The sequence below is a fragment of the Methylocaldum sp. genome, assembly GCF_035627495.1.
In the GTDB taxonomy this organism is placed as follows: Bacteria; Pseudomonadota; Gammaproteobacteria; order Methylococcales; family Methylococcaceae; genus Methylocaldum.
In genome coordinates this window covers 1-57671 of the sequence record NZ_DASPLO010000140.1, presented here as the reverse complement: position 1 = coordinate 57671, position 57671 = coordinate 1, and the positions used below count along the sequence as shown (strand labels likewise).

General features: G+C 56.8%; 49 protein-coding genes. 28 read left to right on the top strand and 21 right to left on the bottom strand.

Annotation, left to right across the window (positions count from 1 at the left end; genetic code table 11):
• Window positions 1-509 precede the first annotated feature (509 nt).
• The 7 genes from dndC (at window position 510) to VEB01_RS11400 (ending at window position 8182) form a co-directional block, all read left to right on the top strand.
• On the top strand, window positions 510-1820 hold the full coding sequence (dndC, locus tag VEB01_RS11430) for a DNA phosphorothioation system sulfurtransferase DndC (protein WP_324875536.1): 1311 nt from the start codon (window positions 510-512) through the stop codon (window positions 1818-1820).
• Window positions 1817-3862 (top strand): DNA sulfur modification protein DndD, encoded by a 2046-nt coding sequence (gene dndD, locus VEB01_RS11425; protein ID WP_324875534.1) that lies wholly within the window; start codon window positions 1817-1819, stop codon window positions 3860-3862. Before dndC ends, dndD begins: the two co-directional genes overlap by 4 nt.
• Window positions 3862-5355 (top strand): FtsK/SpoIIIE domain-containing protein, encoded by a 1494-nt coding sequence (locus tag VEB01_RS11420; RefSeq protein ID WP_324875532.1) that lies wholly within the window; start codon window positions 3862-3864, stop codon window positions 5353-5355. Before dndD ends, VEB01_RS11420 begins: the two co-directional genes overlap by 1 nt.
• Window positions 5352-6593, top strand: coding sequence for an AAA family ATPase (locus VEB01_RS11415; protein ID WP_324875530.1), 1242 nt, complete (start codon window positions 5352-5354; stop codon window positions 6591-6593). The genes VEB01_RS11420 and VEB01_RS11415 overlap by 4 nt, the downstream gene beginning before the upstream one ends.
• Entirely contained in the window at window positions 6556-7434 is an 879-nt protein-coding gene (locus VEB01_RS11410; RefSeq protein ID WP_324875529.1) for a hypothetical protein, read from the top strand. The genes VEB01_RS11415 and VEB01_RS11410 overlap by 38 nt, the downstream gene beginning before the upstream one ends.
• Window positions 7435-7623: 189 nt before the next feature.
• The gene (locus VEB01_RS11405; protein ID WP_324875528.1) at window positions 7624-7863 is read left to right on the top strand and encodes a type II toxin-antitoxin system CcdA family antitoxin; all 240 of its coding nucleotides are present in this window, start codon (window positions 7624-7626) and stop codon (window positions 7861-7863) included.
• A 1-nt stretch (window position 7864) separates the two neighbouring features.
• Window positions 7865-8182: a CcdB family protein gene (locus tag VEB01_RS11400; RefSeq protein ID WP_324875527.1), complete on the top strand. Its 318-nt coding sequence runs from the start codon at window positions 7865-7867 to the stop codon at window positions 8180-8182.
• Window positions 8183-8211: 29 nt separating this feature from the next.
• Here the strand turns inward: VEB01_RS11400 and VEB01_RS11395 are convergent, their stop codons facing one another.
• The gene (locus VEB01_RS11395; protein WP_324875525.1) at window positions 8212-10737 is read right to left on the bottom strand and encodes a DNA phosphorothioation-associated putative methyltransferase; all 2526 of its coding nucleotides are present in this window, start codon (window positions 10735-10737) and stop codon (window positions 8212-8214) included.
• Between the two features lie 141 nt (window positions 10738-10878).
• Between VEB01_RS11395 and VEB01_RS11390 the strand changes: the two genes are divergently transcribed.
• The 4 genes from VEB01_RS11390 to VEB01_RS11375 are packed head-to-tail and all read left to right on the top strand — an operon-like array spanning window position 10879 to window position 14115.
• Complete coding sequence (locus VEB01_RS11390) at window positions 10879-11304, top strand: DUF3306 domain-containing protein (RefSeq protein WP_324875524.1); 426 nt, start codon at window positions 10879-10881, stop codon at window positions 11302-11304.
• Window positions 11305-11316: 12 nt separating this feature from the next.
• A complete protein-coding gene (locus tag VEB01_RS11385; protein WP_324875523.1) occupies window positions 11317-12966 on the top strand; it encodes a 4Fe-4S binding protein in 1650 nt (549 codons plus the stop codon).
• Entirely contained in the window at window positions 12963-13589 is a 627-nt protein-coding gene (locus tag VEB01_RS11380; protein WP_324875522.1) for a TorD/DmsD family molecular chaperone, read from the top strand. Before VEB01_RS11385 ends, VEB01_RS11380 begins: the two co-directional genes overlap by 4 nt.
• Window positions 13570-14115, top strand: coding sequence for a CAP domain-containing protein (locus VEB01_RS11375; RefSeq protein ID WP_324875520.1), 546 nt, complete (start codon window positions 13570-13572; stop codon window positions 14113-14115). The genes VEB01_RS11380 and VEB01_RS11375 overlap by 20 nt, the downstream gene beginning before the upstream one ends.
• 229 nt (window positions 14116-14344) lie before the next feature.
• Here VEB01_RS11375 and VEB01_RS11370 read toward each other — a convergent pair whose 3' ends face one another.
• The 6 genes from VEB01_RS11370 to VEB01_RS11345 form a co-directional block, all read right to left on the bottom strand.
• Window positions 14345-14785, bottom strand: coding sequence for a molybdenum cofactor biosynthesis protein MoaE (locus VEB01_RS11370; protein WP_324875519.1), 441 nt, complete (start codon window positions 14783-14785; stop codon window positions 14345-14347).
• A 1-nt stretch (window position 14786) separates the two neighbouring features.
• Complete coding sequence (gene moaD / locus VEB01_RS11365; RefSeq protein ID WP_324875516.1) at window positions 14787-15020, bottom strand: molybdopterin converting factor subunit 1; 234 nt, start codon at window positions 15018-15020, stop codon at window positions 14787-14789.
• A gap of 181 nt (window positions 15021-15201) precedes the next feature.
• Window positions 15202-15822, bottom strand: a complete 621-nt coding sequence (locus VEB01_RS11360; protein ID WP_324875514.1) for an amino acid kinase family protein — start codon at window positions 15820-15822, stop codon at window positions 15202-15204.
• The gene (gene pabB, locus VEB01_RS11355; protein WP_324875512.1) at window positions 15800-17206 is read right to left on the bottom strand and encodes an aminodeoxychorismate synthase component I; all 1407 of its coding nucleotides are present in this window, start codon (window positions 17204-17206) and stop codon (window positions 15800-15802) included. The genes VEB01_RS11360 and pabB overlap by 23 nt, the downstream gene beginning before the upstream one ends.
• Complete coding sequence (locus VEB01_RS11350; RefSeq protein ID WP_324875510.1) at window positions 17203-18261, bottom strand: hydantoinase/oxoprolinase family protein; 1059 nt, start codon at window positions 18259-18261, stop codon at window positions 17203-17205. Before VEB01_RS11350 ends, pabB begins: the two co-directional genes overlap by 4 nt.
• A complete protein-coding gene (locus VEB01_RS11345; protein ID WP_324875508.1) occupies window positions 18251-19261 on the bottom strand; it encodes an ATP-grasp domain-containing protein in 1011 nt (336 codons plus the stop codon). The genes VEB01_RS11350 and VEB01_RS11345 overlap by 11 nt, the downstream gene beginning before the upstream one ends.
• Before the next feature lie 11 nt (window positions 19262-19272).
• Between VEB01_RS11345 and VEB01_RS11340 the strand changes: the two genes are divergently transcribed.
• Window positions 19273-19989 (top strand): HisA/HisF-related TIM barrel protein, encoded by a 717-nt coding sequence (locus tag VEB01_RS11340; protein ID WP_324875506.1) that lies wholly within the window; start codon window positions 19273-19275, stop codon window positions 19987-19989.
• 71 nt (window positions 19990-20060) lie between these two features.
• On the opposite strand, the gene fae is transcribed toward VEB01_RS11340, so the two are convergent.
• The 6 genes from fae to VEB01_RS11310 all read right to left on the bottom strand — a co-directional run bounded on the left by fae (window position 20061) and on the right by VEB01_RS11310 (window position 25777).
• Window positions 20061-20573 (bottom strand): formaldehyde-activating enzyme, encoded by a 513-nt coding sequence (gene fae / locus VEB01_RS11335; protein ID WP_324875572.1) that lies wholly within the window; start codon window positions 20571-20573, stop codon window positions 20061-20063.
• A 112-nt stretch (window positions 20574-20685) separates the two neighbouring features.
• Window positions 20686-21588 carry a triphosphoribosyl-dephospho-CoA synthase gene (locus VEB01_RS11330; protein ID WP_324875504.1) on the bottom strand — a complete coding sequence of 301 codons (903 nt, stop codon included), beginning with the start codon at window positions 21586-21588 and terminating at the stop codon, window positions 20686-20688.
• Window positions 21585-22499, bottom strand: coding sequence for an ATP-grasp domain-containing protein (locus tag VEB01_RS11325; RefSeq protein WP_324875502.1), 915 nt, complete (start codon window positions 22497-22499; stop codon window positions 21585-21587). Before VEB01_RS11325 ends, VEB01_RS11330 begins: the two co-directional genes overlap by 4 nt.
• A gap of 1 nt (window position 22500) precedes the next feature.
• On the bottom strand, window positions 22501-23496 hold the full coding sequence (mch, locus tag VEB01_RS11320) for a methenyltetrahydromethanopterin cyclohydrolase (protein ID WP_324875500.1): 996 nt from the start codon (window positions 23494-23496) through the stop codon (window positions 22501-22503).
• A gap of 40 nt (window positions 23497-23536) precedes the next feature.
• A complete protein-coding gene (locus VEB01_RS11315; protein ID WP_324875498.1) occupies window positions 23537-24661 on the bottom strand; it encodes an ATP-grasp domain-containing protein in 1125 nt (374 codons plus the stop codon).
• 81 nt (window positions 24662-24742) lie between these two features.
• Window positions 24743-25777, bottom strand: coding sequence for a beta-ribofuranosylaminobenzene 5'-phosphate synthase family protein (locus tag VEB01_RS11310; protein ID WP_324875495.1), 1035 nt, complete (start codon window positions 25775-25777; stop codon window positions 24743-24745).
• Between the two features lie 255 nt (window positions 25778-26032).
• Here VEB01_RS11310 and VEB01_RS11305 point away from each other — a divergent pair, with 255 nt between their 5' ends.
• The 8 genes from VEB01_RS11305 to proB all read left to right on the top strand — a co-directional run bounded on the left by VEB01_RS11305 (window position 26033) and on the right by proB (window position 34429).
• A complete protein-coding gene (locus VEB01_RS11305) occupies window positions 26033-27316 on the top strand; it encodes a formylmethanofuran dehydrogenase subunit B (protein ID WP_324875493.1) in 1284 nt (427 codons plus the stop codon).
• A gap of 577 nt (window positions 27317-27893) precedes the next feature.
• Window positions 27894-29564, top strand: coding sequence for a formylmethanofuran dehydrogenase subunit A (locus tag VEB01_RS11300; RefSeq protein ID WP_324875491.1), 1671 nt, complete (start codon window positions 27894-27896; stop codon window positions 29562-29564).
• Window positions 29565-29754: 190 nt separating this feature from the next.
• On the top strand, window positions 29755-30651 hold the full coding sequence (fhcD, locus tag VEB01_RS11295; RefSeq protein WP_324875489.1) for a formylmethanofuran--tetrahydromethanopterin N-formyltransferase: 897 nt from the start codon (window positions 29755-29757) through the stop codon (window positions 30649-30651).
• Window positions 30648-31463: a formylmethanofuran dehydrogenase subunit C gene (locus VEB01_RS11290; protein ID WP_324875487.1), complete on the top strand. Its 816-nt coding sequence runs from the start codon at window positions 30648-30650 to the stop codon at window positions 31461-31463. The genes fhcD and VEB01_RS11290 overlap by 4 nt, the downstream gene beginning before the upstream one ends.
• Window positions 31464-31613: 150 nt before the next feature.
• The gene (rplU, locus tag VEB01_RS11285) at window positions 31614-31925 is read left to right on the top strand and encodes a 50S ribosomal protein L21 (RefSeq protein WP_324875485.1); all 312 of its coding nucleotides are present in this window, start codon (window positions 31614-31616) and stop codon (window positions 31923-31925) included.
• A 20-nt stretch (window positions 31926-31945) separates the two neighbouring features.
• Window positions 31946-32209, top strand: a complete 264-nt coding sequence (rpmA, locus tag VEB01_RS11280; protein ID WP_324875483.1) for a 50S ribosomal protein L27 — start codon at window positions 31946-31948, stop codon at window positions 32207-32209.
• A 77-nt stretch (window positions 32210-32286) separates the two neighbouring features.
• Window positions 32287-33321, top strand: a complete 1035-nt coding sequence (cgtA, locus tag VEB01_RS11275) for an Obg family GTPase CgtA (RefSeq protein WP_324875481.1) — start codon at window positions 32287-32289, stop codon at window positions 33319-33321.
• Window positions 33305-34429: a glutamate 5-kinase gene (gene proB, locus VEB01_RS11270; protein WP_324875479.1), complete on the top strand. Its 1125-nt coding sequence runs from the start codon at window positions 33305-33307 to the stop codon at window positions 34427-34429. The genes cgtA and proB overlap by 17 nt, the downstream gene beginning before the upstream one ends.
• Before the next feature lie 42 nt (window positions 34430-34471).
• On the opposite strand, the gene rpsT is transcribed toward proB, so the two are convergent.
• The gene (gene rpsT / locus VEB01_RS11265) at window positions 34472-34750 is read right to left on the bottom strand and encodes a 30S ribosomal protein S20 (RefSeq protein WP_324875478.1); all 279 of its coding nucleotides are present in this window, start codon (window positions 34748-34750) and stop codon (window positions 34472-34474) included.
• A gap of 225 nt (window positions 34751-34975) precedes the next feature.
• Between rpsT and murJ the strand changes: the two genes are divergently transcribed.
• From murJ to lspA, 4 genes are read left to right on the top strand one after another with little or no spacing between them, the layout of a single operon-like run.
• On the top strand, window positions 34976-36532 hold the full coding sequence (gene murJ, locus VEB01_RS11260) for a murein biosynthesis integral membrane protein MurJ (protein WP_324875571.1): 1557 nt from the start codon (window positions 34976-34978) through the stop codon (window positions 36530-36532).
• Window positions 36533-36549: 17 nt separating this feature from the next.
• Window positions 36550-37506: a bifunctional riboflavin kinase/FAD synthetase gene (ribF, locus tag VEB01_RS11255; RefSeq protein ID WP_324875475.1), complete on the top strand. Its 957-nt coding sequence runs from the start codon at window positions 36550-36552 to the stop codon at window positions 37504-37506.
• Complete coding sequence (gene ileS / locus VEB01_RS11250) at window positions 37503-40322, top strand: isoleucine--tRNA ligase (RefSeq protein WP_324875474.1); 2820 nt, start codon at window positions 37503-37505, stop codon at window positions 40320-40322. Before ribF ends, ileS begins: the two co-directional genes overlap by 4 nt.
• Before the next feature lie 5 nt (window positions 40323-40327).
• Window positions 40328-40807: a signal peptidase II gene (lspA, locus tag VEB01_RS11245; protein ID WP_324875473.1), complete on the top strand. Its 480-nt coding sequence runs from the start codon at window positions 40328-40330 to the stop codon at window positions 40805-40807.
• Window position 40808: 1 nt separating this feature from the next.
• On the opposite strand, the gene ampD is transcribed toward lspA, so the two are convergent.
• Window positions 40809-41390, bottom strand: coding sequence for a 1,6-anhydro-N-acetylmuramyl-L-alanine amidase AmpD (gene ampD / locus VEB01_RS11240; RefSeq protein ID WP_324875472.1), 582 nt, complete (start codon window positions 41388-41390; stop codon window positions 40809-40811).
• 183 nt (window positions 41391-41573) lie between these two features.
• Here ampD and VEB01_RS11235 point away from each other — a divergent pair, with 183 nt between their 5' ends.
• Window positions 41574-43955: a DUF1631 domain-containing protein gene (locus tag VEB01_RS11235; protein WP_324875470.1), complete on the top strand. Its 2382-nt coding sequence runs from the start codon at window positions 41574-41576 to the stop codon at window positions 43953-43955.
• A gap of 112 nt (window positions 43956-44067) precedes the next feature.
• Here VEB01_RS11235 and VEB01_RS11230 read toward each other — a convergent pair whose 3' ends face one another.
• The 3 genes from VEB01_RS11230 to VEB01_RS11220 form a co-directional block, all read right to left on the bottom strand.
• Window positions 44068-47256 (bottom strand): sensor domain-containing protein, encoded by a 3189-nt coding sequence (locus tag VEB01_RS11230; protein WP_324875468.1) that lies wholly within the window; start codon window positions 47254-47256, stop codon window positions 44068-44070.
• 493 nt (window positions 47257-47749) lie between these two features.
• Complete coding sequence (locus VEB01_RS11225; protein WP_324875467.1) at window positions 47750-48385, bottom strand: NADPH-dependent FMN reductase; 636 nt, start codon at window positions 48383-48385, stop codon at window positions 47750-47752.
• A 43-nt stretch (window positions 48386-48428) separates the two neighbouring features.
• Entirely contained in the window at window positions 48429-49754 is a 1326-nt protein-coding gene (locus VEB01_RS11220; protein WP_324875465.1) for an amidohydrolase family protein, read from the bottom strand.
• A gap of 660 nt (window positions 49755-50414) precedes the next feature.
• Here VEB01_RS11220 and VEB01_RS11215 point away from each other — a divergent pair.
• Window positions 50415-52160, top strand: a complete 1746-nt coding sequence (locus VEB01_RS11215; RefSeq protein WP_324875463.1) for a S8 family peptidase — start codon at window positions 50415-50417, stop codon at window positions 52158-52160.
• A 198-nt stretch (window positions 52161-52358) separates the two neighbouring features.
• Complete coding sequence (locus VEB01_RS11210; protein WP_324875461.1) at window positions 52359-52799, top strand: hypothetical protein; 441 nt, start codon at window positions 52359-52361, stop codon at window positions 52797-52799.
• Window positions 52800-52887: 88 nt separating this feature from the next.
• Here the strand turns inward: VEB01_RS11210 and VEB01_RS11205 are convergent, their stop codons facing one another.
• The gene (locus VEB01_RS11205) at window positions 52888-53259 is read right to left on the bottom strand and encodes a thiol-disulfide oxidoreductase DCC family protein (protein WP_324875459.1); all 372 of its coding nucleotides are present in this window, start codon (window positions 53257-53259) and stop codon (window positions 52888-52890) included.
• Window positions 53260-53538: 279 nt separating this feature from the next.
• On the opposite strand from VEB01_RS11205, the gene VEB01_RS11200 reads away from it, so the two are divergent.
• Window positions 53539-54453, top strand: a complete 915-nt coding sequence (locus tag VEB01_RS11200) for a dihydrodipicolinate synthase family protein (protein ID WP_324875457.1) — start codon at window positions 53539-53541, stop codon at window positions 54451-54453.
• A gap of 284 nt (window positions 54454-54737) precedes the next feature.
• Here the strand turns inward: VEB01_RS11200 and VEB01_RS11195 are convergent, their stop codons facing one another.
• Together VEB01_RS11195 and VEB01_RS11190 are read right to left on the bottom strand one after the other, a co-directional pair.
• Window positions 54738-55055 carry a hypothetical protein gene (locus tag VEB01_RS11195; RefSeq protein ID WP_324875456.1) on the bottom strand — a complete coding sequence of 106 codons (318 nt, stop codon included), beginning with the start codon at window positions 55053-55055 and terminating at the stop codon, window positions 54738-54740.
• A gap of 470 nt (window positions 55056-55525) precedes the next feature.
• Window positions 55526-57067 (bottom strand): cytochrome B6, encoded by a 1542-nt coding sequence (locus VEB01_RS11190; RefSeq protein ID WP_324875454.1) that lies wholly within the window; start codon window positions 57065-57067, stop codon window positions 55526-55528.
• Window positions 57068-57671 lie beyond the last annotated feature (604 nt).

Here is a 57671-nt window from a genome sequence, read left to right as displayed (position 1 = left end):
GGCTCAACTGGGCAAAACCAAGTATCGTTTCCGCCCGGCAGAAACTCGAAACATCTCAGCTTTCCCCTCCTGCTGCCGGTCAGGGCCGGCATTGAAAATTTGTGTCCCTCATATCCGTGAGCAGCGACGTACGCCAGCCGAAAGCTTTCGACGAGAGCCGAAAAAAGAGAGCCAAGTTTGCTTGGCATTTTCTCTTGCTATGGCATGTTCCCTCCTGATTGTCGGTATCTAGCCGAAGAGTGCAGGTCAACATCATGGATCAGAAGGTCCCTCTTAGGGATAATCACCGGTCCGTTAAGCCACGAGCCAGTTTTTAATTTTCCCTGTTCCACGAATCGGCCATGCTTATCATGCCCTCGACCATACCTTCGGCCCACCCTGTACACAGGCCAATAAACAACATGAATGCAATATGCTCATCAGTTCCTTAATCGTGCTTTTTTCTGAATGTAAGAAAGGTGTCATATAGCTATTCGTTAGCTGCATCGACAACCTGATGAATATTTCTTATGACTAAAACCTTGAACGAGACTCGAACCTTTTTAAAAGAACTCTACCAAGCGGATCAACGGCCCTGGGTGGTGGCCTATTCTGGAGGGAAAGATTCGACGCTGTTGCTTCAGCTAATCTGCGAGTTCTTGCTGAGTTTACCTTTGCGCGAAAAACAGATATTTGTGCTTTCAACGGATACACGGGTAGAGGCCCCAAAAGTAGCGCGTTATGTGGCGGATAATTTGGTCCGTATTGAATCCTGGGCGCAGGCTCAATCATTGCCAATCTCCGTTCGCCTGGAACAGCCAAGTGCTCGGGAAAGCTACTGGGCCAAATTGATCGGTAAAGGATATCCGCCTCCCAGCCGCTGGTTCCGTTGGTGCACCAGCAATCTGAAAATCAAGCCCGCCCGCCGGGTAATCGAAACGATTGGCCGAAATTACGGCAGCGTCATTCTATTATTGGGTACTCGGTTGGACGAAAGCACGCAGAGACGTAACGCCATGACATCTCGGGAGCTCAATGCTCGTGGTCTCAATCCACATCATGAAATTCCCAATGCCTTGGTTGCTACGCCTATTTCCGCCTGGAGTACAGACGATGTATGGGAGTATCTGGCCACTACTCCACCACCTTGGAATGGCGATCATGGTGAATTGATCCGCCTGTATCGCCAAGCCGCAGGGGGTGAATGTCCGGTAGTGCTTGATTTGAATACACCCTCCTGTGGCGGAAGCCGTTTCGGCTGCTGGACGTGTACCGTGGTTAAGGAGGACAAGTCCATGCAGGGGTTTATTCAGACAGGCGACGAACAGCTTGTGCCCCTGTTTGAATTCCGCAACAATCTGGCCGCCTATCGTGATACACCCGGTATGCGCAGTAAGGTAAAGCGGGACGGCACTCCCCGCCCCGGCCCATTTACTCCGGAAGCGCGCCAGCAGTTATTGCGGGAGGTGTTGGATCTGGAAAAAAAGATCGGCCAAACCATTATCTCTGACGATGAATTAGCGGTAATTCAATCGCAATGGTCCGAGGATTTCGATTTCTCGGAAACCACCTACAAAATTGCCCATGAATACGGGAGGGATGTGCCTATGGAGATTGCCCGCCGTTCGACCGGTTTGGCTGATGAAGACCGGTTACTGGAGCAGTTGGCGGAAGAGTTCGAAGTTCACCCGGACCTGCCGTTTGAATTACTCCATTTGGTGCGAAAAAAATATCCTTCATTGGACGTTTACGGCGCCAAGCCCAGTTTGGAGCGGGATATTGTTGACCTCATTGAAAAAGCTGTGGCTCAAATCGAAGCTGCCGATCCCTTCTTATCATGATCTTTGAACAAATAACTATCGAGAATTTGTTTTCCTATCATGGGAAACAGGTTTTCAACCTTACTCCCGCTGATCCCAACCGTAACGTAGTATTAATTGCCGGACGTAATGGCTATGGCAAGACCAGTTTCATCAATAGCGTAAAGCTGTTATTCCTGGGTGCCGGTTTTGGTGCCGGGGATGAGTTGCGACGCGAAGTGCAGGGAGGGCGCAAAATCAATCCACGAGCCTACCTGCTCGGTTGGGAAGACGAATGGTTGGGGGTGTTGAACCGGAAGGCGCGCACCGACCCGAAAAGTCGCTATGGCATCTCCGCTGTTTGGCGGGAGGAGCAGGGCCGGGTATCACTGAGCCGCAGTTGGACCTTAAGTGGTGAGGAAGTATTTGAAATCATGCCGGAATTTCCGATGGAGGAGGACCTTCCATTGCGCGGCGAAGACGCGGACCGATTTATGGAAACGCGATTGCCGGCGCGTATCGTACCGTTCTTTTTCTACGATGGCGAAAAGGTCCAGGAAATTGCAGAAGCCAACCGAGAAGGCCAACTCGAACAGATCGAACGGCTGTTGGACCTGACGCTGATCGACCGGCTGGATGACTACCTGGGCAAAGCGATAGCCCAAGTAAGACGGCAAGCCGATCCTGCTGTTGAATTCAAGGTGCGCGAAAAAGTGGCGGAATTGGCGAAACTGCAAGCGGAATACGAGCGCATCGAACATGAAATGGGCGAGAAAGATGAGGAAATCACTGAAACTAAACGAGCAATTGTCCGCTTGGAACGGTTGCTGAAAGGAGTACGGGAGCTGGCATTGCAAAACGAGGAAAGCCGGCTTCGAGAGAAACGAGACTCTCTTAGGGAGCGGATCGAAGCGGAAGGGCAATCCTTGTTCGACGAGATCAGTCCTATGTCGCCATTGTTGGTCAATCCGGAATTAGTAGCTCGCGCAGTCAATGAATTGGAAAAGCTTGTCGAGCATCCGAACCAGAAACTGAATGCGCAGATTGATCGTATTCTGACAGTCTTGCCGATAAGGCTGTTCGACGAACCTCCTCATCCGGTACCGGACATTTCTCCGGCACAACGTGATTTCTTGCGTGACCGCCTTGTAACCTTGCTGGCTCAGTACAAGACCGAAGCTAAGCATATTCGAGACGGCTTGTTTCGTATGCGCTCAGACGAAGCCGCAAGCCGGATGGAGCGGATGGTTCCTTACCAACACAAAGCCGACACCCGTGCCGAGTTTGCCCGCCGGTTGCGGGAGTTGAGCAAGCTTAAACGAGATTTGGTTGAGGTAGAGGCCAAGCTTAACGATGTAAGCAATTTAGCTCCTGAAGAGAGAGCGCGCTTCATGGCTCGACAGGAAGAATTGAGTCAGAGCAAAGATCAACTCGAAGTACTGAATCAGGACAAGGGCCGCTTGGATGACCAATTGAAAAAGGCCGGAAAGGATGTCGAAAGAGCGCAAAAGGATCTCAACGAAATGGAGAGAGTTCGGGTACAGAGCCGTCGCGCTCAACTTCGTATGGATTTAGGCGATAAATTGCGCCGCCTCTTCGTCGCATATCGCACTGAGCAGCGGGATAGACGGCGACAGGATATCGAAGAGGCTCTAAACCGCCACTTCAAAGTCTTAATGACGTCCCATGGCATGATTGACCGAATCTCACTAGGTGAGCGTTTCGAAATGCGTTATCACACTGCTGACGGCAGCATTATCGGCATGGGGAGCTTATCGGCAGGTATGAAACAACTAGTCGCGCAAGCTTTGCTTTGGGCACTCAAAGAAGTGGCGCACCGTGCCGCGCCTGTAATTATCGACACGCCTCTGGCCCGTATTGATCGGGAACACCAAGAGCGGCTATTGCGACATTACTATCCGGCGGTAGCGAAGCAGGTGATTATTTTGCCTACTGATTCAGAACTGGATGCGACCAAATACGCGCTGCTGAAACCTTACGTCTGCCGAGAGTACCACTTGGAAAATCTCGACGGTGAGTCTACACGAGCAATCGAGGCGTCGATGTACCCGGAGGTTGCCTGATGGCCAAGGTTTACACCAGTCAGGCGGACGAAGACACCATTAAGGATCTACAAAAGAACGGATTACGTGCCACGGGACACAAATGGATGGTATTACGACTCGCTTTGGCGCATTCACTACGCTTGCCCACGCCACCGGATGATGGATTGGACCGGCGAGACGACATTGGAAGCGAATACGCCATGGATGTAGTGACTGGCGAAGGAAAACCGGATGGGCAGGATCTTACCGATCAGTTTCGGGTATTGCTGTCGGTATATCACAGCGAAAATTTGTTCTCCGACCCTGAAATATTCGTTCGCTATCTGCAACGGCATATTCGCCGCGGTTTACGGGAGTTTCGCAGTTCCTGGCGGGAGGGCCATGATTTCCATGAGTTTCTTTATCAAGAGTGGTTTGCCCGAGATGTCGCTATGGCCAAGCCGCTCGAGGATGTTTCTGGGCGAGTATTGGCCGCCTTGCGGGAAATCGGTGTTACCGCCGAGATATTGGAGTGTCGCGAAGGTCCGCGCGTAACCCGCTACACGATACAGCTTCCCGATGCCAACGATTTGCCTGTTCTGCAACGAGGCGTCGAAAAGCTGGCGTTTGTGTTGGGATTGGGGGAAGCCGGCGTTTTCACCGCTCCCGGACGGGAGGCTCGCACTATGTTTCTGACTATTCCGAGGCGTCCGGAAACCTGGCGCATGCCGGTTGGGCGGGATCTGTGGCAATGGCTGGAAAAGGCACCTTCGGACTGGCGTCTGCCGGTGTTTCCCGGTGTCGACGAAGCAGGCGAACCGGTGGGCTTCGATTTGGCGGCGGCACCGCACCTGTTGATCGGCGGCACCACCGGCAGTGGCAAGAGTGTGGCGTTACATGCCTTGATTCTGTCCCTGTTGAAAACTTGCTCTCCCAGCCAGGTGCGGTTGGTTCTGATCGATCCGAAACAAGTGGAATTTGCACCATACCGGGAATTGTCCTACTTGTGGAACGGAGAAGTCATCACCGGAACCAGGCAGGGTAAAACTGTTTTGGAAGAACTGGTCGTCGAGATGGAGTCTCGTCAGGCACTGCTGGCAGCTGGTCAAGCCCGTGATTGGGCCGAGGGTTTGGCTAACGGGCGGATCGATGCACCTTTCATCGTGGTTTGTATCGAAGAGTTAGCCGACCTCCTGATGCAGGATCGAACGATGGAAGACTCCATCATCCGTTTGGCGCAGAAGGCGCGCGCTTCCGGCATACACCTGGTGTTGGCTACGCAACGTCCAGACGCAGCCACATTCAGTGGCTTGCTCCGTAGCAATGTGCCCAGCCGTATGGCTTTAACCGTAGCTAAAGGTGCCGAATCCCGCGTTATCTTGGATGAGAATGGGGCAGAAAAACTCTTGGGACGCGGTGACATGCTGCTCAAATTGATTGGCCAGGACACTAGGCGAGTACATGGGGTTTGGATCAGCCGCGACGACATTGCTCAAACGGTGCGTGAAGCGCGCCAAGGGAGGTCCGCATGATTTCTTCGGAAACTCTGATCCACGAATTCGCTCCTTTGTGTCTGACGGTGGACCGCGTGGGGCCGTTTCAGGACCGTGTGGAGGAGTTCGATCTTACCGACGCCGGAAACGAGCCCTGCAATTTCTACCTGTTCGTTTCGAAGAATGGGCGCGGCAAAACCACCGTGTTCGAATTGCTGGTGGCCCTCATGAATATGCTGGGCCGCGAGGAACTGCCATCCTTCGGGTTCGAACCGCTGGATCGGGAAGGAGGGCGTGCGCAGTTGGACGTTAAGGTTACTTTGGGCGAAACGGGCTACAGTGCAAAATCCTACGTGCTGTCCCTGATCGGTGGTGAAATCGGTGAGGAATACAGCCTCAAGGCCTGGGGCGAGGAAGATTTGCGCCGGGTCGGTGCCGGTGAATGGCACCGCTTGGGTTTCCGACGGACCGCCGCCGGACGCTTAGTGGCTTTGCGCGCTAGCGATTGGGCAAAAGATTTCAATGCTTTGATAGCTAACGCTGTCGGTATGCCCCTGAAAGAATTCGGGGGTGATCCACTGACCTATCCGACGCTGATCTATTTCTCCGCTTACCGCAATATTCAGCGGGTCCCCGATATCGAACGGTCGATCGTTGCTCCGCGGGATTGGAACTATCGCCCCGTCCACGTGTTCGACATCGAAGGCCGCGATTGGCGGGATTCCCTCGATAACCTGCTGGTCTGGCTTAAGTGGCTGGAGGATCGGCGTTTCGAACAGGCCGTGAAAACGGTCAATGACAATGTATTTGCGGAAACTCCCAAATTTCTCAAGGGCGTCCGCAAGGACCCGCCGGAAGGCATCATTGTCAATGAGGGCCATGAGCATCGGCTCGATCGCCTCTCCAGTGGCGAGAAAAGTCTAGTGCAAATCTATCTGCGCCTGGGGGCTCACATGACCGGCAATACTTTTCTGCTTATCGACGAGCCCGAAGTACATTTGCACCGGAATTGGCAATACGGCGTGCTGTTTTCGCTTATGAAGATGGCAAAGCAAGCATTTCCGAAATTAATCGTCTTTCTGGCTACCCATTCGGAACGGATGATGAAAGCCTTCGCCCACGATATCGAAGAAGAAGGGCTGCGCAAAGGTGGTTTCATTATCGAAACGGTGGGAGAAGAATCGCGCGCGGAGCGAATTGCGCGGGAAGCTGCGGAAATTTATGGGGGGTTGAATAATCGTGGCAACGTTGAAGCAACAAGACAAACTGAAGAGTGATGGATTTACTCGCCGGTATGGTGGAGTACCGGTTTTGTACTTGGAATCCGAAAGCGATCGGTATATCTACGCCGAAATCTGGTTTCGTGATAACCAGCAAAAGGTCGAGTTTGTGGCGGTAAATCAACAGGCCGGCACTTCAGGGTGTACAGCCGTTATCAATCACGTGCGAAACCAGCGGGCGCAAGGTAATTTGGCTTGGGGTTTAGTAGATAGGGACGCGCTGATGGCCAAGGGAGAGTGGGATTTAGTTTGGGAGACCGATGATGTCAAATTCAGCCTATCTACTCCATTTGGACCCTACGTTAAAGCTACTCTGTTATGGGAATTAGAAAATTACTTGGCGGATATAGATGTCTGCGAAGCTTATCTCGCGCGGGCAAAGTTACGAGTGGTGCGACCAGCAACCCAAATACATCAGGAGTTTCGAGCGCACTGTGAGGCATTGGTACCCCATGCCGCCTACAATGCGATGGCACACCAATTCGGCAGATCGCAAACTGGCGATGGATTAACAAACTGCTTTCCCAACAGACAATTGGTGGATAACCATATCCAAAGCGCGATGCTTTCCGGATGTTCCTCCATTGAACAGGCTACTTATTCCGAAAACATCAACAAAGTGGACCGGTTTGATCATCAAAGTGGCACAGATCAACAGCGTTTCGAAGGGCTACGCCGCCGTGTTCACGGTAAAGCATTGCTATCGCGGCTAGTCACATGCCATTCCTTGTCAGGGAAAGTTTGCGATCATCTCGGACACTTGGCTGAGGAAATCAGACGCGCTGGGCGGGTGCCCGATGAACTTAAATCGTTTTTAAACGACGTGATTACCACGTAATCTTGATTCAAGGAAGTTGGAATTCCTAGGCTCTCAAATAGCAGCTTGGAAGCCTATGAATCCGTTCGGATTCGGTTATGGACTGAAGCCTATTCCCAAGGCTTTTGGGCTGATCTTACGCTGAGTGGCAATAGCATGACTGTTGCATTATCATGCGCATGAATACAAAACATCATCGGAGATCGGGCCATGGCACCCACCGTCACAGCGCCCAAGAAAGCCACTAATATCACTCTTTCCGCCGACGTGTTGAGCGAGGCCAAGGCACTGGGCATCAACATCTCGCAAGCCTGCGATCAATTTCTGCGCGATTTGGTGCGGCGCGAACGCGAGCGGCGCTGGCGGGAGGAAAATGCCGGCTTCATCGCCGCTTATAACCGCACCGTGGCGGACGAAGGTTTGCCGCTGGACGAATGGCGGATGTTCTAACATGGCGCGCTTCGACGTGTACCGCAACGGCGGCGCTCATGCCGCCGATGTACCTTATCTGGTCGAGGTGCAGAGCGATTTGCTGCAAGGTTTGGAAACCCGCGTAGTAATACCGCTACGGCGGCGAGACCGCTTCCCGGAGACACAAATCCCCGCGAATCTCATGCCGGTATTCGATATCGAGAATATCGAGTGCGTTCTGGAAACCCCGAAACTTGCTGCCGTGCCATTGCGTTTGTTGAAAACGCCAGTCGGGTCGCTAGCCGACCAGCAGTTCGCTATTACCGGGGCATTGGATTTTTTGTTCCAGGGATTCTGAGAAGGGGGACAGGAGTCAACCCACGCCCATTATCTGAAAACCCTCGGCACCCTCCTCCCTCCAACCACCCTCATTTCGTACGCTTCCCCCGCCGGACGCTCCGAATAGCTGACATGCACCGGCTTATCCGGGCCATAGTAATACAACCGATCATAGGGGAGGTTCGCCATGATCCAGCGGGCGACTTCTTCCATGTTTTCATCCCGCACCAAAAAATCTACCGCCGCGCCGAGTCGGGGGCAGATCGGGCTGCCTTTCCGGCTCAGTTCGTGGGCGGCGTGCTGGTCCAGTTCCGGGGCGATGCGGGCGGGGATTTGTCTGGCGAGTTCCGGCGAGCAGAAGCCGTAGGTGAGTTCGATCATTCCGAAATAGTCGACCACCGGGTCCAGAATGTTGACGGCGAGGGCGTACAGCGCGGTGTAGCTGTCGGGTTCATTGGGGAGGTTGGGTAAACCGGTGCGGGCTTGAGTTTCGCCGCATTCGATCAGTTGGCGGTAGATGAAATAACGCCCGCAGGCGGCATCCAAATCCGGAGTGGCGCGGCTGCGGACGAGGCGAAAGCCGTCGATGGCCCAGCGGGCGGCTGCAAGCCGGGCATGGAATTCCGTCGGCTTGGGGCCGTAGCCGCTGAAATCGAACAGTCCTAAGTTTTCCAGCGCTTCGTCGAAAGCCAGTTGTTCGGCGTAGTTCGGAAACTCTTCGTTGATGAAGCGGGATTTCCGGTAGAGATAGGGCGGTTCGTATTGCTCGCCGTAGTCGAAGATGTCGAGTTCCTGGGTGCGAAGGTTGATCTTCACCCGTTGCAGCAGACGCGGCAGCGGTTTGCCGGAAAAATCGTCGAAACTCATCAGGGTGAGCTTGCCGGAACGGATATGAATCTTGATGAGATCGGCGCTGCTCACGTCGCCGTAGAGGAGAACGCCGCAGCCGACATAGGCGCGCAGAATGGCGGGCAGTTGCACCACTAGCCATGTGGGCAGTTGCAGCGATTCCCCTTCTTCCAGCCAGCCGACGCCTTGCTCGGCGGCTTCTCGGCAGGCTCGTTCAATGGCCTCAGGACTGGCGGCGGCGAACAGGAGTTCCCGGCCAGATTCGAGGGCGGCGCGATAATCGCCGAAGAAGGCTTTGATGTCCTTTTGCAGGTGGGCTTCGAAATGGCGGTAAGGTTTGCGCTTTTCGAACTGCCACAACGCGAAGTAGACGCGAAGGTCGTCGATGCGGGATCGCCGGGCGTGTTCGAGGACAGCCTCGGCGTTGTCCTTGCGGGATTTGATGAAGCGCAAGGCCGCCGGGAGCGAGCCGAAATGGATGGCGACGGCGTCCGGGTGTGGAAACTCGCTACGGTCGGGATCACGGCCCAGGTTTAGGCAGCTTTCCCACAGCGATTCAAGGAGTTCCCGATGTTGCTCGTACCTGGCTTCCACCTTGTCGATCCGTGCCGGCCTTGTCGGGTGCGACAGATGGGAGAGCCGCAATGTATTCCGCCGATTCTCCAGCCGTCCGACCATGAAGCGCTGCTCGGCATCCTTGTCTTTGAAGACGTAAAAGATACCGGGGCCGACCGGCAGGGGCTCTTCGTCCAGCACCTCAGCGATGAAGGCGCGGAGTTCGCCCTGGGTGTAGTACTTCTGAAAGGTGTTGCGCGAAGTCAGAATGCCGTCGCCGTATGGCGTGCCGCGCAAGGCCTCCGGGTTGGCCAGCATGGCCGAGACCGCTAACAGTTCCTCAGCCAGCCGGTAGGCGCCTTGTAGGGCTTCGATGCGCTCGTCCATATCCTCGATGACGTTGATCACGAAACCCAGGTTGACGATATGGGCGCTCCGCTTGGTTTCGTCGGGCGCGTAATACGGGTCCCAGCCAGCGGCCTCGATGCCGTTTTCCTTGAGACCGCGCACGTCGCCCCCCCGTCCGCAGCCGTAGTCGAACACTGTTTTGGAGCCGTCCAAGAAGCCAAAGCGGGCGAGGGTTTGGACCGGTGCGGAAAATCCGTAGCGGGTTAAGGCGGTGAGATAGCGGGCGACGCCGATGAAATCGGAAGACAAGAAAGAACCGGCAAGGTCCGATTCGTCATTGCCGATAGGCACCAGTTCATGCCCCATTACCCGATAACCGCGCTGTGACAGCAGCATTTCCCAAGCTTGCTTGAAACCGATACGACAGGGGTCATCGAATAGGCCGATTTGTTCTGCGGCGGCGGTCAACGCCTCGAAGGTTTCCCGATGCGGATGACTTGCGGGCAGCAGCAGTTCCTTGCGGTGCAGTATCGGCGGGTTGAGGGAGTTTTCGTAGGTGCGGAAGCGGGCGGTGTTTTTGTCGAGATCGACCGTCCAGTAGCGGCTGAGAACCGGAAAGCCTTCTTCGAGAAAACCCGGATAATCGAGCAGCGAAACACCGTTTCGGTCCTGGTTCAGCTTGACGACGTTGTAGTCCTCTCCAGGATGTACTTGGGCAATGCGGCCGGCGGCGTAAATCGCTTCCCGCAATTCCGGCTCTAAAGTTTTCAGCAGATTTACGTGGAAATAAACGTGCCGGGCGATGGATTTGCCGAACGGCATGAAGCGAACTCCTTCGATACAAGGCTGCACAGTAGGTTTGGATGGGCGATCGCCAATTCGAAATCGGTCTTTGCCAGGTCCACAGCAATGGTGGTAGTGTTCGTGCCCGGACTCCCTTTGCCCATAGGCCAATCCATTTCGATGACCGCGAAGACCGAATTAACCCGCAAGTTTGCCGAAATGCAGAAACACGATTCTTTCTTCAAGCGTTGGGCAAGAAACAAGCTGAACGCGAAAGAGAATAACGAACTGGCCGGGCCACCGAAAGTCGTTCACGATGGGCTGACCGAGAGTTCGGAGAACGGATCATTCGACCCACAGGCCCTACACGAGTTGTTTCGGCAGCCGGAATTTTCCGTTCGTGACGGGCTGGACGACTACGACGGCGACTATACCGCTTTCGAGCCTCGCGGCGAACTCATGACCTCTGACATGCGTTGGGCTTTGGAACGCGCCCAGGCGCCCTCGTCCAATGCAGCGGATACCGGCTCGCCAGAATCGTCCGCCACGCCGGTGATGGCCTACAACGCCCCAGACAGCGGAGCCGAGACCGAATCCTCAAGCTGATTTTGCCCCCGAATGTTCGAAGCGCCCGACAGTTACCGACCGAGTCCCCGGCAAGCCACCAAACAGGTGGCATCTGCTTACGAAGTTGAACCGACCGGGTTGGTATCGTACCGCTCGAACGGCTGTCTGCTGATCATCGGAGACGCCGATGCCGTTGTCTCGGTAACGGAATGCCTCCCGGCCACGCTCCGCGGCTTTGTCTTGTTTACAGACAGTCCGCCGGACACGCTGGCCGAACTATTGAAAAGTCGAGAAATAGCCTATCTGGAGCTATGCTCGGACACGAACGTCGAAGGCCATTTGGGGGCTTTTCGGGTGGAGGCGCGATGCGGCGGAATACGCATCAATGTCGGAGCCGTCCTGCTGCCGCCGAACACCGCTTTCGATCTCATACTGGATCTGCAGGACTCGCCGTCAATCGGCCTGCCAGTTCCGCCGATCGGCTATTTCGCCCCCGGAGGTGATTCGATAAAACGGAAACAGGCCTTGGATGCCCTCGCCGAATTGCTCGGCGAATTCGACAAGCCGAAGTTCTTCGAATACAGGCCCGAACTGTGCGCCCATGGTGCGAGCCGCATCGAAGGCTGTAGGGCTTGTCTCGACGCCTGCGGGACGGGCGCCATCGAATCCCGCGGCGATCGTGTAGCGGTCGACCCCTATCGCTGCCAAGGCTGCGGCGAGTGCGCCACGGTCTGTCCTTCGGGCGCAATGAATTACGCCTACCCGCGCCGGAAAGATAGCTTGAAGCGGTTGCGGCTCATGCTGGAGGCTTTTTTTGGGGCGGGCGGCTCGCAACCCGAGCTTTTATTGCACGACAGCAACGAAGGCGCCGCATGGATTAACGAGCACGAGACCGAGCTGCCGAAGCACATCCTGCCCTATGAGCTGGAGGCACTGGGATCATGCGGCATGGACTTCTGGCTCGCGGCCCTGGCTTACGGTGTCGGGCGCGTGACCCTATTGACGGCCGGAAAGTTGACCGAACCGACCCGCCAAGTTCTGGTCGCGCAAGTCGGTTATGCCGGTGAAATCCTGTCCGGCATGGGCTATCCTCGCGGCCTAATACGTTTGGTTCGCGCGGGCAACTCGCTGACAGCCCCCGAACTGCCTTCGGCTGCATTACGCCGCGCCCACGCCCGTTTCGCGGCGGATGACGACAAGCGCACCGTCATCCGTCTGGCCGTCGAACATCTTTACCGGCAAACGCCATGGCAACCGGAATCAGTGGTCTTGTCCGCCGGCGCACCGTTTGGCGAAGTTCGGGTGGATAAAGAAAAGTGCACGCTGTGCCTCGCCTGCGTATCCGTCTGCCCGGAACGTGCCTTGGCCGACGGCCGCGACCAGCCGCAGCTCAAATTCATCGAGGCCAACTGCGTGCAGTGCAGGCTGTGCGAGAAAGCCTGTCCCGAAGACGCCATGGCATTGGCGCCGCGCTACCTTTTCGATGCGCAGCAATCCCGGCAAATCCGACTACTCAAGGAGGAGGCGGTATTCCGCTGCGTCGAGTGCGACAAACCTTTCGCCACCGCCGCCATGATCAAGACCATCACCGAGCGCTTGCAGAACCATCCGATGTTTCAGGGGGACAATCTACGCCGACTTTTGATGTGCGAAGAGTGCCGGGTCAAGGCTCATTTAGGGCAGCCCTTGCAGAAGCCATGAACGACACCGCGGCTTCGCACATTCCCGAAGAGGATCTATGGCGGGCGGAAACCTACAGCCTGCTGGCCCGGCTCTTGGCCTCTGTACCGGATCGGGAACTGCTGAACCGGCTCGCCGCCATTCCGTGTGGGGAGAATCCTGACGATCCGCCGCTGGCGCGGGCCTGGAAAAGGCTGGCGGCTTCTGCACGCGATGCCGACGACATTGATCTCGTCGAGGAATATCAAACGCTATTCATAGGCCCGACTCGGGGCGAGTTGCTGCCCTATGCCTCCTGGTATCTCACCGGGTTTCTCATGGAGAAGCCTCTGGCGGCCCTGCGCAACGAGCTTCGGAGCTTTGGCATCGAACGGCAGGCATCGGCGAAGGAGCCCGAGGATCATGTCGCCGCGCTGTGCGAAGTGATGAGCCTTCTGATTATCGAGGCCGAGGGACGCGAAGCAGATTTTTTCGCCAAACATCTCGCACCTTGGATAATGCGCTTCTTTACCGATCTAACAGAGGCCCAGTTCGCTTGTTTTTATCGAGCCGTAGGCGAGCTGGGAACAGCTTTTCTGAACGTCGAACAACAGTATTTGGAGATGGCGAAGCCCAAAAGCGGATATGACAAGACTCGTCCTTAGCCTCGCTTTGAGTGTCGGGTTGGCATTCCCTACTTTCGCCCGCGAAGCCCCATCAGCCGCCGGGTGCCCGTCCGTTGACACCATCAAGCGCGAAATCGTCGACGAACTAAAAGCCGTGCGTGCAGAACCGAGATACTGCGGCCGAAAGCGATCGGGGTCCGCCAAACCGCTACGGTGGAATCAAAAGCTGTTCAAAGCCGCGGAAAAACACGCCAAGGAAATGAGCCGCAACGACCGGCTCTCGCACAAAAGCCGGGACGGCCGAAAGGCGGGGGACCGAATTACCCAAGCCGGCTACACCTGGCAAGCTTATGGCGAAAACATCGCCGAAGGGCAGCGCACGGTCGGGGAAGTTTTACGGAGCTGGCTCGACAGCCCCGAACACTGTTCCAACATCATGGAAAAGGATTTCGACGAAATCGGCGTCGCTTGTTCGGTAAGCGGAGGAGGCTCGCCTTACTGGGTAATGGTCTTGGCCGCTCCGCTATCGAATCCAGCCGCTAGCCTATTTTCTGGTTTAGTGTAGCGCCCCCAGACCGATCTATCGGCAAAGGATTGCCGATCTACGACTGCTCCGATCACGGATGGTAGGCGGGGATAAGGCGTCAGCCGTTCCCGGCGCTCAACGGACGAAAACGCCGGAAACGCTGACGCTTATTCCGGCCTACATTTTGGGTGTGCGAGAGACGTCCCAATTCACGCCGCTAAATCGCGATGAAAAAACGCTTAGAAACAGGACATCCCGGCAGGTCTCGTCAATACCCGCTGGTATTCTTCTCCACCCAGCGCTCGCTTTGCTCCAAAGCTTCCTTCTTCCAAAACGGCGCGCGGCTTTTCAACTCCTCCATGATGTAACGGCAGGCGTCAAACGCCGCGCCGCGATGGGAGGACCATACCGCTACGAGCACGATAGGCTGGTCGGGAAGAATCTCGCCTACGCGGTGAATTACCAGTGCATCCAAGAAGCTCCAGCGGCTTTGGGCCTCTTCGACGATCTTCTCGAGCTGCTTCTCAGTCATGCCGGGATAATGGTCGAGGAACATGTGCCGAACCGTCTCGCTCTCGTTGAAATCGCGCATCGTGCCGACGAACGAGCAGGTCGCGCCGTATTTCCCGGCATGGCCCAATATTTCCGTTTGGTAGCGCAATAGTTCCGCGTAGGGATCGAATCCGGTTGGGCGAAGTGCGATCAACACCTCAACCCCCGGTAACCGGCGGGAAAAACGCCACCTCGTCGCCATCCTTAACCGGCGCTTCCGGATCGGCATAGTCCATATTCACGGCACAGAGGATGCGATCCGGCAGGTATTGCCCTTCGCTCACCGCTTTCCATACGTCATTTACCGTATCGATATCTTCCGGAGCGAGACTATCATCCACTCGCCCCATCTTTTCTCGCAGGCTTCCAAAATAGCGCACTCTGATCGACATGCGATTCAATCTCTTTTTTTACGAAAAACAAAACTATCCAAGAATCGCCGCCCTGTGAAAACGCGCCATTTGACGGAGAGCAGAATATGTTGGTTTGCTGTAGCTCGGCATGTTCCGGCTGCTCGGACGTATAGGCTATCCAAGGGCGTTTATTTCCATTTCGATCAAAAGCGGTGCTTTTTTATCCGCGAACCGATCTGACACGCGCAAAGACATTGCAGGGCTCTCTCAGACCTTCCCACACGCGCGGGTGGTCCTGCCGGTGACATATCCACGTTGCGAAAGCCGCGTCAGCGGAAAAACGCTCGAAAGCGGCATCGACCATGCCTTGCGCGACAAGTCCGCTATATGAAACATTGTCTGAAGATATCGCCGCCGATTTGACGAGGAGCAGGTTCAAGGCATTCAAACGCTCGGCCAACCAAGCCGCGAAGCTGTCCGAGGTCACATCCCAGGAAGCCGGAATTTCCGAATCGTTCATCAGGGATAAATCAGGCAGCCAAACCACCGAACGGCCGGATTCTATCGAAGTCCGAAGCGCCCCGACATCGCTCGCGATTCCGAGCTTCGGGCACAATCCTTTCAGCATCAGCCCGTATTGCCCCATGGCCAAGAGCGCCATGGCGTGGGCCGTTTGATCGTCGAACGACCAGCGTTGCTGCGCCGACCGAACCTGGTCGGCGAAAGGCCCGCCGCCCGGCACGATGACGACGTTCGCATCCGCAAACGTTTCCAGCCAAAACGGGAGAGCATCCGACTCGGCCAAGCTGCCGCCCAGCTTAACGACCCATGTGATCGGCACCGATTCTCTTGACTTGGAATTGATCGAGCAGCTGTAACAAGGCCGAAGCTTTGTGATAGCACTCCTGGTATTCCTGGTCCAGGACTGAATCGGCCACGATACCGCCGCCGGCCCAGAAGCGGATCGTATTGTCCGAGTGCACCAAGGTACGGATGGCAATATTGCTGTCCATGTTGCCGTCGAAGCCGACGTAACCGATAGAGCCGCAATACACGCCCCGACGATGGGGCTCAAGTTCCTCGATGATCTCCATGGCGCGAATCTTGGGCGCCCCGGTGATGGAACCGCCCGGGAAACAGCCTCGCAAAAGATCCATGGCGCTGTGCCCTTCGGACAACCGGCCACGCACGGTACTGACCAAGTGATGCACAGTGGCGTAACTCTCGATCTCGAACAACTTGGGCACATGAACCGAGCCCGGCTCGCAATTCTTTCCGATGTCGTTGCGTAGGAGATCCACGATCATCAGGTTTTCAGCGCGATCTTTGGCGCTGTCCCGAAGCTCTTGCACCTGGGTCGCGTCTGCCACCGGATCCTGCGATCTGGGACGGGTACCTTTGATAGGCTTGGTTTCCACCATGCCGTCGGTCACCTTGAGAAAACGTTCCGGCGAGGAGCTTAGCACCTGAACTTGTGGAAAATTGAGATACGCACTGAACGGAGCGGGATTGTAAGGCCGCAAGAGTTGATAAGCCGACCAGGGATTTCCGGTGCAATAGGCCGAAAAGCGTTGCGCCAAATTGACCTGATAGCAGTCGCCCTCGCGAATGTAATGCAGAATGCGCCCGAAAGCCCGTCCATAATCGGCACGGCTCATATTCGAGACGACGTCGCTGAGCACATAAAAATCGGCCTGCTGCCACCCGATGGTCTGGATTTGGCTGAACGCCTGAACCAGGTGGGGCCAGCGCACCGCGATGGCGGGATCACGCCCCTGCGCCACAAGCCAGGTGCGGCGCTCCCAGTGATCCACCACTACCGCCCAATCGTAGATCCCTACGACCATCTCCGGGATGTTCTCCGCATCCGCCGCCCTGTCGGGCAGTCTCTCCAGCCTCCGTGCCAGATCATAGCCGAAGTATCCGATAGCGCCGCCGCAAAAGGGCAAGTCCGCCAATTGCGGAGCCTTTTCGCCAAGGTATTGTTTGACCAAAGCAAATGGATCTTTGGGTGACAGCGCGATCGCGCCATCCGACCGAATCTCGGTGAGCGGTCCCCGGGTGACGAGAGTCCTAATAGGATCCGCCGCAATGATGTCGTAACGTCCCTGCCGGCTATGGGGAAATCCACTGTCCAGAAAAACCGCCCAGCGCCGTTCCGCCCAAGGAAGGAACAAAGCGGCGCTGTCCTCGAAATAAGGCAGCTCTTCAACTCTAGGCGTCATTTCAAACCCACCTCCCGCATCGCCAAATAAGCCACGGCTGCGGCGGGAGCGCAATCCGAAGCGTGAAAATCGTTCTGCGGCGTCAACATGGAAAACAATTCGCTGAAATCTTTATAAGCAAAACCCAATCGCACCGCTAATTCTCGCACCAGAAATCGTCCCACGCCAGCACCGACCAAGGGGGCATCGTCGCTGATCGAGGCATGTGAAAATTGGCGCTCCAGAGCCGAATGAAGCTTCGCGAGTTGCCGCTCCCGAAAGAACCGCGCCGCCTGTCGCCATTGCTTCAACGACGCGGATTCCATATCCCGCCCGAACAAACGGGCCAGGCGACGAGCGCTCCCCTGAACAGTCTTTTCTCCGCCATCGGCCGCCGGCATTTGGTCGGCGTGCTCGGGCAATTCTCCGCAAAGCCGGTAGACATCGGCAGCGGTAGCGAAATGCTCGGCCATGACGCCGACCCATTCGCCTTCGAAGGGCGCATGATCGGCAAGCGCCATGACCGGGGTACGAACTACCCCGGTGTAAAGCAATTCATCGTAACGCATTCGTTCGTAGTCGGCATAGCCCCGAGTTTTAACCTGACGATCGCGAATCAGCGCGATATCGGTGGTGGTGCTACCAATATCCACGAACAACGCATCGCGCAGATTTTCCGCCACCCAAAGCGCGCTTGCCATCCAATTGACCGAGGCGATTTTCGAAGCATTTTCCGGCTTGATGGCCTTCGAATCGAGAAATCCATCATGTCCGGCGAAAATGCGTACCGCGTACTGCGGGCAACGCTGAGTCATCACTTCGACCAGGGCGAAAACGCCTTGCTCCCGGTTCTCGAAAAAATCGACCAATTCGCCGGTCATGGTCACCGCATGCCGACAACCATGTCCCGGCGAAATAGCGCCCAATATTCGGCTTATGGCGTCGTGCAATCGATCCAAGCCCTGCCACAAAGGACAGGGCTCCTGAATGATCGCGACAATTTCGCCGGCACTGTTCAGCGCCGCCGCCTTGAGATGGGCTCCGCCGATATCCCAGCCGATCACTTCAATGCTCATCCCACGGCTCCAAATGAATCTCAATAGGTTTTCCCGGAATCGGGTCAAACTCGGACAACCTTCCACTCCGCCACAAATCCAGAATGAGAGCGGCCGGATTAATGCCCAGCACCTGCCGCAATCCGGCGTACGAGGTGGTCAAGCGCGGATTGATCTCCAGCACCCGTAGCCCTTGTTCACACTGTATTAGATCAACCCCTGCATAGCCCCACAGCTCCGGCATGGCTCGCGCGATCTGATCGGCCAATACTTGATACATGACAAGATCGGCCCGAATAGCGCCGACCTCGCAGCCCTGCAGGGCAAAACCATCGTGTGCCCTGATAATCCGTTGCCGGTTGCAGCTCAGTAGTTGTGCATTTCCATGAGCAAATAGGACGGATAGGCTAAGCGGCTCGCCTCCGATCAACGGCTGGACGACATATCGAGCGACATCGTCGATTTCGGCAGCCCAAGTCTTCCATCCGCCCTCAGTTTCAATGATGCGGACGCCCTCGCAACCGATACCATCGTCTGGCTTCACTACCAAAGGGAATTCCAAGGGACTTGATTCGTCCAAAGCGAATGTCGAAACGGTCGGCACGCCCCCGCTTTCCAAACGCCTCACCGTCGCCAGTTTGCTTGCCGCGACACTGACGGCGTCGGCCGAACTGGTCAACAGCGCCTTGCCGGCCATCTCGACGCGGCGACAAAGACGCTCCAGAATGCCGCCGGTCTCGGGGGCAATCGGCCATACTGCTTCGCAACGCTCGATCTGATCTTTAAGGTGATGTTCAAGTTCATCCTTGAGATCGACAAAGACCCATGCGGCATCCGCCAACCCTGGCCCCGGAAGGGGTAGCCGCGCATCCCTGAAAACCACCGGACGGACATTCGGCAATTCGGACAAATCCCGCAGGAGTGCCGCGAGCATCGCTTCCCCCTCTCGCGCTAAGGAGCGCGGAATCGTTTCATCGACCATCCCGCCGCCGGTAATATATTCAAAGACCAGTATCTTCATTCACTCATCCGATGGAACTCATACCCGTTATCGATATCATGAGCGGCGTCGCCGTACACGCCAAGGAGGGACGGCGCGAGCATTACCGCCCGCTGCAAAGCGTCTTGTGTTCGACTGCCGAACCGAACTCTGTCATGCGTGGCTTGCTTAGGTTGCATCCTTTCAAAAGGATTTATGTTGCCGATCTGGACGCGCTCATGGACAAAGGCTCCCAAGCCGATTTGCTGCTCGATCTGCTGCGCACCTTTCCGGAGGTCGAATTCTGGATAGATCAGGGGCTGCCGCGCCACGACAAGATCCCTTCTTTTCCATCTGAAAATAATGCCCGCATGGTCGTCGGTAGTGAATCCCTCTCTGAGGAATCTGTGCCGCTCCTGGCCAGCTTACGTTCGGGGTTCGTTTTATCGCTGGACTTTCTCGACGAACGCCTGTTAGGGGCGAAGCAACTGTTAGATAGCCCCGAGCTCTGGCCGGAAAGCGTGATCTTGATGAGCCTGTCCCATGTGGGCAGTACGACCGGCCCCGATTTCGACCGTCTGGAGGTCTTTAGCCGGAAGCATTCCCACCGACGCTTCATTGCGGCTGGAGGCATACGGAACGAACAAGATCTGAGACGGCTTAAAGCCATGGGAGCGGCCGGCGTGTTAATCGCCAGCGCCCTGCATTCCGGCATCGTGGACTCGCGGATGATTGAGCGTTCGGCTCGGGATTCGGAATGGGGATCTTGAGAGAATCCGAGAATTATGGGCAAAAAAAAACGTTGCCCCGATATCGGGGCAACGTTTTTCGATTAGCGCGATTATTTGTGCGCAGCGAAGGGGTGTTCGATCTGACCCTTCTGAGCCACAACGTCGGCAGCCTTCGGCTCGCCGGCAACGGCGCGCTTGATGGACAGCTTGGTGGCTTCGTAGTTGTAGTCTTGAATCTTGGCGTCGTCTTCAGCCAGCCAGTGGATGAATACGCCTACGCAGATAAAGATGTCATCGGCTTCATTGGCAGGAATGGTGCCGTCTTCGACGCAATCGGCCACAGCCATGGCAACACCGCGCTGCGCCGGCCCAAACATCTGGGTAGCCTGCTTGCCGTTCTTGATGGTAACTTTGTTGAACATGACGGTGTTCGGCTTAGCCATCAGGTTCGGTGCTACTACCGCCAGCAAGCTGCTGAATCCGTCTTTATTGTTGGTGATGCAGTTAGCGAAAGCAGTCTCGGCGGCGCTGCCACGCGGTCCCATGATCAAGTCGATGTGGGCGATTTCGTTGCCGCCACCACACAAAGCTTCACCCACCAACATCTTATCGATTTTTCCCATTGCGATCTCCTCTTTGGTAAAGAAAGAAAAAAACTTCTGAAGTAACGACATTGCCATGTCTCCCCAAGCGAAGTATAAAAACCAATATCCTTATTGTTGCGCTGATGTGCCTCTATGTTTCCGGAAAACAACCCGTCTTCCGCTTGCACCTGCTCAGCAGCGCTTCCAGGCGCACGGCCAGCAAACACGCTACTGTGAGATCGGCCGTCGTACCCGGATTTATTCCGCCAGACTTAAACTCGGCATCCACTTCTTGTAGAAGTGGCGTAACCTGTTCCGGTCTATCGGAGACGGATAACGCCTTATCGATCTGCATCATTCGGCTGGCAACCATCCCTGTAACGCGAGTGCCGAATTTGCGCTCGATATGGCTGTCGGGAATACGCTTTAGCAATCCTACGAATACCGCCACTGCCGCCCATTCCTCATTGCCCCAATGGGACAACGCAATATGATAACGTGGAATCGCTAAATCAAAAACATCCGCATAGGAATTAGTGAATTGATAAGCGATACGATCACGGTTCTCCGCCAGGCGCATGGCTTCCAGCAATGTGACCTCCGGCGCGTCTCGAACATCCTGATCCGGTGATCCGCCCAACCCGCCGGGCTGCGCCAACCGTATGGCCTTATACGTCCAATCCGCATCGGCCTGCGTCGTGGCGCGGAGAACCCGCTGAAGCGCATTCCTAAGCGTTTCGCCTTCGCGAATCTCCTGCACAGCCTGAAACAGCGGGGCGGCTAACAGAACGATACCAAGATTGGTGTTACAGTGGATGACTTCGCGGGTGGCCCGAGTCGCTTGGAAAATCTTCTCGCCCAAAGAAAGATCCGGATTGCAAAGAAAAGGCCCGCTGGCCACCGCGCTATGCCGGAAGTCTTCCACGGTCATATCGTGGGCTTCAGAATAAACACTGACGTTGCCCGGCTTGAAGGCGCGGAGTTCCGTCTCACAGGCTTGAAGGTAAGCGGACAGCAAAGCGTTCCGCTGAGTGAGGATCGGCACCGACGTCACCGCGCTCGGATTTCCTCGTGGGACGGAGGACGGCAAAGAGACAGAAAGTCGTCGACCAATAAATCGGCGATCGATACGTTACTGACACTCTGCAAACCCTTCCATGCCGGAATACTGTTGACTTCAAGCACGCTGTAACGGCCGTGATGATCGCGGATGATGTCGACACCCGCGTAGCCCATGTCCAAAACTCTTACGGCATCTTCCGCCAGCCGACACAGCAGCAGATCATCAAGCCGCACCGGCTCGCAACGAGCACCCTGAGCGACGTTATTCAGCCAGGTAACGCCGCAGCGCCGCATGGCGGCCACCGCCTTTCCCTTGATGACGAATACCCGAAAATCGTGGGGTTGCTCACCGCAACTCACGAAGCGCTGCATATAGAAAATGCCGTTGCTGTCACTCAGCCCCTTCAGATCCTCCGACTTTTCGTAACGTTGCAAACCTTGCCCTTGGGAGCCGAATAAGGGTTTGGAGACGACCTGATGCCCCTCGCGCAGCTCCCGCTCGGCCAGGTTGAGCGCCTCATCGCGATTGCCCAGCACCCAGGTAGGCGGCGTCGGTATGCCGGCACGCTGCAGTATGAAGCTGGTCATGGCCTTGTCGACAGTGCGTTCGACCGCCCGGCCGTCGTTGTATACCGGAATCCCGAGCAGCTTCAATGCGTGCAGCACATCCAGGTAAAACACCACCTGATCCAGCGATCCTCCCGGCACGCCGCGCACGAACACCCCATCGGGCAGACGGCCCTCGAAGCCCGGCATGATAACCGGCAATCCGTCGGGTTCGAGATTGATCCCGCAGGCAGTCAGGGACACATAGCGGTAGTCGTAGCCCCGTGCGGCCAAAGCCTCGCGCAGGCGCTTACCGTGCCAGCCGGGATCGTCGGTGATGATCGCGATGCGGCCCAAATTATTCTCCGAAGGAACGCTCCAGGAGCTCATTGTCCAGCTTGCCGGCGTGGAAACTGCGGCCGGATTCCACAGCCGTGACGATTACGCTGGCCGGGCTGAACAGCATCGGATCGACCTTGAAGAAGTCGTACTTGTAGTCCTTGAACACCTCGGCAAACGGCCGGCCGTAATCTCTGGAAACCGAGCTCGGCAGCTCGTTGGCCAGCATCTCGGCTGCTTCGTCGCCGCCCTTTACAAACAGATGCACGGTGCCGCCGAATAGAATGGCATCGTTGGTCCGCCCCATGGCTTTGACGAAATTGGGGTGAGGCGGCGGAACGGGAGCGGACCCGGTTCCGTCGATGATGTTTCCCAGCGGGAAATGCAGCGAATGCGCCTTGTGCAAAGCGACTTCCAACACCCGGCCGACGACCTGCATCCCGCCGGCGAGGCTTGAGGTGGGCGTCAGGATAACGTTGACACCGCTGGCGTCCACTTTGCAGGCCCGGGCGATCTTCTCGATAACCTCAACCGGCGGAACCTTGTCCACCTCCATCACGATGGCCGTCTCGTTGCCATAATCGCGATAGCCCAGTTCTTTATAAAGCTCTTCGACAGGTTCCTCGTTGCCGTCCTTGATTTTAGTCGCCATCGCCCGCGCCGGGCCGGACCCTAGAGCATAAAAAGCGCTCTTGCCCTCGCCGTGGGACAGACTCCATCCGGCATACTGGCTGCCCAGGCAGGAAATAACGGGATTCGTGGAATGAACGTTGACCGTGACGGGCCAACGGCTAAACGTCGGATTGTGAGTCAGGGTGACGGTGCCCAGTCCGCCCATGCAAATTTCCGCGATCAAGCGCCCCGCTTCGAGTCCTCCCACCGCCTCGATACCGGCATCGATAACAGTGCAGCCGTTCTCCAGCTTATCGACCTTTAGCCGCAGCTTGTCGGCATTGGCGATCATATACTTGACGATGGGAAGCGCGTGCGCATTCACGCTGACTGTGTGTTGCATGGTTACCCTCTTGCCCTTTGGATAAAAACTTGTCTTTAACTTAGCAATTAGCCGCCCGCAATCGTTTGAGCAACTCGCTTTTCCGCTGTTCGATCAAAAGTTCGACGCTCCGGCGGTCGGCTCCCTCGGCGTGAATGGTACATACCGGCTGGTCGACGCCGATACAAACGCCCGGAACCGGCCGATCCGCACACCAATCCGGCCAAGCCATGGCCTCCGACACCTCAAGATCCCACAATGAGAAAAAGGCCTTAAAAGCCCGCACGGTATCACCGGGCCTGCCTGTATCCCGAAATTCCCCGCGGCACGCCCGAATGTGTTCGGCCAACAACCCTTGAGGAAAATCCCCGTCGTATAAAACCATGGTAGCGCTCGGTCTTGGATTTACTTCCAGAACCCGGCACACTTCGCCATCGAGCATGAAATCCAGGCTATTCAGCCCTTTAAGCGACACCGCGCGAACCAAACGCGTGACATACGCTTGCACCTGCCACCGCTGTTCCGGAGTGATATCGGCTCGATTGACGGCGCCGGCAAATAAAAACGGCTGGCCAACATGATGGCTAGCCGTCCACAAGGTGTTGAAACCGATTATGCCGGCATTTTGGCCGTTTGCCAGAAACAGGGCGGACAAGGCCTTGCCGGGAAGCCGGCGCTGGTAATAGTCGGTCGCGCCCGGTTCCGCTTGGGCGGGAAAGCGTACACCCTTGCCACCCTCGCTGCAACCGGACTTCAGCAGCCAGTTTTCCGGATCGGACGGCCGCATTCGGACGGATTCCGGGTATGGAATATCGAGCCGTCGAAGCAGGTCGAAAAAGGTATCCGGAGTTTTTAGTAGATATAGAATTTCGGGTGGGTTGCCGTACAGCGTTCGCCCTCGCGCCAACTCTTCCAAAATACCGGGGTCGGCATCCAGACCGCTACCGTAGACCAGCGCAAACGCCCGATCCGCCGGGGCGAGCCGCTCGGCGGCTTGCAGGAGGCATTTCCGCTCAAAACCGATTTCGGCGGGGTTCACCACCGCGCAATACTCGGAACAGGCGCGTGTTTCCTGATCGGCGAAAAAATCGATCGAGACCGGCCGAATCCCGGCACGTGCCGCCGACTGCGCCAGCATCCTTGCCGAGCAGCCGAGCAGTAGCAGGCGTTCCGGCATGTCACACATCAAGGATTTCCCCGATGATTGTCAGCGGCCGCACGGACGGAAACGCTCCTTCTCGCGCGACCGGCGCGCGGGACACCGGAACTACAAACGAAACGCCTTTTCTCGCGAGGCTTCGACACGTTGATTTTCCACAACCGCCCGCTCCAACACGACGTCCGCTCCTTTATTGCGCGGGCTGGCCAATAGGAACCGGAGACCGGTCGTACCCGTGAAATGCTGTCGCGCAGCGCTTACTAAAGTTTCCGCGCGAGACACATCCTCAACCAGGCAAAAACCGGTCGGCCCCCAAGAGCTCTGACCGATACCGACAGCGCCTTGCGCTTCGAGAAAAGCCAGCGCGTTGGCGACGTCGGTGCTGGTAAAGCGTCCGCCCTGAGCCGGTGCGAAATAATCGCCCACCGAACGCTGCAACTCCGCGATCACCTCGCCGAAGCCTCGGATATCACGCTCCACTAATGCAGGCAACCCCTTCATCACCAGCAAATGGCAAAGATGTGCGGCCTCCGCGGCGGGAAAGACCGGCAAGGATCGGAATGCCTCGATCTCTTCCTTTCCGTGCAACCCCAGATCCCGCTCGTCCAAAACCAGAATGAAACGCCAGTCCGAGGGAAACTCCAGGCGGGTGATGACCGGCGGAATTACGGTATTTTCGCCGCGCCCGCCGTCGACCACCAAACCTCCCTGCTCGAATACGGCGATACCGATACCCGAGCGCGCACCTCGCTCGACAATCGGAGCGATATCGCGCACCGCCAAGTCGAGGTCGTAAAGCCGGGACAACCCCATACCCACAGCCAGTTCAAGCTGCGTACCGGAGCCGAGTCCGATGTGTCCCGGTATGACATCCTGGATATGAATCTCGGTTTCGAAATTTCGCCCCAGTGCGGCGGCAAACTTATCAACGGCGGCAATTGCCCGGTCCGCACCGGGCCCATGGGCGGTCAGCCGGTGCGATGGAGTCAGCGACAGTTTCGTCGCGATTTCATTGACGGCGATGCCGATACTGCCGAAACGCCTCCCCAAGGAACCGCCTAGATCGAGAAAGCCCATATGCAAACGTGCCGGAGCGATAACTCGGGCGCGAAGCTTATGGTCGAATAAGGAATTGACTGACATTGGCTAGAACGACTTCCGGGGGGCGACGGATAATTCCGTTTAAAAAGCAACTAAAAGGGACATGCTATTGCATGGTCCTCGGTTTGTCGACCGCAGTCGGCCTCGTTTCACCGGAGTGCCGCCGCCGATCTCAAGTTGAAAATTCCCGCCGAAGCCCCTATGCTTTGCTAGTTCCGACGCCTCCTTGCCCATGGGGCTCCAGCCTTTGCGCCATTCGTTCTATTACCATTTAACTAACGTACAAAGGGAAAGGGCATGACTGAAAGCACCCAAACCCGCGGCTTCGAAAACGTTCCCAGCCCATTTTGCGGCATCGCCTCGGACGATCTGAAAATCGAAGTCGAGGGCCGACAGGTCAAGGTACTCAACAACGGGGACGCCGTAACGATACCCGGCTTCGAGCAACCGATCACCGACACCGTTCCGCGCATCGCCGGAAAACCGGCTACGCTGGACCAAGCTGTCGCACGCGCCGCAGAAATATTGAAAAGCGCACGTCTCCCGGTATTCAGCGGCTTCGGCACCGATGTCAGCGAAACCCGCGCTGCGCTATCCCTAATCGACCGTTGCCGTGGCGTATTCGATCAAATGCGCGCCGAGGGCGGTTTGCGCAACCTCCTGGTGTTGGCGGATTCCGGCTGGATGGCGACAACCTTAGGCGAACTCAAGAACCGGGCGGAGGTTCTGGTTTCGTTCGGCACGGATATCGAGCTCAATTTCCCGCGCTTCTTCGAACGCTTCATCTGGACCAAGGAAACGCTGTTCGGCGGGGATACCGGCAAGCGCGAAATCATCTTCATCGGCCGCGCGCCCGCCGGCCTGGCAGCCATTGCCCCCGACGGTCGCTTGCCGAAAGTCATCCCCTGCGCCCAAGAGAGCCTGCCGGAAGTGGCGGCGGCGCTTTCAGCCCTGGCCAAAGGCGCAAGACTGCAAGCGGAACAAGTCGCCGGCATTCCCGTCGCAGAGCTTCAATCCGTGGTGGATCGGCTACGCCAAGCAAATTACAGCGTAGTGACCTGGGCTGCGGGACAACTTGCGTTTCCCAACGCCGAATTGACCGTACAGCAGCTGTGCCAGATGGTGGCAACGCTGAATAAAGACACCCGCATCGCCGCATTGCCGCTGGGCGGCCAGGATGGCGATCGCACCGCGAGCCAGGTGTGCTCATGGATCAGCGGTTATCCCACGCGCGTCAGCTACGCCCGCGGCTACCCCGAATACGACCCTTACCACAACGGCGCGGCGCGACTCCTGGCAAGCGGCGAAGCGGACACCCTGGTCTGGGTATCAAGCCTGAGCCTCACGCCTCCTCCGGTTAGCGAAGTGCCCACGGTGGTCATCGGCCGCTCCGGAATGCGCTTCGAATCCGAACCGGAAGTATTTATCCCGGTGGGCGTGCCCGGCATCGACTCAGCCGGTCACATGTACCGTTGCGACAATGTCGTCGCCATGCCGTTGTACCAAATCCGCGAGGCCGGCCTATTCAAGGCCTCCGATGTGCTGCGGGCGATCGAACAAGCGCTCGGCACAACCGTCTAGCGGCACCCCGACTGCTCTCTGCCCCCCTGTTTGCCCCGCCGCACCCCGGAGCAAACAGGGAGAACGTTCGGAATCAACCCCTCCGCACCTCACGGAATTTACCCTTTACAGCGCCTCCCCATTCTTCGCTGGCGCGGCCTTTTTCCGTCTTACTCGATGCCGTCGAGTTGAAAAGTTAAACCGGGTTGCTTATTCTTTCAGGCTGAACCGAGCCTGCGGAAGGGGCATTGTGTCAGATTGATTCGGATTCCTCCGCCGTCCATTTCCGGAATCTGACGAATCGCGTGTTTTCACATGATTTTGCGAAGAAGTGTATCCATCGATGGAAAAATGGTGGATAGCTTTTAGCGACATAGACACAATTAGCCTTCTGCGGTCAGGGATGGCTCTACAAAGACCATTTCATCAAATCGATGCCAGCACCGCCTTTTCATCCTGTCCATCGGTCTCCAGCGTCGTTGCATAACGACCGCGGCGGCAAAGCCGATCCGCTGAGACTGTTTCTAACGGCGGCCACGGGGTGTGACCGGACCAGCGGTATCAGCTTGCGGTAATAAACCACAGGAGAGCTTCTTTCATGCTGATTAAACTCACGGGCGGCACTGTCTACGATCCCACGCACAGCATCAATGGCCAAGTGCGGGACATTTACATCCGCGATGGACGGATCACAGCCCATGCCGATGTCCATGGCGTGACTCCCGATCAGGAATACGATTGCCGCGGCAAGGTGATCATGGCCGGGGCCATCGACATGCACACGCATATAGGCGGCGGAAAGGTAACGATCGCCCGCAACCTCCTGCCGGAAGACCACCGCGCCGATCCGTCGCCCCGCTCGGGACTGAAGCGCGCCGGCTGCGGCCATGCCGCGCCCTCCACACTGACCACCGGCTATCGTTATGCGGAAATGGGCTATACCACGGGCTTCGAACCGGCAGTGCTGCCCATCAATGCCCGCCAAGCCCACATGGAAATGGCTGACGTGCCTCTTATGGACGTAGGCGGTTACGCCATGCTCGGCAGCGATGATTTCTTTCTGCGCCTTCTCTCGTCCGGAGCCGACCAGGAAGTCATCAACAATTACGTGGCCTGGACCCTACATTCCAGCCAATGCATCGGCATCAAAGTAGTCAATCCCGGCGGCATCAGCGCATTCAAGTTCAACCAGCGCAAGCTGGACCTGGACGAACAACACTGCCACTACGGCGTCACGCCGCGCCAAATCCTTCAGAAGCTGGCTAGGGCGGTTCACGAATTGGGCGTATCCCATCCCCTGCATGTGCACGGCTGCAACCTGGGGGTGCCGGGCAACCTGGAGACCACGCTGAACACGATCACCGGCATCGAAGGCTTGCCGATGCATCTGACCCACATCCAGTTCCACAGCTACGGCACCGAGGGCGACCGCAAGTTTTCCTCCGGCGCGGCTCAGATCGCCGAAGCCATCAATAAGCATCGCAATATCACAGCGGACGTGGGGCAAGTTCTATTCGGCCAGACCGTCACCGCATCGGGCGACTCCATGCGCCAGTTCGCCAACGCCCATCACGCCCACCCGAACAAATGGGTGTGCATGGATATCGAGTGTGATGCCGGCTGCGGCATCGTGCCGTTCAAGTACAGGGACCAGAACTTCGTCAACGCGCTGCAATGGTGTATCGGTCTTGAAATTTTCCTGCTGGTGGACGACCCCTGGCGCATTTTCCTCACCACCGACCACCCCAACGGTGCACCGTTCACCACTTATCCGCATTTGATCCGGCTGCTGATGGACAAGAGCTTCCGCAACGATATGCTCTCAACCATCAACCCCGACGCCGCCGCCCTGAGCACGCTCGGCTCCATCGACCGCGAGTACAGCCTATACGAGATCGCGATCATGACCCGCGCCGGCGCCGCCCGGATTCTGGGCCTCGGCGACCGGGGCCATCTAGGCGCCGGGGCTGCCGCAGACATTACGATATACACCGAGCAGGAAGACAAGGAGGCGATGTTTACCAGACCGGATTATGTATTCAAGGATGGCGAGTTGGTCGTACGCAATGGCGAAGTCGTCAAGGTCGTGTGGGGCAATGTGCACACGGTCAAGCCGGAATTCGATCGCCCCGGCATTGAAGGTCTGCTGCGGGATTATTTCGACCGCTACCATACCATGAAGATGGACAATTTCATCATCCGCGACTGGGAAATCGAGGGCGACGGACGCAGCAAGATCCTCGTTCATCCCTGCCAAGGGCAGGCTTAGCGAGAAATGGCACGGGAATCCTCTCTCCATTGAGAAACGAAGTACTCGAGCCGCTCCTGGAAGCACTCTTTCCTGTGAAGTCGCTGAAGCGGGCGATACGAAAACGATTGAAGCATCATGACTTTTGCCGCCATGCCCCGGGTCGAAACCAATATCCTACAAATAGAACAAACAAGCCGTGAGGAATCGTATGAATATTAACGGCGTGCAGATCGATGCGACTTTCGCCGAAGCCTTCCCGATGAGGGCCACACGGGTCGTCATCACCGCCCAAAACTTAAAATGGGCCTATTACGCCGCACAGGCCATGGCAGGCTTTGCCACCTCGGTCATCGCCTGTGGCTGTGAAGCAGGCATCGAACGCGAGCTCGATCCGAACGAGACGCCGGACGGACGGCCCGGCATTTCCGTATTGATCTTCGCCATGGGTGGCAAGGGCTTAGCCAAGCAGGTGGAAACCCGTGCTGGCCAGTGCGTGTTGACCGCCCCCACCTCGGCACTGTTCGCCGGCATCGCCGAGGGCGAAAAAATTCCCTTGGGCAAGAACCTCCGCTTCTTCGGCGACGGATTTCAGATATCCAAGCGCATCAACGGCAAACGGTATTGGCGCGTCCCGGTAATGGACGGCGAGTTCCTTTGTGAGGACACCACGGCTACGGTCAAGGCGGTGGGAGGCGGCAACTTCCTGATCCTGGCGGAAAGCCAGCCTCAGGCCTTGGCCGCCTGTGAGGCGGCCATCGAAGCGATGAAAAAGATACCTAACGTCATCATGCCTTTCCCCGGCGGCGTGGTGCGCTCCGGCTCCAAGGTCGGCTCGAAATACAAAGCACTGTCCGCATCGACCAACGACGCGTTCTGCCCCACGCTCAAGGGCCAGACCAAGACGGATTTAAGCCCAGAAGTCGAATCGGTCATGGAAATCGTCATCGACGGATTGACCGATGAGGACATCAAAAAGGCCATGCGGGTGGGCATTGAAGCAGCCTGCGGTTTGGGCGCCCAAAACGGCATTCGCCGCATCAGCGCCGGCAATTACGGCGGCAAACTGGGTCCTTTCCTTTTCCATCTTCAGGAGATCATGGCATGACGGCGCTTACCTTCACCCTGAAGGCCGAACTCAAACAACGGGTCGATGCGTCCCCATTGACGCCGGATCGACTCACCGGCAAATCGCCGAGTGAAGTCGGAGCCGAATTGCTGCAATGCGGCAACCGGCAGATCCGTACCGATGAGCTGTTTTCCATCGAAGGGCAAAATTCCGACAGCCTGGTGTTTCGAGGCGCTACCGGCAAGCTTGACTATATCGGCAAGGGCATGAGCCGGGGCGAAATCCACATCGAGGGCGATGCCGGCAGTTATCTAGGCATGCACCTCAAGGGCGGACGCGTCGTTGTCAGCGGCAACGTCGACGCGTATGCCGCCTGCGAGATGAAAAACGGCGAAATTTTGATTCGCGGCAACACCGGCGATTTTCTCGGCGCCTGCCTTCCCGGCAACAAGAAAGGCATGGCCGGCGGCGTAGTCATCGTTAAAGGAAATGCCGGCGACCGCGTGGGCGACCACCTGAGACGCGGCGCCATCCTCATCGAGGGCGATGCCGGATGTTACCTTGGCGCCCGCATGACGGCGGGCACCATTGCCGTCCTGGGCAAAGTCGGGGATCATCTCGGGTATGGCATGGGCCGCGGCACCGTACTGCTCGCCCAAGTACCCACATCCATTCCGCCTACCTTCAATGATTGCGGCACCCATACGCTAGGTTTCATACCGCTGCTTCTGAAAGGTTTTCAAGGGCTGGAGACTCGCTTCTCCGACATGTCCGGCCCGCTTAGGCGGGTGCGACGCTATGCCGGAGACATGTGCGGACTGGGCAAAGGTGAAATACTCATAGCCGTCTAATCATGCATTACGCCACGCATTTTCCACAAACTGTCTTCGCCAACCGCGCACTCACATAGGCAATCAAAAAACTCAAGCGGTTGACGGACTTAGGAGTACACGGTTATCATTCGTCGTTTAAAAGAATTTTCTGCGTTGGAGCCAACAAAAATGTACGCGGTTATACAAACGGGCGGCAAGCAATATCGAGTGAAACAGGGCGACGTTGTTAAAGTCGAAACCCTGAGCGCCGAAGCCGGCCAGCAAATCGAATTCGACAAGGTATTGATGGTTCAATCGGATTCCGGCGTAAAAGTAGGCAAACCTTTCATTGATGGCGGCAAGGTGACCGCAACCGTCAAAGCCCATGGCCGACACCCGAAGATAAAAATCGTCAAGTTTCGCCGGCGTAAGCACTACATGAAACAAGCGGGCCACCGGCAGAATTACACGGAAATTCAGATCACCGACATCTCTGCTTAATCAAATAGCGAGGAATTACGATGGCGCATAAAAAAGCAGGCGGCAGTTCGCGCAACGGCCGCGATTCGGAATCCAAACGACTTGGCGTAAAACGCTTTGGCGGTCAATTCGTACAGGCCGGCAGCATTATCGTGCGGCAGCGCGGCACCAAATTCCACGCCGGAGATAATGTAGGCTGCGGAAGAGACTATACGCTTTTTGCCTTAGCCGACGGACAGGTTCAGTTCAAAGTGAAAGGCCCGCTCAAACGCAAATACGTCAGTATTGTTCAGAGCGAAGCCTAAGGATCAAAGCGGCTTATCGGCCGCCAATTTTAAGCAGGAAGAAGCCTCGTCCGTGACGGGGCTTTTTTGTCATTACCATGAAGTTTGTTGACGAAGCGGAAATTCGGGTGGAAGCAGGCGATGGCGGCAACGGTTGCGTCAGCTTTCGTCGCGAAAAATATGTTCCTTTCGGGGGACCCGACGGGGGCGACGGCGGTGACGGCGGCAGCGTTTATCTGGTCGCCTCCACCAATCTCAATACGCTTGTCGATTTCCGCTTTCACTCACGATTTCGCGCCGCCCGAGGCGAGAATGGATCGGGCGGAAACTGCACAGGCCACTCAGGAGCGGACTGCATTGTCCACGTGCCGACCGGCACTGAGATTTTTGATGTTGAGACCGGCGAAAAGCTGGGCGATTTGACCAAGGAAGGCGAAAAATTATTGGTCGCTCAAGGTGGTTATCACGGTCTTGGCAACACCCGCTTCAAAAGCAGCGTCAATCGTGCACCGCGTAAGGCCACCAGTGGAACACCGGGCGAGCAGCGGGCTTTACGCCTGGAGCTGAAGCTCATCGCGGATGTCGGACTACTAGGCATGCCCAATGCCGGAAAATCCAGCCTGATTCGCAGCGTCTCGGCGGCACGACCCAAGGTAGCGGATTATCCTTTCACTACCTTGTATCCGAACCTGGGCGTCGTACGCGTCGACGATCAACGCAGCTTCGTCATGGCGGATATTCCCGGACTCATCGAGGGAGCATCCGAAGGTGCGGGCCTCGGGGTACAATTTTTGAAGCATCTGTCCCGCACCAAATTGCTGCTGCACATGGTGGACATCGAACCCTATGAAAGCATGGAAGACCCAGTCACAGCGGCCAAGAAAGTTATCGCCGAGCTTCAACACTGGGGCCGAGGGATCGACCAAAAGCCGCGATGGCTGATTCTAAACAAAGTCGACCGGCTTGAGGACGACGCAGCCCAACAGCGCTGCCGCGAAATTATCGAAGCTCTCGAATGGACCGGCCCCATCTTCAGGATCTCCGCACTCCGCCGCGACGGCCTCAAAGACCTAATCTACAGCATTATGGAGTTCCTGGAGCAGGACCAGACAGAAGATGCAGAACAGGACTGAATTCGCCCACGCCCACCGCATCATCATCAAGATCGGCAGCTCTTTGCTAACCCGGGGCGGCCGCGGACTGGACATGCCTGCGATCGGTGATTGGGTAGCCCAAATTGCCGCCCTTCGCCACCAAAATGTTGAAGTCCTCCTGGTCTCTTCAGGCTCGGTCGCCGAAGGCATGTGCCGGCTGGGCTGGAAGACCCGTCCACGCTCCTTACACGAACTACAGGCCGCCGCCTCCGTAGGGCAGATGGGATTGATTCAGACTTATGAATCCCTCTTTCAACAGCATAACCTGCATACCGCCCAAATTCTGCTAACTCACGACGACCTGTCGGACCGGCAGCGGTACCTCAACGCCCGAAGCACCATGCTTACTCTGCTCGAATTAGGGGTGGTACCGGTTATCAACGAAAACGATACGGTGGCCAACGAGGAAATCCGCTTCGGCGACAACGACACGCTCGCGGCCCTGGTGGCGAATCTCCTGGAAGCGGATCTACTGGTTATTCTGACCGATCAAATGGGACTTTACGAGCGCGATCCGACGCTAGATCCCACCGCCCGACTCGTTCACCAAGCCAGCATCAATGATTCGCGTCTCGGCGAGATGGTGGGCGAGAGCCGCAGCGGACTCGGACGGGGCGGCATGATCACGAAACTGCGCGCAGCTCGATTGGCTTCCCGTTCCGGAACGGCAACGGTCATCGCCTGCGGGCGCGAACAAAACGTCACGGCACGGATTATTGAGGGCGAAGAGTTGGGCACATTCCTGATCCCGGACGTGTCTCCCCTGCTTGCCCGCAAACGTTGGCTGGCCGGACAGCTGAAACTCAAAGGCAGACTGTATTTGGACGAAGGTGCTGCGCGGGTCTTAAAGGAATCCGGCAAAAGCCTCTTGCCCATCGGAGTAACCGCCGTAGACGGCGACTTCCTCAGGGGCGACTTGGTAGCTTGCGTAGATACTGGTGGAAACGAGGTAGCGCGCGGATTGGTGAATTATGGCGCCGATGAAACGCGGATAATCATGCAGCAACCGAGTTCGCAAATCGAATGCCTGCTCGGATACGTCGATGAACCTGAGCTGATTCACCGCGACAATCTGGTCTTGGCGTGAGAGAGGCAGGCAGCAGGCCCGCCTCATCTTTCCGCCTGACGCTTAGGCGGCCGCGTTTAGAGCCAGCGCCTTAACTCGGGCGTTGAGACGGCTCTTGCTGCGAGCTGCCTTGTTCTTGTGGATCAAGCCCTTGTTCACCGAAGAGTCGATAACAGGAACCGCAGCGCGGAACGCCGCCTGCGCTTGCTCCAAGTCGCCGGATTCTACCGCCAGGATGACCTTCTTCATGAAGGTCCGCAACCGGCTGCGCTGAGCCGCGTTGTGAGCGCGATGTTTTTCCGATTGTTTGGCGCGTTTTTTTGCTGAAGCAATGTTAGCCAAGGCGAAGACCTCTAGTCCAAATCGTTGGAAGCGAATTACATATTATCGTCACAAGAGTCCCTTTCGTCAATAGTTCAATTTTTATAGGCATAATTAGGGGACACAGTTTTCGCCGGGCAAAACTCGTTTTTAAACCGAATAACGGGTCTTCCTACAACAGTGTCTTAACCGGGCAAATTCCTTATACTACGGCCTTTTATTCAACGAAAGCACTGGTTTTAGGGTCTGAGCAAACATCTACTGAAATCCACCGTGGCCGTCGGCGGGATGACTTTTGTCTCCCGTATGTTAGGGTTCATTCGAGACGTCGTTATCGCCCGTTATTTCGGAGCAGATCTTGGTACCGACGCTTTTTTCGTCGCCTTCAGAATCCCCAACTTCTTGCGTCGTCTTTTTGCGGAAGGCTCCTTCTCCCAAGCTTTCGTGCCGGTGCTGTCGGACTACAAAGAGCGTCACGATCGAACCCAGCTCAGGCTGTTCTTGGATCGCACTGCCGGTAGCCTGTCGGTAGCGTTGTTGCTAATGACCCTTGTCGGAATTATCGCCGCACCGGTTTTGATACTGTTATTTGCGCCCGGCTTCTATCGAGATGCGGCGCAATTCCAACTCAGCGTGGAAATGCTACGCATCACCTTTCCGTATCTTTTCTTCATTTCCCTTACGGCATTCGCCGGAGGCATTCTGAACACCTGGGGACGTTTCGCCGTACCGGCATTCACGCCGGTATTTCTAAATCTCCTTATGATCGGCGCGGCGATTTGGCTCTCTCCTCACATGCCCACTCCGATTACGGCCTTGGCTTGGGGTGTGCTTGCCGCTGGCATCGTACAACTCGCATTTCAATTTCCGGCGCTCATTCGGGCAGACCTGCTGCCGAGACTTCGCTACGGGTTTCACGACCCCGGCGTTCGCCGCATCATGAAAACAATCGGACCCGCGATTTTCGGCGTTTCGGTGACGCAGGTGAATCTTTTGATCGACACGTTAATTGCGTCTTTTTTGGTTTCCGGCAGCGTATCCTGGCTTTACTATTCCGATCGGCTCGTGGAATTCCCCTTGGGCATTTTCGGCGTCGCCATCGGCACGGTAATACTGCCCCATTTGTCGAAAAACCATGTAAACCGTGACCGGGACGGGTTTTCCTGTTCGCTGGACTGGGCTCTCCGCTGGGTGATCCTGATCGGCTTGCCTGCCACGCTGGGGCTTACGCTTCTTGCCGAACCGCTGATTTTCACCCTCTTCCAATACGATCAGTTTTCTTCGCATGACGCCGAGATGGCCAGTCGAAGCCTAATGACTTACTCCGTAGGCCTTCTGGGCTTCATCGCAATCAAGGTGCTGGTTCCCGGTTTCAGCTCAAGACAAGATCTCGGCACCCCGGTCCGATACGGTTTCTACGCCATTGTCGCCAACCTCGTGCTGAACCTGGCCCTGATCTTTCAACTTGCTCCTATCGGCTGGGGCCACGCGGGTCTCGCGTTAGCGACGGCGCTGGCAGCCATGTTCAATGCAGCACTGCTCCTTTCCAAGCTTTTGAAAGAGCAGATTTACAGACCGGAACCGGGCTGGCCGATCTTTCTCCTGCGTGTGGTGCTCGCTAGCGGCGTCATGGCTTTAATCCTGGTCTACGCGTCTAATGCTTATCCGTGGCAGTCCTGGTCAGTGAGCGATCGAATTTCAAATCTTGCACTGTGGGTCCTGCTGGGGTTTGCGACCTATATTTTTTGCCTTACGCTGACCGGGCTGCGTCCAAGGCATATGCTCGTTCCGGAAAGCATCTGAGCATTAAGGACTATCGCATGCGCTTGATTCAAGGACTTGCCGATCTGAAGCCTTCCGAAGGGGGTTGCGTCGCCACCGTCGGGAATTTCGACGGCGTCCATGTCGGCCACCAACAGGTGATCGAAAGGCTGGCGGAAGCGGGGCGAAAACTAAACTTACCGGTCGTAGTCGTTCTTTTCGAACCGCAGCCGCGGGAATATTTTACTCCACACGAAGCCCCGGCCCGATTGACCCGTCTCCGCGAAAAACTGGCTCACTTGGTGGAACTACCGATAGACCGGGTGCTGCTGCTGCGCTTCAACCGGAGTCTCGCCGAGTTGCCGGCCGAGCAATTTATCCAAGACATTCTTATCGAAGGGTTGCGGACGAAATACCTGGTGGTCGGCGACGATTTTCGGTTCGGCAAAAATCGGCTCGGCAACTTTGCCTTGTTGCAGCAGGCCGGGAGAAAAGCTGGCTTTGAGGTGGTCGACACACCATCGGTATTGGTGGATGGCCTGCGTGTTAGCAGCACTTCGATCCGCGAAGCCCTGGCGGCAGGCAATCTTGGTGAAGCGGCGCGACTCTTGGGGCGTCCATATTCGGTTTGCGGACGTATCGTCCACGGCGCGAAGCTCGGGCGAACCCTCGGCTTCCCCACCGCCAACATATTGATGAGACGGAAAAACACTCCTGTCCAAGGGGTGTTTGCCGTTACAATGACCGGAATAAGCGAACATCCTTTGCCAGGAGTCGCGAACATAGGCATCCGCCCAACCGTAGCGGGAGGACCTATGGTGCTCCTGGAAACCTTTTTGCTGGACTTCTCCGGAGACCTCTACGGACGTCAGGTGGAAATCACTTTTCACCGCAAGCTCCGGGACGAAAGGCGCTTTGCCGGTTTGGCCGAACTGCAGGCTCAGATCAAGCGGGACGTCGCAGCGGCAAGAAGCCACTTCGCCATTTCAAATTCAATATTATCCTCTGCACCATGAGCACGGATTACAAACCGACCCTGAATTTACCCAGCACCGATTTTCCCATGAAGGCCAATCTGCCCCAACGCGAGCCGGAACAGCTCGAACGCTGGCGGAGCATGGATCTTTACCGGAAACTTCGCGAAACGTTCAGAGGAAGACCCAAGTTCATACTCCACGACGGACCGCCCTATGCCAACGGCGAAATCCACATCGGCCACGCCGTAAACAAAGTACTGAAGGACATCATCGTCAAAAGCAAGGGCCTCAGCGGGTTCGACGCCCCTTTCGTACCGGGCTGGGATTGCCACGGTCTGCCTATTGAATTGATGGTGGAGAAGAAAATCGGCAAGGCCGGAGTGCAGGTTAACGCTTCCGACTTCCGCAAGGCTTGCCGCACCTATGCGGCCGAGCAAGTGGATATCCAGCGCCGTGAGTTCATCCGGCTCGGCGTTTTCGGCGATTGGGAAAATCCCTACCTCAGCATGGATTACCGCTTCGAGGCGGACGTTCTGCGCGCTTTGGGCCGTATCTCTGCACAGGGCCATCTGGTGAAAGGGGCAAAGCCGGTCCATTGGTGTACCGATTGCGGCTCCGCGCTGGCCGAAGCCGAAGTCGAATACGAGAACAAGCGCTCGATCGCCATAGACGTGCGCTTCAAAGTGCTCGACGAAACGGCGCTGATCGAGCGTTGTCATTCGGTACCGGGACATGCGGGAGAAGGCCCGCTTTCGGTCGTCATCTGGACGACGACCCCTTGGACCCTGCCGGCCAACCAAGCCGTGGCGCTCAATCCGGATCTCGATTATGCCGTGGTGCAATGTCGGGAACCGGCGGAACGATTAGTCGTGGCCGAGGCCCTGATGAAAGATGTCATGATGCGTTGCGGCACCGACGATTACCGTGTCGTGGCGTATTGCAAAGGCTCGGATCTCGAGGGATTGATGCTGCAACATCCATTTTACGAGCGCGAGGTGCCGATCGTTCTCGGCGAGCACGTGACGCTCGAAACCGGTACCGGCGCGGTCCATACGGCGCCCGGCCATGGCCAGGAAGACTATGTCGTCGGTCAGCGCTACGGACTGCCGGTCGAAAATCCCGTGGCGGATGACGGCAAGTTTTTGCCGAGCACACCGCTGTTCGCCGGCGAGCACGTGATGACCGCCAACGGCCATGTGGTCGACGTACTCAAGGAACGCGGCGCACTGCTGCACGAAGCGCGCATCGAGCACAGTTATCCGCATTGTTGGCGGCACAAGACGCCGGTCATATTCAGAGCCACGCCGCAGTGGTTCATCGCCATGGACAAGAACGATCTTCGCCGCCAAGCCCTGGAAGAAATCCGAAAAGTGGAATGGATACCCGATTGGGGACAGGCGCGAATCGAAGGCATGGTCGCCAACCGGCCCGACTGGTGCGTCTCCCGGCAGCGGAACTGGGGTGTGCCGATCGCCTTGTTCGTTCACCGCGAAACCGGGACTCCGCATCCCCGCACAGCGGATCTGATCGAGCAGGTCGCGCAGAGGATCGAGGAACGGGGAATCGACGCGTGGTTCGATCTCGACCCTGCGGAACTGCTGGGAGAAGACGCCGCGCAGTACCGGAAGATAAACGACACGCTGGACGTATGGTTCGACTCAGGTGTCAGCCACTTCTGCGTACTGGATCGCCGGGAAGACCTGCATTCGCCGGCCGATTTATACCTCGAAGGCTCGGACCAGCATCGCGGCTGGTTCCAGTCGTCTTTGCTCGCCTCCGTGGCCATCCGCAACGCCGCGCCATACCGGCAGGTGCTGACCCACGGTTTCACCGTGGATGCGGAAGGCAAGAAAATGTCCAAATCCAAGGGTAATGTGGTTGCTCCGCAGAAAGTGATGGAGAACCTAGGAGCGGATATTTTGAGGCTTTGGGTCGCGGCTACCGACTACCGGGCCGAAATGAGCGTCTCCGACGAGATTTTGAAACGCACGGCGGACGTTTACCGGCGACTGCGCAATACGGCCCGCTATCTGCTGGCGAACATGAACGGTTTCGAACCGAGCCGGCATCTGGTCCAGCCCGAGCAAATGCTGGCACTCGACCGGTGGGCGGTCGACCGGGCTTACCGGCTGCAGCAGGAAGTGATCGCGGCTTACGAGACTTACCAGTTCAACCTGGTCTACCAGAAGGTGCATCACTTCTGCTCCGTGGATTTGGGCAGTTTCTATCTCGACGTGCTAAAAGACCGCCAGTACACCTGCCGGGAAGACAGTCTCCCGCGGCGGTCTGCGCAAACGGCGATGTACCACATTGCCCAAGCTTTAACCCGCTGGCTGGCTCCGATTTTGAGCTTCACGGCAGACGAGGTCTGGCGGCATCTGCCGGGCAAGCGGGGCGATTCGGTGTTTCTGGAAACCTGGTACGAAGGATTGTTCCCACTGGACGAATCATCGGCCTTGAACCGGGAGTTCTGGGACTTCGTGCTTGCGGTCCGCGAAGCCGTAAGCAAAGAGTTGGAGGTACTGCGAGTCCGCGGCGAAATCGGCTCGTCCCTAGATGCCGAAGTCGAGCTTTACTGCAGCAAGCCGGTTCTCGAAAGGCTTTCGCTGATCGAAAGCGAGCTTCGGTTCTTGTTCATCACCTCGTATGCAAGCCTGCGTCCCGAAGGGAGCGCCGATACGCTTCCGACAGGAATCGAGGGACTAGAGCTGAAAGTTCGAGCATCCGACAAAGCGAAATGCGTTCGCTGCTGGCATCATCGTGACGATGTCGGCAAGCATTCCGATCATCCCGAGCTTTGTGGCCGCTGCGTCGAGAACGTCGCCGGGCAAGGCGAAATCCGTCTTTACGCCTGACGCCCATGTTAAAGTGGCTTTGGCTCTCCGCACTGGTTATCGCCTTGGACCAGTTCACGAAACGGCTGGTCGACCAATCGATGCAGCTTTACCAGTCCATCGAACTGCTGCCTTTTTTTCAGCTCACGTATCTGCGCAATCAGGGTGCCGCGTTTAGCTTTCTCAGCCAGGCGGGGGGGTGGCAACGGTGGTTCTTTATCGGTCTCGCTATCGTCGCTAGCGGCGCGATCTGTTATTGGCTAAGACGACTCGACAAGCACCAACGCTGGGAGGCTGCGGCTTGGGCGCTGGTTTTGGGTGGCGCGCTGGGCAATCTCATCGATCGGATCAGTTACGGATACGTCATCGATTTTCTCGACGTGTTTTATGGGGAATGGCACTGGCCGGCTTTCAACGTGGCCGATTCGGCGATTACCGTAGGTGTGGCGATGCTGCTTTTAGATTCCATAAGGCCGCGACGATCAACGGAGAGCGATTGGGCTTAGATCACAAGCTTCGCCTCATCCGGTCCGATTGAAATCCTCTCAGCGATAACAAGCTGTAAAGCCTTCCCCAGTCGAAGCTCGGCCCCGGGTCGGTTTTGCGGTCCGGCGCGATGTCGCTGTGACCGACAATCCGATCCGGAGACAATCCGGGGTACTTCTTGAATAACGCGACGAGCAAATCGCTTAGGCGCTCATACTGCACTTCGGTATAGGGAATATCATCCGCCCCCTCCAACTCGAGACCGATCGAGAAATCATTGCAGCATCCCCGCCCTTGGTAATTGGAGATTCCGGCGTGCCAAGCGCGCCGATGGAACGGAACGTACTGGACGATCTCGCCATCTCGACGAATAAGCGCATGGGCCGATACCCGCAAGCCGCGCAAGCCCTCGAAATAAGGGTGGGCGGCCGCTTCTAAGGCATTGGTAAACAGACAGTCGATCCACTCGCCGCTAAACTCTCCCGGAGGCAAGCTGATGCAATGGATAACCACAACGGAGATATCCCTTACGTCCGGCCGGTCATCGCAGTTGCAGCTATCTACCCGTCTCGCGCTCGCCAACCAATCGTCAATAATTTTCATGTTCTAAACTGAATCGTGAATCACTGAGAATTTGTCTTGCCTGTCGGATGCGCCGTCAAAACTACCCGCACATTTTCAGTTTTGTGGGCCAAATCACGATCTTTGGGGCTACAAATGCTTACCCTTTAAAGTAGGGCTCAACAGCTTCGGGCAAAACGAATTGTACGCGCTGAGGATATGACCATGGCAATGCAAGATCTTAAAATCATCAACTTTGAAATGGCTCATGCTAAGCAGAAGGAGAGTGCAAAAGGGGTTGCAAACCAAATCATTACCCGGTCCCGAGAGTTATGCTCGCGGCACTTGAGCGAGTTGATGCAACAGTTTTCAGGTATTGTCGACGACGAGTTATTTCAACTCTCGGACAAAGCGGAGAACATGACTCTCCAGTCGCAGTATTTTGAAGCAATGCGCTACGTTCGGCTGGAATGGAATTCAGTAAAGACACAGTACATTCAGCATGTTCTGAAGCGTTACGACGAGTTCTGGAGAAACAAATCAAGGCTTTTTTCGTCCGGAACAAACGATAAAGATAACAGCTTCGAAGCAGAGGCCTTCTCTCTGGTTGAGAACGAAATTCTTGAGGAACAGTTAGCCGTTTCAGCCATGATCGAGAAAGGAAACAACTTGTTCCAGGGCGATCTACATGTGCTGAATAAGCGCTTCGGTGTCTTGAGCAATGACAAAGAAGTACAAACTCAGGACAACCCGGTTGCGCCGCATACGTTGTGCTATGCGTTTTCCGATGCATTAAGACCACTAAAGCTTGACCTAGCGACCAAACTATTAATCTATAAGTTATTTGATCGAGCGGTCGTAAGTTCCTTTGGCGGCTTATATTATGAGTTGAACACTCTCCTCATTAATGAAGGCATCTTGCCGAAAATCATCAATTCAATAAAACGATCTCCCACCTCGCCTTTAACGTCTCCCAAGCCGGTCGGCTCTAGCTCAAGAGGTCATTCGATTCCCGGAAGTCCAAGCACGCCGGAAGCCGACAATCAAGTGTATTTCGAGGTTTTTTTGACGATGCAATCCCTATTGGAAGGTTGGCGCAGCCAACTGGGGTTGCCTACTTCATTCACACACACATTTGGCAATGGCCCTGCTTTCGAAACCGCTGAGGTCCTGTCTGCTTTGAATGTATTGCAGGCCCCCTCCACCGGATCCGCACTCGCCGCTGGAAACCAGGTATCCGCGGATCAGCTGAAACATTACGTTGCGAATCAATTACGCGCTCTTCACCACAATAACGAAGGCCGGCCGATGGGCCGGCTTGAAGAAGACATCATCGACATGGTGGGGATGATCTTTGACTTCATCCTCGAAGATCGCAATTTGTCCGACCCGGTCAAGACACTGATCGCGCGCCTTCAGATTCCGGTAATCAAAGTCGCAATCCTTGAGAAATCGTTTTTTGGGAGGAAGAATCATCCCGTCCGGCTTCTATTAAACAATCTCGCACAAGCAGGTCTCGGTCTCGAAATTGCGGACGCTACTTCAGCGAATCCGGTGTTTCAAAAGATTGAGACGATCGTTAGCCGGATTTTAAATGAGTTTGCCCAGGACATCGGTTTGTTCTCCGAGTTATTGGATGATTTCACGGCATTCCTGGATAGGGAAAATCAGCGTAACGGCATCGCAGAAGAGCGGACTCGCCAAGTAACTCAAAGCAAGGAGCAACTGCTTCTAACGAAGCGCAAGGTAGCGTACGAAATCGCCGTACGCTTGCAGGGAAAAGCCGTTCCGGCCGCAGCCCGTTCGTTTCTTTACAACACATGGAAAGATGTACTCGTCTTAGCCCATCTACGAAGGGATAAACAACCGGGCGATTGGGACGAAGCGCTTGCGCTTGTGGATCAGGTCATCTTGAGCGTACTGCCGCCGGCGGATAATTCAGCGCGCCAAGAAATCGCCGGTGCAGTTCCGTCCCTGATCGAATCGATTCGCGCGAAACTGGAAGGACTCTCGCTGGATCCCGCTCAAGTATCCACTGCGCTAAAGGAAATAGAGAAATGTCACGCGAGCTGTTTAAGAAGCTCGGAACCCAAGCTACCCATAGCTTTCCGTAATGAAGACCCGACGCCACCCGAGAGCATCGAGGAAAATCAGCCTATTCAAATCCTTGATCCGGAAATATCCAAGGCCATCATCGACATAAGAGGAAATTTACCGGACATCCAAAACTTCAGCTTTGAGGATTTACACCGGACTCCAAAGACTCATGTCCGTACGGGTGAAGACGACGAAATCATAGATACGGCGTCTTTGCGCAAGGCAACTGATTTGGCAGTGGGCGAATGGATCGAGTTTATCGATCATCGGAACAAAACCTGCCGAGGCAAGCTTTCCTGGAAGAGCCAGCTGACATCAACCTGTGTCTTCGTCAACCGTAAAGGCGTCAAAGTGGCTGAGATCAGTATTTCTGAATTGGCCAAACGTCTTAATAACAACACTGCTCGCATCATAGAAGGCTCCGCCATTCCCCTGATGGATCGGGCCTTGATTACTCTGATCAATACGCTGAAAAACCCGACCGGCCATAAAGCTACCGCTCCGGCGTGAGACAACCGCAGCGATGCATCCTGACGCGGAGCGACGGCTTACCCAGCCGGTGCCGAGTGATCCCGGATGCATCATTCGCAGCTGCTGCGTTCGGAACTCTGGAACTCAATAACTATTGGCAGGTCAGCGAGCACTTTCCGGCGCTGGAAGATGCCTTGTTCTCGTCAGTCCTGAGGAGTACGGCCATGTCCTCCGCCGGTTGCGGGCGACTGAAAAAATAGCCCTGATAAGTATCGCAGCCCAAATCCCGGAGGAAGGCGAGTTGCTCCTCGGTTTCAACGCCCTCCGCCAGCGCGGTTAAACGGAGATTGCGCGCCATGGCGATGACCGTGGCGGCGATTTCTCCGTCGTTCCGACTCTCCGAAAGGTCTTTTACGAAACTCCGGTCGATCTTGACTGTGTCGAAGGCGAAGCGCTTGAGGTAAGCCAGCGAAGAATAGCCGGTGCCGAAGTCGTCGATAGCGAGCCGCACGCCTAATGCCTTCAAGGCCAGCAAGGTGGCTTGCGCGTGTTCGCCCTGCTCCAATGTGGCGCTTTCGGTAATCTCCAGTTCCAACTGGGCCGCAGGCAATCCTGTCTCCTCCAAGATCGCGCGGACCCGTTCGACTGTATCGCTTTGGCGGAATTGAAGGCTCGAAAAATTTACCGCCACTGTTAACGGCGGCAATCCCTGCTCGAGCCAGGCTTTCGTTTGAGCGCAGGCGGAGCGTAGCACCCACTCGCCCAACGGTATGATGAGACCGGTCTCCTCCGCCAGGGGGATGAACTGGGCCGGCGGAATAAGCCCCATCTCGGGAGACTGCCAACGCACCAGGGCCTCGACGCCGATAATCCGGCCGGTCGCGATGTCCACCTGCGGCTGATAGTGGAGGATGAATTCCTTCCGCTCCAAAGCCCGGCGCAGCCTGCTTTCGAGGTCAAGCCGCTGATTGGCGCTATGGGTCAGTGCCTCGGTATAGAAGTGGTAGGTATTACGGCCGCTCTCCTTAGCCTGGTACATGGCGGCATCGGCGTTACGCACCAGCTGAGTGCTATCCTGGGCATCATCCGGAAATATGCTGATGCCGATGCTGGCACTGACGAATACCTCATGACCGCTCGCAAGACGGAAGGGTTCGCTCAGTGCCACGAGCACGTGCTGGGCAATAGCGGCGGCTTGGCAGTGGTTCAGATGTTCGAGCAAGATGACGAACTCGTCGCCGCCCAGGCGGGCCAAGGTATCCGCCTCGCGCAAACGATGCCGAATACGCCGGCCGGCCGCCACCAGCAACTCATCGCCCGCCGGGTGCCCTAGGCTGTCGTTGATGGTCTTGAATCGGTCAAGATCCAGGAAGAGGAGGACTACCTTCCGGTTTTGCCGTTTGGCCTGTTCGAGCGCGTGGGACAATCGGCTGTTCAGGAGCAAGCGGTTGGGGAGATTGGTCAGCGGATCGTAATGCGCCAGGTGCGCCAACTGCTCTTCGGAGCGCTTGATCTGGCTGATATCGGAGAAGACGCCGATGTAGTTGATGACGTGGCCCGCCTCGTCACGGATGACGCTGATAGTGAGCCATTTCGGATAGACCTCGCCATTCTTGCGCCGATCCCAGATCTCGCCTTGCCAACTGCCGCTCTCCAGAATGCTCGTCCACAGGTCGCGGTAGAAATCGCTATGATGGCGTCCGGAACGGAATGCCCGGGGGTTGCGGCCCAAAACCTCCTGTTCCGAATACCCCGTAATAGTCGTAAAGGCCTTGTTGACGGCAATGATCTTGATGTCTGCATCGGTGATGATTACGCCTTCCGCCGTACTTTCGAATACCGTCGCGGCCTGCCGCAAGCGTTCCTCGGCGAGTTGGCGCTCGGTGATGTCGATAATCGAAACCAGGGTGAACGTACCTTCAGACGTGGCGAACGGATTAAGCGTGATCTCAACCGGCACCTCGCGCCCGTCTTTGCAGCACCCGCATAGATTGCGCCCCGCCCCCATGGGCCGGGTCTGGGACAGCGCCGAAAAATTCAGCCGCTCGAGGGTGTGCTGGACGCGGAAGCGCTCCGGCACCAGCCGCTCGATGAGTTCTCCCTGCAACTCGTCCCGCGAATAGCCGAACAGACGCTCGGCCTGGGCGTTGATCAAAACGATCCGGCCGTCCTCCCGCGCGAGGATCATCGCGTTGGGCGCGGCTTCCACCGCCCATCGGAATCGCTCTTCCGAATGCTTGCGCTCGGTAATGTCCCGCATGACTTTGGCGAAGCCACGAAGTCGTCCGCCATCATCGTACAGGGCGGTGAGGACGGCATTGGCCCAGAAGCGGGAGCCATCTTTTCGCACCCGCCAGCCCTCCTGTTCGAGGCGGCCTTGAGACACCGCGGCGGCGAGCGTCTTCCGAGGGATGTCAACTTCAGTATCCTCCGGCGTATAGAACCGGGAGAACGGCTGGCCGATGATCTCCTCGGCCCGATAGCCTTTGATGGCTTGTGCCCCGGAATTCCAGCTCGTTACCCGTCCGTCGGGATCCAACATGAAAATGGCGTAATCCTTGACGCTCTTGACCAATAACCGAAAGCGTTCATCGCTCTCGCGCGCGGCTGTCTCGGCGCGCGTCATGCTTTTGATTACCCATAGAGAAACGAGGGTGCCCAGGCTGAGGAGCAGCCCTACGGCCAAGTAGATGAGTTGTTGTGTAATCGAATTAGCCCAGTGGGCCGCCTCGCCTAAGGTACGAGAAAACTCCTCTTCCAATAGGGCCAGATGTCGATTCGCCGCCGTGAGCCCTTTCTGGATATCCGAAACCTGTTCAGCCGTTAAAGAACCCCACGATAGGGCTGTGTGCAGGCTATCGGCTAATGAAAGCAAGGCTGCAATCCGGCGGTCGGCCTCGGCCCAGATCTCAATCGCCCGGGCGACATGGTCGATCCGGTGATATCGGCGAAAGAATACCGCCATAGCTTTCGCATCCTCCGGGGAATTACCCCCTGCGGCGAAGCCCTGATAAATGCGGTTCAGATCGGGCTCCGGTGTTTCCAGTTCGAGGCGTGCCTGACGGTCTCCCAAGGGGATGGCGATAGCGTTTAGAAAAGCTTGATAGTCCGCCTCGGCATGCGAAGCCGAATAGCGAATCAAGTGTTGAACAGCATCTTTTTGCCCTTTGGACCAAAGACTCTCGCCCACCACATAAGCTCTGACCGAATTGAGTATCTCAGCGCGTATCAGATCGAGCATCAGCAAGCAAAGCACGATTCCGACGAAGAGAGTGATGACCAGATACGTTTTTTTGGCCGAAGCGTGGGCGCTACCAAGTCGGCGTGGACCATCAACCATCTTGATATTCTTGAATTATTTCAGGCGGATTCGGACCGAGCTCAATGCCTATCGAAGCGCACGGCAGATATCGGCTCGATAGAAGCCCAAGCCAAAAAGTTCTATACGCGCTGAGTACGAGCGAAGACTGGCGAGTATCGAGACGCCCTGTAAAAGATCAGATAGCCGGCAACGATCCGATATCGATCCACCGTTTAGGAGGCTGGTGCAAGTATCGGCTACGATGGGCAAATGGCACTTTTGTCCAGCATTTCGGGAATAAAGCCCTACCATAAAGATCTCCTGATTTCGTTTTATGTCTTTATTATCAAAACAGAAGGGGCAAATCGGCTGGACAGGCGCTTCTGAACAACATTAGCGCACTACAAGAACATTACCGTAAGTAAGATTACGTATTTACGGCTTTGCAAGCTGACGCAACGTTACAACCCGATAGAACGTCGGACTTGAGCTACGGCAGGTCGCCCGGCAGTCTTCCTCCTATCGCCGGAATTTACTCGATTCGGCTTAGATCGTGCCGCCGCTCCTCCGGCTCGGGCAACAGGGTATGTCCGTGCAATTTCGCCAAGATGCCGGCGAGATTGGCCCCCAAGGCTTCGACTGCGGCATGCTGTTTCGGATTGATCAGCATGCCGTCGGGCTGGAACGCTTCATGAGCCTTGGCCACCGCCAATTGGTCCGGCAGGACGATGACGCCGATATTGCCCAGAATCGCCCGCAGGTGAACCAAACCGCGGAGGCCTCCGAAGCCACCCGGCGAAGCGGCGAGCAGGGCGGCGACCTTGTTCCGGAACGGCGCCAGACCGTCCTCGCCGCCGACCGGGCGGGACACCCAGTCGATGGTGTTTTTCAGGAGCGCGGTAATCGAGCTGTTGTATTCGGGAGCAGCTATCAAGAGTCCCTGATGCGCCATCATCAGTTGCCTGAATTTCAGGCCATTGGCGGGAATGCCTTCCCGATCCTCCAAATCTCCGTCATAGATCGGCATCGGGAAATCGCGCAAATCCACCACGCTTACCTCGGCACCGGCCCGTCGAGCGCCCGCCGCGGCAATCCGGACCAGCATCTTGTTGTAGGAGCGTTCTCGCGAACTACCGGCGAAAGCGAGAATTTTCGGTTTAGCTTCCATGGATACCTCCTGGAAATGTGGCAAGGTAATTTGCCGGATTCGTTCAGGGCCGGGTTTGTGTCGATGGGCGTCGCTCGCCCAACGCTTGGGGATCGAAGATCGCTCCCCCTTTGACAGCGCGGAAGATGCGGCGCAAGTGGGTGATATCGGCCAGCGGGTCGGCATCGAGCAGCAAGAAATCGGCGAGTTTGCCCTTTTCGACGGTTCCCAATTCGGCGCTTCGGCCCATGACGCGAGCGCCGCCTTGCGTTGCGGCCGTCAAAATCTCGCGGGGCGATAGACCGGCCTCGGCCATCAGTTCGAACTCCCGGTGCAATGCCGGCCCGTGCAAGGTGCCGATATTGCCGGCATCGGTCCCGGCGGCAATCGTCACGCCGCTTTCCTGCAGGCGCTTCAAATTCCAGAATGCGATATCCCGGCTGAACCATTGAAAGGCCCAAGGCTTTTTCCAGATGGGCAGTCGGGCCAGATCATCGAACGTCTCGATCGCTTCGGGATCGCCGAGGCGGCGTTCGATGTCGGTCAGCCGGACCTTCCGTCCCAAAACTTCCTGATAGCCTTCGCTGACGACCAGCGTGGTCACATACACCACGTTCCGATCCTTCAAGAGCTTGATAAAAGCCTCGTCGACCCGGCGGTCCTCCACACTGTGAGCGAGAACGTCCGCACCCGCCTGCACCGCCGCCCGCGCGACTTCCAGTTCGGTCGCATGCACCACGACCCGCGTACCGGCGGCATGACTCGTCTCGATCGCGGCCCGCACCACGGCGGTCTGTGACGCAAGACCCTGGCCCGGCAAGGGAATGAACCAGATTTTGATGACGTCCGGCTTTCGCGCCAAAACTTCCCGCACCGTGGCCCGGCTCTCCTCGGGAGAATCGACTTTGATCAGCGGCGGGTCATCGGTTTTGAGTTCCGGGGGAAGATAGGTGGCGACTAGCGGCCCGGCCACCGCGACGCGCGGCGCCGGCTTGGTCCGCTCCGCGAGATCCCGTACTTCGAAGGTCCAGAACGGGCCGCCGACATCCACCACCGAGGTCACGCCGCTTGCGACGTAGCGGGCCAAGGTGTCGGGAATGCGTTGCCTGATCCCGGCGATCTCGTCCGCATAAGGGCGAACATCCCGCAAATCGATCACATCCGGCCGGGTATAAAGACCGCCCGATTGAAAGAAGTGGATGTGCGCATCGATCAAACCGGGAACGATCCATTTGCCGCTCGCGTCGATTACTCGGGCTTCCGGAGGAATCGGTATTTCGTCCCGGTTTCCCACCGCGGCAATCCGCTCGCCCTCCACGAGAATCACGGCATCGGCGCGTGGAGCACCGCCGGTTCCATCGACCAAGGTCGCGCCGACAAAAGCGGTCATATCTGCTCTACTCTCGCAGGCGAACGTTACGAACCACAAGACGATTGCCAATAACCAACCCGTGCATGGCAATCCATACCGCTTCATCTTCCAATCCAAGGACACGTTAACAATGAGCTCTCTTCTTCGACCGCTGCACGGTCCGTTCATTGCTACGTATTTTGCAGAGGATTGTGTTGGGAAACCGCGCCACGACTCTCAATCGTAAAAAATAAAATCTCGATCCCGCGCCATTCCTACTCCATCGCCGACTTCTTGAGTTTAGGCGACGCCCCGCGCAACCCCCTTCCTGACGATAAGTCTCATTCATTAAGCAAGTACGCCGTGCGGAGCATCGAAGAAACGGCAGCCGTCACTGCAGCTATAGGGATAAGCTCACGATCGATTACAGGAGAGGGATCGGGTACGTACCGCAGCTCGATGCTCGTCATTTAGTCGGAACGGCGGGTTACGAGACGCGCATCCGGTCTGAAAACAATATCGTTAGAGCAACCAAGACGGTGATCGATCATGGAAATGATGAAAGCTACAAGCCTTATCTCTTGTCTTTTATTGCCTTCGTTTTCGGCTTTTTCAACAAGCCAAGCGCCCGAGGCCAAGAACGAAACATCGCCCAAACTGGTCCAGCTCCAAAATGTCGGAGAAGGCGCCGCAAACCAAATGCAAGCCCCCAAGGGTTCGGTATCGGCCAAGGTGGGCCAGACCCTAAGCAAGCTCCATAACGAATACCGAGCCTTCCAGGGACGCGCGGCAAACACGCATGCAAAGCCCGAAACATTTCAGCCTCGGACCGAGATGGTGCAGGTTCGTGGCAACTATGTCGCCATATATGCCGTCGCATCGAATGACTCGGGCGTGTTGCGAGCCGGCCTCGAAAAACTCGGAATGAAGGATGTTACGGTATCCGGCAGAGTCGTGTCGGGATGGCTCCCCATACCGGCCATCGGACAGCTGGAAGCAGTTCCCGGCCTGCAATTCGTCCGACCTGCCTATCCCCCGATAAAACGCTCGGGATCGGTCGACAGCCAGGGCGACGCGGCGATGCGATCGAATACGGCGCGCATGAGCTTCGGGGTCGACGGCAACGGCATTGCCATCGGCGTCCTTTCCAACAGTTACAACTGCTTAGGCGGTGCGGAGAATGACATCGCAAGCGGCGATTTACCGTCCGGAATCACGGTACTGAAGGACGACGACCTCTGCCCGCCGGGCACCGTTCCGACCACTGACGAAGGCCGCGCCATGATGCAGATCATCCATGATGTGGCGCCGGGTGCCCAGATTCTATTCCACACGGACGGCGAGGATCAGTTCAAATTTGCCGATGCCGTCATCGTTTTAGCCAACGCCGGAGCCAAGATCATCGTGGATGACGTTGGTTACTTCGACGAGCCCATGTTCCAGGACGGACACAGCGCTCAGGCTATTGACGAAGCCGTTGCCAAGGGAGTCGCGTACTTTTCTTCGGCAGGCAATGAAAACCGCTCGTCCTACGAAGCGCCTTTTAGGCCGAGCGGGACCCTCATAGACGAAGGTGGAGGATTTATTTGCGAGGCGCACGATTTTGACCCGGGACCTGACATCAACGTTTTCCAGCATATCACCGTGCCCCCGGGTAGCGGGCTTACGATGTCTTTTCAATGGGACGCGCCTTTTTTCTCGGTCAGCGGACCGCCCGGGGCGCCCAACGACATTGATGTCTTGCTGTACGACGAAGCCGGAACGCTCGTTGCAGAAACCAAGGACATTAATATCGGTTCAGATCCCAAAGAAATTTTGAGGTTTTTTAACCTTCCCGAATCGGGGACTTCCGGTTTTAACGTACAAATCACAAATTGCCCCGGGCCCAATCCGGAAGTGATTAATCCCGGACTGATGAAATATGTCCTCTGGGACGGAACGATCGATCAGTTTAATACCCACAGCAGTACCGTTATCGGCCATGCCAATGCGGCAGGCGCCGCAGCGGTCGGGGCCGCCCCTTACCATACTCCGCACGTGTTGAGGGAGTTCTCTTCGGCGGGCGGCACGCCGATCTTGTTCGATACGGCCGGAAACCGGAAGGCGAGCCCGGAATTCCGCTTTCAGCCCCTGATTGTGGCACCCGATGACATCAACACAAGCTTCTTCGGGGGGCAGGATACAGAACCCGACGGCGCTCCGAACTTTCCCGGCACCTCGGCGGCAGCGCCTCATGCCGCGGCAGTCGCGGCGTTGATGCTGCAAGCCGATCCGTCATTGTCGCCCTGGGATATTTATACCGCCATGGCAAATACGGCCATCGACATGGATGACCCGTTCACCCCGGATTTTGATACCGGATTCGATTTCGCGAGCGGATGTGGCTTTATCCAAGCCGACGCAGCCATTGCGAATCCCTACGGAAACCGTTGTCTGGGAAATTGAAGGTGATGCAAAAGACAAGCTTCCGTAAGCGTCAAACGATTACAGCCCGACGAATCGATCCGCAGGGCCATGATAAAGATTCTCAGCCGAACACGACTGTTGCAGCTTGCCCGGAGAGGGAACCGGAAAGCCCAGTGAGTTCGAACTTTCAGCTGAGACAAAGTGCTTTACGAAGAAACAGCTATGGAGGGATTGTGTATGAACAAGCGTATCGTCGGAGGATTGTTAGCCACGGTGCTCGCCTCCCTCATCTTGATAGTCTTAGGTGCCAGACCTGGCATCACCGATATCATTTCTCTCGAAGCGTATGACTATTACCCGGTTGTGTTTTCCAATGTAAACGGCATGACGTCGTCCCTCGTGCTAAGCAACGATACGGAGACGACGACCACATACCAGGTCTGCGTACGAGCGAGTCAGAGTCCTGAACGTAATTGCAACAACGTCACCCTTGAGGGATACCAGCAACAAATCCTCGACGTATCAAACCTCGGCCTCCAGAACAATACCGGTGCCATTGAAGTATTCGCGGTCGAAGAGAATACGGCAGGCTTTTCTAAATTATTGATTCAGAACGCAACGGGATATTTCTCATTCGTTGAGCCCTTAACCTTCAATCTGAGTCCGGGGCAACAATAGATAATCCAGCGGCGATTTGCAGATTAATCCGGTAAATCACATTCTTAATAGTCATGGTCACGCTCGCTATGGCAGCCCGACCGGCTCACTATAGCCGTCCACTCGCTCTTAGACGCCGGGTGACCATTCCGTGATAGAGACGAGCCAATAGCGGACGGATCACCGGCAATCCGATGAGCCAGGCCAAGGGTCTTAGAAGCGGGATTCTCTTCAGCAACAGGATATACGCATCCAGCTCGGACACGATCCGCCCAGTCTCGTCGCGGACATGCAGTTCGGTCAGGGCCTTATGGGGATCGATGCCGGCGTCGCGGAGTTTCTCCTCGTGTCCCGTGATGTCGAACCAACGGACCTTCTCACGGCTTTTCCCCGCCAGCCACTCGTAGCGACGGCGTTCCCGGACACAGCGCGGGCAGGCGCCGTCGTAATAGACGGTAATCTTTCCCTCATTCTCGCTCATGGGTTTTGCCTCAAAAAATGCATGATTGTCCAAAACGATCGAACGCGTAGTCTGAGTACAACCGGAATCCGCGCAGATCCATTTTCCTTTCCGGGAAGCTCTCCGATGGCTCCGCTGGCGCGGCGCTCATGGATTTCCCCGCGCTTCCTGGGTAACCTTGCCCGGTGCCTGCTCGCCGCTTGCGTCGATGAGTCGCCAGCCCGAAGCAAAATGCCATGCACGTCGATCGAGATACAGCGGCCATGGGTGCCCCACTAGGATTCTGAGGAGGACTTCGCCATGACGGAACCCGCTCCCATACGCGGACTTTGGTGCGCGACACTGACGCCGCTCGATCAGGACGGCGGCGTCGACCACGCGAGGCTCGCCGCGCATGCGCGGGTACTGCTCGCGACGGGTGTCGACGGTGTGGTGCCGTTCGGCACGACAGGCGAAGGCCCCTCCTTCTCGGTCGCCGAGCGCTCCGAGGGTCTTAACGCGCTGCTGGCGTCGGGCATCGCGCCGGAACGCTTGCTCGCCGCCAGCGGAGCCGCCGCGCTCCCCGACGCCGTGGCGCTGACGCGGCATGCATTGCAGTCCGGCTGTCCGCGATGTCTGGTCCTGCCGCCGTTCTTCTGGAAAGGTTTGACCGACGAGGCGGTGTTCCGTTACTACGCGAGCTTGATCGATACGGTGGACGATGCGCGTCTCCGCGTCTATCTGTACCACATCCCGCAGATCTCGGCCGTGCCGATCCGGCCGGAGGTCGTCGCCCGGCTGTCAGCCGCCTATCCCGACATCATCGCGGGCGTGAAGGACAGCGGCGGCGATTTCGAGCATACCGCCGAGCTGCTGAAACGCGTGCCGCAACTCTCGATCCTGGCTGGCCACGAGCCGCACCTGCCGCGGCTGATGCGCGCCGGCGGGGCCGGAACGATCTGCGGCGTCGCGAACCTCTTTCCAGACCTCGTCGCCGCGTTGCTCAAGCCGGACGTAAGCCCGGACGACGAGGCGCGAATCCGCTCATTTCTGGACATCGTCTTGCGCTACCCTTTCGTACCCGCGTTCAAGGCAATTCGCGCCGCACAGACGGGCGATCCCGCGTGGCGCGCGCCGCGGCCGCCTCTATGGCCTCTTCCGGAGGCCGAGCGGGCAACGCTGCTTGCCGCCCTCCACAGGGCGGGTTTCGGCATCAGCTCGGAGACCGATCCATGATCAATGATGCCGAATTTTGATCAAATAATGGCATTTGCATTCAGTTGAGGAATCCAGGGACAACGTGCCCGGTTATGGATGCTTTGATGGAACTCTTGCGGGGAAGCCGCCCGACGGCTGCTGACAGCTCTTGAGGCGGAGGTGACGGTCCGGTCCCGCGAACCGGCGTGGAGCGGTCGAAGCGTCGGTGTGGAATCCGTGACGGCCGATGTGTTCACCTTTCGGTGGCGGTAACGGGACAGGCGGCCGCGGAACTCACCGCCGCCACCTGCCCCTGTCCGATCTTACTGAACGATAATGGCGACGATGTTATCCGCGTCCTTGGCGGTGTTGGGGGCATTTTCAAGCACCATGCCGCCCGCGATGTGTCCATCACCATCCCGCGCACTGCTCGGGCTTTTTTCCCGCTCCAGTATCACGCCGCCGGCCACATGATCTTCCTCCTTGGTGGCGTTGGGAGCGTTTTCGATTATCAGGCCGCCTGCAACCTGTACCACGGACGGGGTGCTGAAGTTGGCGCTGGCGCTCTGCACCCCGGACAGCAAAGCCATGGCGGAGGTGAAGGTGAAAACAGTCAGGTTCTTGGCGATTTTCGTTTGCATGATCGTACTCCTAAAGGATGGTGTGTTGTTTAAGGCTCTTCAGTTCAGGGCGAAGCGTTGTTTCGCACCGTACTCCGGATATTGAATTTTCCGTGCCAAATCAGATTTATTATTTATATTCAATAACTTAAAAATCGTGCCGCAAGAATGGCCGATGTCACGGCTGTTGGCCCGGACCAACAGCCAATCGCCGCCTCAAACCCCGAAGCCTTGATCCGATTCGGGGCGTGCGGTGTTGGCCCGAGCCAACGGTGAAGGAGAAAACAAGAAAGCGAATCGGTGAGCGCTCAAACGAAGGGGGGTCAGAGTGAAGGGGTCATGAAGGAGTCAGGCTTGCGAAGGGGTCCGAAGGGGTCCGAAGGGGTCAGGCTTTTGTTATTTGTTTTCAGGACAAACGATGTCTCTGGAAGCTGGAGCTTCCAGAGCGGCGTTCCCAATCCGGAGATTGGGAACGAGCGAAAAACGAGGATTTACAGCGTCCGCATAAACGCCGCCAAATCCGACTTCTCCTGCGAGTTCAATTTGAGCTCCAGCACCAGGTTGAAAAACTCCACCGTGTCCTCCAGGGTCAGGCAACGCCCGTCATGCATATAGGGCGGGCTGTCCTTGATGCCACGCAATGTGAAAGTCTTCATCGGTCCCAGCGGCGCCTCGTTGACGAACCGTTCGAGGTGAAGGTCGTGCATCTGGTGGTCGAGATAGGTCGGGGGCAAATGGCAGGCGGCACATTGGCCCTTGCCGAAGAACACTTCTTCGCCGCGGCGCTCGGCATCGGTGGCCTTGGCGGGGTCGAGCCGGGCCGTGGCGACCTTGAGCTTGGGCGCCGGCGGGAAGTCGAACATGTTCTGCATCTGCGCCATGTGCGAGACCTGCACCCGGTCGAAAATGGTGAAGCCTTTCTTCATGGCGTGGATGGGATCGCCGTTGAAATAGGCGGTGCGGAACTCGAATTCGGTGAAGTCCTCGACCGAGCGGAGGCTCCGCTTAGAGCCGTGGATCTGCTGGTTGAACATGCCGCGCAGGCTGACCGTGTCGAGGCGCATGCGCCGTTCCTGTGGGCGGTCGTCCGGGTTGAGGTGGAACTGCCCGGTGGTGTGCCCGTTGATGTGGCAGTCGAGACAGGTGACGCCGAGGCTCGCCTGTTCGCTTTTCCGGTCGTCGGTGGGATTGAATTCCTCCTGGGGAAACGGCGTGAGCAGAAGGCGAAATCCGTCGAGTTGAACCGGGGTCAGGATGTCCTTAAACAGCCGGTAGAAGTTGTTGATCGAGACGACCTCGCCGCGGGATACGTCGCCGAGTTCCGGCCGGTTTTGCAGGAAGATGGCGGGCGGAAATTCCGGGAGGAAGGCGTCTGGCAGGTCGAATTCCACATCGAAGCGCTCCAGCCGCGGGAACATCTCGATCTGCATTTTCGGGAAGATCTGGCCGCCGGTGGCTTGCTTGGGATGCGGCAGGGCGGGATAAGGGAAGACGCCCTTTTTGCGAATATCCTCAGGCGTCATCCCGGCCAGCGAGTCCCAAGTCACGCCATCGCGCAAGCGCGCGGTGGGACCCACCGGAACCCGCTTGCCCCGCGACATCTTCGCCTCGGGATCGAATTTCGGACTTAAATCGTAGCGGCTTTCCAGCAACTTCCGTTGATCGGCGGTGATCTTGGCTTTGGCCGCCTTGTCCGCCTGCATGATCTCCTCGAAAGTCTGCATGGGCTTCTTGGCATTGAGGGGATCGCGGTAAAACTCGAAACCCAATACCTTGCCCTGATCGGGCTGGCTGCCGAGGGCGTTCGAGGCAGGTTGGGCGCCGGTGGCCTGAAAAACGCCGGACCGGTCATGATCGGATTTCTGCGACTCCGGTCGGTCAGAGGGGGCGGCTTTCGGCGTTTGCGCCTCGGCCGCGGCATCGAACGGTTTGCCGCCAGTTTGAGCGGCGGCGGCTACCGCCACGGGAAGAATCAGGCCGCCGAACCATAGACGGACGGCCCTACCTGAAATCGCCTTGTTCCGGAATCGCATAATGCCTCCTAGCGGACGTTTCATCGGAGATAAATCGATCGAAATTCCATATTTGAATCCCCGATCGATCCGTTGGTTCCAGTCGGCGCAACGTGAAGGGTAAAGGGTCAGGCAACTGTTGTTTGTTTTTGGTTGTTAGGGTTCGAGCGGGAGAAAGAAATAAAAGTCTGCCCCTCTAACTCAGGCAGGCTCCTGTAACGGATGGTAAAGCGAAATTCGTAGGATGCGGTAAGGTACGAACCGCCCTTCGACCGGACTCAGGACGGGCATCAATCGCGAACGATGCGGTTCACTTCGTTCACCGCATCCTACGGTCTGCAAGAGGATGCGTACAAGGTGCATTGGAGCGCGGTAGGCTGGATCGAGGAACGAGACCCGGCATTTTTAAGCGAGGTAATGGCCCCGAAGACGAACCGGACCGCAGGTCCCGGGAGGGTGTAAAAAGAACTGTGTAACTGGTTTATATAATCTGACAAAAAGGAGAATAAGAATGACCAGTGACACAGCCAAACAAGACGCCCTGTTAGACGAGTTGCTCAAAGGCTATTCGGATCCCAAGGACATTTTGGGTGAGCACGGCTTGCTCAAACAGCTGACCCAACGC

Coding starts and splice junctions, on each gene's coding strand:
- dndC (WP_324875536.1), top strand. CDS start 510: ATGACTAAAACCTTGAACGAGACTCGAACCTTTTTAAAAGAACTCTAC.
- dndD (WP_324875534.1), top strand. CDS start 1,817: ATGATCTTTGAACAAATAACTATCGAGAATTTGTTTTCCTATCATGGG.
- VEB01_RS11420 (WP_324875532.1), top strand. CDS start 3,862: ATGGCCAAGGTTTACACCAGTCAGGCGGACGAAGACACCATTAAGGAT.
- VEB01_RS11415 (WP_324875530.1), top strand. CDS start 5,352: ATGATTTCTTCGGAAACTCTGATCCACGAATTCGCTCCTTTGTGTCTG.
- VEB01_RS11405 (WP_324875528.1), top strand. CDS start 7,624: ATGGCACCCACCGTCACAGCGCCCAAGAAAGCCACTAATATCACTCTT.
- VEB01_RS11400 (WP_324875527.1), top strand. CDS start 7,865: ATGGCGCGCTTCGACGTGTACCGCAACGGCGGCGCTCATGCCGCCGAT.
- VEB01_RS11395 (WP_324875525.1), bottom strand. CDS start 10,737: ATGCCGTTCGGCAAATCCATCGCCCGGCACGTTTATTTCCACGTAAAT.
- VEB01_RS11390 (WP_324875524.1), top strand. CDS start 10,879: ATGACCGCGAAGACCGAATTAACCCGCAAGTTTGCCGAAATGCAGAAA.
- VEB01_RS11385 (WP_324875523.1), top strand. CDS start 11,317: ATGTTCGAAGCGCCCGACAGTTACCGACCGAGTCCCCGGCAAGCCACC.
- VEB01_RS11380 (WP_324875522.1), top strand. CDS start 12,963: ATGAACGACACCGCGGCTTCGCACATTCCCGAAGAGGATCTATGGCGG.
- VEB01_RS11375 (WP_324875520.1), top strand. CDS start 13,570: ATGACAAGACTCGTCCTTAGCCTCGCTTTGAGTGTCGGGTTGGCATTC.
- moaD (WP_324875516.1), bottom strand. CDS start 15,020: ATGTCGATCAGAGTGCGCTATTTTGGAAGCCTGCGAGAAAAGATGGGG.
- pabB (WP_324875512.1), bottom strand. CDS start 17,206: ATGACGCCTAGAGTTGAAGAGCTGCCTTATTTCGAGGACAGCGCCGCT.
- VEB01_RS11350 (WP_324875510.1), bottom strand. CDS start 18,261: ATGAGCATTGAAGTGATCGGCTGGGATATCGGCGGAGCCCATCTCAAG.
- VEB01_RS11345 (WP_324875508.1), bottom strand. CDS start 19,261: ATGAAGATACTGGTCTTTGAATATATTACCGGCGGCGGGATGGTCGAT.
- VEB01_RS11340 (WP_324875506.1), top strand. CDS start 19,273: ATGGAACTCATACCCGTTATCGATATCATGAGCGGCGTCGCCGTACAC.
- fae (WP_324875572.1), bottom strand. CDS start 20,573: ATGGGAAAAATCGATAAGATGTTGGTGGGTGAAGCTTTGTGTGGTGGC.
- mch (WP_324875500.1), bottom strand. CDS start 23,496: ATGCAACACACAGTCAGCGTGAATGCGCACGCGCTTCCCATCGTCAAG.
- VEB01_RS11315 (WP_324875498.1), bottom strand. CDS start 24,661: ATGTGTGACATGCCGGAACGCCTGCTACTGCTCGGCTGCTCGGCAAGG.
- VEB01_RS11310 (WP_324875495.1), bottom strand. CDS start 25,777: ATGTCAGTCAATTCCTTATTCGACCATAAGCTTCGCGCCCGAGTTATC.
- VEB01_RS11305 (WP_324875493.1), top strand. CDS start 26,033: ATGACTGAAAGCACCCAAACCCGCGGCTTCGAAAACGTTCCCAGCCCA.
- VEB01_RS11300 (WP_324875491.1), top strand. CDS start 27,894: ATGCTGATTAAACTCACGGGCGGCACTGTCTACGATCCCACGCACAGC.
- fhcD (WP_324875489.1), top strand. CDS start 29,755: ATGAATATTAACGGCGTGCAGATCGATGCGACTTTCGCCGAAGCCTTC.
- VEB01_RS11290 (WP_324875487.1), top strand. CDS start 30,648: ATGACGGCGCTTACCTTCACCCTGAAGGCCGAACTCAAACAACGGGTC.
- rplU (WP_324875485.1), top strand. CDS start 31,614: ATGTACGCGGTTATACAAACGGGCGGCAAGCAATATCGAGTGAAACAG.
- rpmA (WP_324875483.1), top strand. CDS start 31,946: ATGGCGCATAAAAAAGCAGGCGGCAGTTCGCGCAACGGCCGCGATTCG.
- cgtA (WP_324875481.1), top strand. CDS start 32,287: ATGAAGTTTGTTGACGAAGCGGAAATTCGGGTGGAAGCAGGCGATGGC.
- proB (WP_324875479.1), top strand. CDS start 33,305: ATGCAGAACAGGACTGAATTCGCCCACGCCCACCGCATCATCATCAAG.
- ribF (WP_324875475.1), top strand. CDS start 36,550: ATGCGCTTGATTCAAGGACTTGCCGATCTGAAGCCTTCCGAAGGGGGT.
- ileS (WP_324875474.1), top strand. CDS start 37,503: ATGAGCACGGATTACAAACCGACCCTGAATTTACCCAGCACCGATTTT.
- lspA (WP_324875473.1), top strand. CDS start 40,328: ATGTTAAAGTGGCTTTGGCTCTCCGCACTGGTTATCGCCTTGGACCAG.
- ampD (WP_324875472.1), bottom strand. CDS start 41,390: ATGAAAATTATTGACGATTGGTTGGCGAGCGCGAGACGGGTAGATAGC.
- VEB01_RS11235 (WP_324875470.1), top strand. CDS start 41,574: ATGGCAATGCAAGATCTTAAAATCATCAACTTTGAAATGGCTCATGCT.
- VEB01_RS11230 (WP_324875468.1), bottom strand. CDS start 47,256: ATGGTTGATGGTCCACGCCGACTTGGTAGCGCCCACGCTTCGGCCAAA.
- VEB01_RS11225 (WP_324875467.1), bottom strand. CDS start 48,385: ATGGAAGCTAAACCGAAAATTCTCGCTTTCGCCGGTAGTTCGCGAGAA.
- VEB01_RS11220 (WP_324875465.1), bottom strand. CDS start 49,754: ATGACCGCTTTTGTCGGCGCGACCTTGGTCGATGGAACCGGCGGTGCT.
- VEB01_RS11215 (WP_324875463.1), top strand. CDS start 50,415: ATGCAAGCCCCCAAGGGTTCGGTATCGGCCAAGGTGGGCCAGACCCTA.
- VEB01_RS11210 (WP_324875461.1), top strand. CDS start 52,359: ATGAACAAGCGTATCGTCGGAGGATTGTTAGCCACGGTGCTCGCCTCC.
- VEB01_RS11205 (WP_324875459.1), bottom strand. CDS start 53,259: ATGAGCGAGAATGAGGGAAAGATTACCGTCTATTACGACGGCGCCTGC.
- VEB01_RS11200 (WP_324875457.1), top strand. CDS start 53,539: ATGACGGAACCCGCTCCCATACGCGGACTTTGGTGCGCGACACTGACG.
- VEB01_RS11195 (WP_324875456.1), bottom strand. CDS start 55,055: ATGCAAACGAAAATCGCCAAGAACCTGACTGTTTTCACCTTCACCTCC.
- VEB01_RS11190 (WP_324875454.1), bottom strand. CDS start 57,067: ATGCGATTCCGGAACAAGGCGATTTCAGGTAGGGCCGTCCGTCTATGG.